Raw genomic sequence first — 57,671 nt, forward strand, 5'->3', positions numbered from 1 at the left:
TTGAGCCTTGGTTCCGTTTTTTCATTTTTTCTTCCGTATATGCAGTTCGTTTTTAAGGATACAACGTATTTGGTGAGCGGATTTCAACTCGCTACGGCAAAGGGCTTCCGCGTGCACGGATCGGGACTCAGCGCGGTGGTAACGATTCCGGTGCTGGCCAGAGCCGCGGTGATTTCCGGCATGCTGTTTGCGGCTGCCGGAATCATTCTGCTGATTTTCCGAAAGCCTGTATTCGCCGCAATTGCCTATGCTTTGTCCGGAATTACGCCGCTGCTTGTATTGATCTCCACTACTTCGATTCAGACGGCGGTTACACAACTGAATATCAGCAAGGTTTCGATTTACTGTCTTTGGCCCTTTCTTTATGTACTGGCCGGTGGAATTGCCTGCGCGGTGCTTTCCGTTTGGACGCAGGGGGCGGAAAAACTTGCGGAATCCATTTTCCTTGTATTCTCCTGCGTTTCCATTGGCTCGGTTGCTTTTATAACGGTTTATATCTTTGCCGCCGGTTCCCCCGCTATTGCGCAGATCGGATTGGGGCAGTTTCTGTTCGGAAGGGAGTGGAATGCGGAAGCTGGGGCGTTCGGCATCCTCCCGCTTATTCTATCCTCTGTTGCGGGAACGGCCGGTGCGGTTCTTCTTGGTGTACCCGTTGGAATTTTGACGGCGGTATTTCTGGCGGAAACGGCAAAGCCGCAGTTGGCAAGGCTTGTTCATCCGGCAATTGAGCTGCTGGCGGGAATTCCGTCCGTTGTGTACGGATTTTTCGGGATGCAGGTGATTGTTCCGGCAATCCGCAGTTTTCCGCCCTTTCAGAACCATACCATTGGCGACAGCTTGTTGGCCGCCATTCTGATCTTAGCGATTATGGTGCTTCCTACCATTGTCAGCGTTACGGAAACCTCTCTGAAAGCGGTGCCGCAGGCCTACCGCGAGGCTTCGCTTGCCTTAGGAGCGACGCCTGTTATTACGATTTTTAAAGTCAGCATTCCGGCCGCCCGGTCGGGCATCCTTGCCGGTGTGATTCTGGGGGTCGGCCGCGCGATCGGCGAAACCATGGCGGTAATTATGGTAGCAGGCAATGTGGCAAATATGCCGACGCTTCTTGGCACGGTGCGCCTGCTCACAACCGGTATTGCCATGGAAATGAGCTATGCCTCTGGTTTGCACCGCCAGGCGCTTTTTGCCATTGGGCTGGTGCTGTTCCTTTTTATTATGATTGTGAATATTAGTTTTACGTTTATATCGAGGAGAGGAGTGCGGATGGATGCTAGGTAATTCGCTGTATGGTAAAAGGAAACGCCCCGCCGACGCTGCGCTAAAATTTCTGATCAATGCTGCGGCGGCTCTGACGGTTACCGTCCTCGCGGGAATTCTGCTCTATATTCTCGTAAACGGGCTTCCGTATGTATCGTGGACATTCCTTTCGACGGCCTATTCCGAAACCGACGAAAGTCTGAAAGGAATCCTGCCCATGCTCATCAATACCATGTACATTGTAGGGATCACGCTGCTGATTTCCGCGCCAATCGGAATTTCCACGGCCATCTATTTAACGCAGTATGCCAAGCAGGGAAGGTTCGTAAAAGCAATCCGCTTTACCACTGAAGTACTTTCGGGTATCCCGTCAATCCTGTTTGGGCTGTTCGGATACACGGTGTTCTGTATCCTTTTCCGCCTGCAAACCTCCATCCTTGCGGGGTGCCTTACCATGTCCATTACTGTTCTGCCTACAATCATCCGTACTACGGAAGAAGCGCTCCTTTCCGTCCCGGATGCTTACAAGGAGGGCGCGATGGCGCTCGGGGCCGGGAAGCTGCGCGTCGTAATGGGAATGGTCCTTCCCTGTGCGTTGCCCGGCGTACTTACTGCCGTTATTCTGGCAATGGGGCGGATTGTTGGGGAAAGCGCGGCGTTGCTGTTTACTTCTGGGTTGTCCTATAATATGCCGCGTGGCTTTTTTCGGCAGATTTTTGCCAGTGGCCGCACTTTGACGCTGCATTTATACCAGACCGCGCGCGAAGCTTCTTCCCCCGACGCTATGCATATTGCTTTTGCAACCGCGGCGGTGCTGCTGATCCTGGTTTTTTTGCTCAACCGGATTGCAGAACTGTTTTCCCGTGCTCTTAGGAAAGGATAAGAAATGGAAAGTAAAATTGTGATAGAGGATTTAAATTTATATTACGGCGATTTTCAAGCATTAAAGGGAATCTCTATGGAAATTCCCAAAAATCGGATTACGGCTTTTATCGGCCCTTCCGGCTGCGGAAAATCTACCTGTCTGAAAACGTTGAACCGTATGAATGATCTGGTGGAAAACTGCAAAATTACAGGAACCGTAAAAATTGACGGAGAGGATATTTACGACCCGCGTACGGATGTGACTTTACTGAGGAAGCGCGCAGGCATGGTGTTTCAGAAGCCGAATCCGTTCCCCATGTCGCTGTACGATAATATTGCTTACGGCCCGCGCATTCACGGGATAAAATCTAAACAGGCGTTGGATGAAATCGTGGAAAAATCCTTGAGAAGCGCCGCGCTGTGGGACGAAGTGAAGGATCGGCTGAAAAAATCCGCGCTTGGACTTTCGGGCGGGCAGCAGCAGCGCCTGTGCATTGCGCGCGCGCTGGCTGTGGAGCCAGATATTCTTCTGATGGATGAGCCGACTAGTGCGCTCGACCCGGTTTCCACGCTGAAAATAGAGGACTTAATGGACGATCTCCGTGAAAAATATACGGTGATCATCGTAACCCACAATATGCAGCAGGCCGCACGCATTGCCGATCGTACCGCATTTTTTCTTCTTGGTCAGATTGTGGAATATACGGATACGCTTACGATGTTCAACAATCCGAAGGACGAACGTACGGAACGCTATATTACCGGGCGTTTCGGTTGATTTCTTATAGCTATTTCAGAAATAACCCTGTATAATAAAAGGAGGGATTCCTATGCCCAGAAAAATTTTTGACAGGGAAATTGCGAACCTCATTTCGCAGATGACCAATATGGGAAATGCCGTTGACCAGCGTATCGAGGAAACAATCGCCGCGCTGCGCACAATGGATTTGAAAAAGGCGGCGGATGTCGCGGGCAGCGACAATGAAATTGACCAGATGGAGCACAATATTGAAAAATTGTGTATGAACCTGATTGCGCTGCAGCAGCCGCTGGCGTCCGACCTACGGGTGATCGCAGCCTGCCTGAAAATCCTTACCGATATTGAGCGCGAAGCCGACCAGTGCGCGGATATCTGTGAAATCTTGACGATTGGGGAACTGAACACCAACAGCCTCGCCATTAGCCATGTGGTACAGATGATGGAGGCCGCGCGGGCAATGTTCCGCAGTGCGATGGACGTTTTTCTCAGCCGCGACGTGGAAGCCGCGCGGGAGGTCTGCCTCAGCGACGATAATGTGGATTCCATGTTTGCGAAAATTATCCTGGAGGTTTGCGGAATTATTACGGAAAATCCGAGCAACGTAATGCGCGAAGTGGATTTGCTTTTTATTTCAAAATACGTGGAGCGTATGGCCGACCATGCTACCAATATCGCCGAATGGGTCATCTATATGGAAACAGGAGTCCATCCCGATTTGAATACAAAAGAAATGTAGGGGATACGAATGGCACTTATTTATATAGCGGATGATGAAATGAATATCCGGACGTTGGTCGCAATCGGGTTAAAGGACAGCGGGTTTGAAACCGCTGCGTTCGCCGACGGGACGGAACTGCTGAACGCCGTAAAACAGCGGCGGCCGGACGCGATTATTTTAGACTGGATGATGCCGCATCCTGATGGGCTGGCGGTTTGCCGGGCTTTACGGGAGGATTCCGCCACACGGAATATTCCGATTCTGATGCTGACGGCGCGGGGAGCCGAAATTGACCGTGTGCTAGGGCTTGAAATCGGGGCGGACGATTATATTGTAAAACCGTTCAGCGTGAAAGAACTGTGCGCCCGTGTCCGCGCCGTCCTGCGCAGGACGGCGCGGCCGGTGGCTGCTGCGCCGGAGCTGTCGATTACGAAGGGAAACCTCAGTGTGGATATTCTGCGCCATACGGTTAAAAAAGACGGCAGGCCCATTGAACTGACGCTGAAGGAATTCGATCTTCTGGTGATGCTGATGAAAAACAGCGGGAAGGTTTTGACGCGCAATATCCTGCTCGACAAGGTTTGGGGTACGGAATATTATGGCGATACCCGCACGGTGGACGTACATATCCGTTACCTGCGCCAGAAAATCGAGGATAACCCGGACAGTCCTAGCTACATTTATACGGTGCGCGGGGTCGGCTATAAATTTACCGAACCGGATTAAGCGGAGGCAGCTATGAAAAAGAAGCTGATGCTCAGCAATGCGGCGATCATCATAGTGGGGTTTGCCGCGGCGTTTTTGCTGGCGGGATTCGAGATTCAACAGCAGTATTACAAAGAGTTCACAAGGCGGCTCGACACCGCTCTCAGCATTCTGTCCACGCAGACAGAGGAAATCCGGCGGAACCCTGAGGCCGCCGCAACGGCGGTGGGCGTTCAGCTCAAGCAGTCCGATCAGGAAATGCGCATTAGCATTATCGATCTGAACGGGAAGGTTACCGGCGACAGCGCGGATACGGAAATCAACCAAAACCACAGCAACCGCCCCGAAATCCTTCAGGCAAGGGAAAAGGGGCGGGGCTACGATACGCGCGTCAGCACAAGCTTGAATGAGCAGTATTACTATGAAGCACTGTATGTTCCGGATCAGTTTTTCATTCGTGCGGCGCTGCCGACGAGGGATCTGGACGACATTCTTGAAAAGCTTTGGACGATCGCGGCGCTGAGCATGCTTTTTGGAATTGCAATCGTTTTCCTGGTGACAGGAATCTTGGTCTGTCGCATGGCAGAACCGCTGAACCGCCTGACAGAATCGGCGAAACGGATTTCCGAAGGGGATTATTCCAGCCGCGTAAAGGGAAATTATAAGGATGAGATCGGTGAGCTTGCCTGTTCCTTTAACAGGATGGCGGAAAACACCGAAGCCGCTTTCTCGCAGCTTACGGCCAAGCAAAACCAGCTGGAAGGCGTGCTTCAAGGAATGGACGATGGCGTGCTTGCCGTGAATAAGGAAAACCAGATTCTTTTTCTGAATCATAGTGCCCGGAAGCTTTTGGATCGGTTGAGCTTTAAAGAGGGCTCAACCTTTGAGGGCAGCCTTTTAATTGGGAAAATTGCCGGGTTAATGAAACAGGCGATGGATTCCTCAAAAGCTGAAAAGGAAACGATTATGGTAAGCCCGGGGGACAAACAGTTTACCGTTTATGTTTCCCCCATTGCCGGGCAGGAGCAAGAGTCCGCGCTAGCTGTTATTACAGATGTGACCCTGATGCATAAGCTGGAGCAGATGCGAAGCGAATTTGTCGCAAATGTTACGCATGAACTGAAAACACCGTTGACGTCCATTAGCGGGAGCATCGAGCTTTTAAAAAGCGCGGATCGCGACGAGGGAACCCGCCGCTATTTCTACGATGTGCTGGATATTGAAACGGAAAGGCTGCGCCGTTTGATTGACGATATGCTGGCGCTGTCCCAAATTGAAAATGCCAGGGAAGACCCGAGCGTCTGCTCCTGCAATCTGGCGGAGGAACTCAAGCAGTGTGTGGACCGCCTTCTCCCGATGGCGCAAAAAAGCAATGTAGCGCTTGTTCTGGATGTCGACCGTTCCCTATTCGTTTCCGCGTCGCCCACAAGGCTGCAGCAGCTTTTCGGAAACTTGATAGAGAACGCGATTAAATACAACAAACCGGGCGGGAGCGTGACGGTTACGCTCCGCCGGCAGAAACAAACCGCGGTTATCAGCGTAAAGGATACCGGAATAGGTATTGCGCCGGAGCATTTTGACCGGCTGTTCGAACGCTTTTACCGTGTAGACACAAGCCGTTCCCGCGAAATTGGCGGGACGGGGCTTGGACTTTCGATTGTGAAGCACCTCGCCGCCCTTTACGGTGGGGAAGTCGGCGTGGAAAGCGAAATCGGGAAGGGAAGCAATTTTATGGTTCGCCTTCCGCTGCTTTCCGCGAAGGCAAATCCGGAAGGCAGCGCACAATAATGGGCGAAGCCAGCCAAGTTGAATATTAGGAATACTATGAAAAAGCATCCGGGTGAATTTTGAACCGGATGCTTTTTTGTATAGCTTGGTATATCATATAAAATTTTGTAAATCTTAACAGGGGAGGGATATTCTATGAAATCGATTTGGAGCGAAAGCTGCAGCCTGCCGAAAAGGGATTCGCTGAAAGACGATATGGTTGTAGAAACAGTCGTGATCGGGGCGGGAATGGCAGGGCTTCTTACGGCGTACCTGCTGCAAAAGGAAGGGATGAAGGTTGCGGTGCTGGAAGCGGCGGAGACAGCAAGCGGCGTAACAAAAAATACAACGGCAAAAGTTACCATACAGCATAATCTGATTTACAACAGCTTGATACAGAACATTGGAGAGGAACAGGCAAAGCAATACGCCGATGCAAACCAGAAAGCCATTGAAATGTATCGAAGCATCATTTCGGAAAACGACATTGACTGCGATTGGGAAACAAAGCCCGCGTTTGTGTATTCCCTTAACCGGATGGAAGACATTGTGGCCGAGACGAATGCTGCGCTCAGTCTTGGAATTCCCGCGGAGTTTACAACATCCACAGGATTGCCGTTTGAAGTGAAGGCGGCGGTGAAATTTTCCAATCAGGCGCAGTTTCATCCGCTTAAATTTATACAGGCCATTTCAAAGGATTTGGAGATATATGAAAACACGAAAGCGTTGATCGTGCGCGGGGATAGCATTGTTACAAATCGCGGCAGGGTGACGGCGGATAAGATTGTTATTGCGACCCATTTCCCCTTCATCAATGTTCCGGGCTGGTATTTTGCGCGTATGCATCAGGACCGTTCCTATGTTATCGCGCTGGAAAATGCGGAAGATCCGAACGGAATGTATATCGACGCAGATCCGGACGGTTATTCTTTCCGCAGCTATGCAGGGCTGCTGCTGATTGGCGGCGGAGGACATCGTTCCGGCAAGCATCCGGGAACAAGCAGCTATGAAAAACTGCGTGCATTCGCAAAAAAATATTATCCGAACAGCTGCGAGGTTTTCCATTGGTCCGCACAGGATTGCGTGTCATGGGATAACATACCTTATATCGGCAAATACAGTTCTTCCACTCCGAATCTGTTTGTGGCGACCGGGTTTAAAAAATGGGGCATGACAACTTCGATGGTAGCCGCCATGATTCTCAGCGATAAAATTTGTGGGCGCACGCATAAAAACGCGGAGGTTTTTTCCCCGCAGCGTTTTCATGCGTCTGCCTCCGCAAAAAACCTTTTCACCGACGCGGGTCAGTCGGTGGCTGGCCTTACCGCGGGTTTGTTTTCCCCGCCAAAGCGCAAATGCGCGCATTTAGGCTGCCGGGTATACTGGAATCCGGATGAAGAAACATGGGACTGCCCCTGCCATGGTTCCAGATATACCAAGGACGGTAAACTGATTAGCAATCCGACGCTGAAGGACTTAAAAAGTAAGTAAGGCTGTTTGCGGACGGAATCCGGAATGAATATGCATAAGGCAATTCCGTCCGCGCATAATAAGCTCGGAGGTGATTGCAATGCCAAAGGATAGCCAGCCGGATAATAAAATCAGCCGGATCAAGAAGGCAAACGGACAGACGCCCATTACAAGGGAAAATCAAAATAAAAACCGGAATGCGAAGAAACAATCCATTAAAAATAACGACGTGTAAGGAGGCAGCAGTATGGCAAAGGCAGGAATGAGGCGCCCGGATCCGAAGGATCCGCACGGCACGGAAAGTAATCATAAAATGCATATCCCGAAAAACGATGTGAAGCCCGTACCGGAAATCCAAGGAAAGGCGAAACACACAAAAGAGAAAGCCGCCCCCATGTAAAAAAGTTATGTAAGACCGGGCGAGGTTTGAGCCCCGCCCTAACAGGGTGAATATCCATGCACATTCGGCACGTTTTTTCAAATACGATATTTGCCCTGCACGCTATTATCTTATGCTTCGCGCGATCGATTATGAATGTTAATATTTGTTTGCCAGATTTGCTACAAAATCATGCATTTCCCGGTTTGAGCGCACTTCGTGCGTATGCTCCAGAATTTCCTGCTGCTTTGCTTTGGGAAGCGCTGCAAAGTACTCCATTGCTTTTTCATTCTGGGCAAGCGCCATTCCAAAACCCAATGGCAGATCCAATATTACCACCTCCGGCGTTAGTGTTCGCTTCAATAAAATAAAAAATTCAGCCTTTTGTGCTTTTATTCCAATACACAATATGCTATTATTAAAATAAATCCCAAAATAAGGAGGAGGATTTAAATGGAAAGAACATATGTCATGCTGAAGCCGGACGCTTTAAAAAGGAAATTAGCCGGAAAAATCATAACAAGGATCGAAGAAAAGGGTTACATAATTGCCGATGCAAAAATGATGCAGCTTGACGAAGCGATATTAAGGGAGCATTACGCGCATCTTGCAGATAAACCTTTTTTCCCCAGTATTGTGGAATACATGGTTTCCGGACCGGTGCTGGCAATGATTGTGGAAGGGGAAAACGCTGTATTGGGGATGCGTAAAATTGTAGGCGCAACAAAATTTGAGGATGCGCAAGCAGGTACAATTCGCGGGGATTATGCGTTCAACACGCAGGAAAACCTGATCCATGCTTCCGATTCCATTGAAAATGCTGAAATAGAAATTGAACGTTTCTTTAAAAAATAATAAAAATGGCGGCGGAAATTTTCCGCCGCCTTATCTTATATTTAAGTATATCAAGCTACCGTAATGACACAATGCCGCACAGGGCTCTGACCGGAGAGCGTGGAATAAACGCCGGTACATCCGGCTTTGACCGCCTGAATCTTATAATAATAGCTGTTACCGGATTTTACAAGAGAAACCTGTTTTAATACGCTGCCGTTTCCGGTTGTAAAGTACGGTTTTTCGCTTGTCCCAATCGGGGTAAATTTGAACTGATATGTTTTTCCGGGTTTCATAGTAAACGACATTGTCGTATCGGAAAGAACCGATTTTGCACGCCCATGTGCCGTGAACGCAACGGAAGTTGTGCCCGTTCCGGTCGTAATCAATGCCGAGCCCTCACCGACGTTCGTGATTTTGTAGAGATAGCCGTCCGGGAGTTTTTTGCTGAATGCAACGGTAACTGCGGAGGGGTTGGAAGAAACCGCCGGCGGCGGGGAAGAACGGGTCGTTGTAATCTTATAATAATATGTATCGTTGGTGCCGAATGTGTAATCCCATGTGGTGTCGGAGATTAGCACATCATCTCCGTCTCCGCTCAGATTCGGATTCGTCGGATCAACTGGTGTGGTGTTCTGGCCGTTGGCTGAATAGTCCACATAGGAATAATCAAGGTCAACGACGCCGGTCGTAATGCCAGGAACATTCCCGGAACCATATTGCCACATGGTGTAGGGTTTATCGTATTTTGCAACGTCTACGCCCCAGTTTGCAACCCATTTGTCGTAGCTGTCCAACTCGGGGCTGGATAAGTTTGAATTAAAGAAACTCGGGGAGCTGTAAATTCCCGCTTTATATCCTGCATTTTCAATGGCGGAGCAGAAAGTGACGGCAATGCTTGTAAGCTGTTCTCTGGACAGCGTGCGCTGTCCCTGATATTCAATATCGTAAAAGACCGGATAGTCCAAATGGCGCCCGTTTAAAATGCTGAGGCACATTCTGGCTTCTTCTGCGGCTGCGGCTGTGGTTGTCGCATAGCTGAAATGGTAAACGCCGACTTTAATGCCGTTCGCCGTCGCGCCGTCGTAGTTCTGTTTGAAATAGGCGTCGGTCTGCTTTTCCCATTGTTCGCTGCCGTAGCCTGTGCGGATAATCGCAAACTGAACGCCGCTGTTTTTCACTTCCGTCCAGTTGATGGATTTCTGCCAAGCGGAAACGTCGATTCCCTTTAAGGCGACATGTACGACGCAGGAAGCTTTCTGACCGTCGGTTGCAGTAGCGGTAATGGTTGCCCTTCCCAGCTTTACGCCCGTGACTACACCGCCGCTTACGGTTGCAACGCTTTCATCGCTGGAAGTCCAGGTAGCGTCGCTCATGATGCAGCCGGATTCGGATGCTGTGAGCGTTGCGATGTCGCCAACCCCTAAGGCAAGCTTCGTTTTGTCCAATTTCAGGGTTCCCAAGGATCCGCTCACATCGGTCGCAAAAGCAGTTACGCTGAACGATGCAATAATTGCGAGCATTAGTACGAGAGAGATCAGCTTTTTTTTCATGAATTTTCCTCCATTTGTTTTCGTTTGTGCAACATATTTTCGGTTCCCCACTAAGTTATTCGTATCCATGCTATATTCTTCTCGAGTCCTAAAAGCAATATTGCATTGAACAGTAGGACTATTCGTTTTCAATTATATTTTTAAAACCTATTTATGTCAAGTATGTGCACTAAAATGCACCAGGCGACAAAAGTGTATAAATTCTTATTGAAAAACAAATAAATGTGTTTTGGAAAGTCAAAAAATGCCGGTTTTATTGATTTTTTTGGTATTTAGCTTCCAAGATAAGGTGAAAACTTTCATTTTGTTGGAATAAATTACCGCTTTAAAATAATTTAAATTTAGAAAAAAGAAGGTAAAAAATATATTTGATTATTTTGGGCAAATGTTTTAAAATGAACAAGTGTATTTTTTACTGGCTGGAGGAAGAATTTTGGCAAGTTACGTGGATGAAATAAAACGAAGGAGAACCTTTGCGATAATCTCTCACCCGGATGCGGGGAAAACGACCTTAACAGAAAAGCTTTTACTCTACGGTGGCGCGATTTCGCTTGCCGGTTCCGTAAAAGGAAAGAAAACGGCAAAGCACGCGGTTTCCGACTGGATGGAAATTGAAAAGCAAAGAGGAATATCGGTTACTTCCTCCGTTATGCAGTTTAATTATCAGGGCTTTTGCATCAATATATTGGATACGCCGGGGCATGAGGATTTCTCGGAAGACACCTATCGTACCCTCATGGCCGCTGATTCTGCGGTCATGGTGATTGACGCCTCCAAGGGTGTTGAAAAGCAGACCCGCAAGCTTTTTAAAGTTTGCACGCTTCGCAATATTCCGATCTTCACTTTTATCAATAAAATGGACCGCGAAGCGCGGGATCCGTTCGACCTTATGGAGGAAATCGAAAAGGAACTGGGGATCCAAACCTTCCCGATGAACTGGCCGATTGGTTCCGGCAAGGAATTTAAAGGTGTTTACGACCGAAACAAGAAGGAAATTATCGCCTTTAAGGCGAACAACGGCCAACACGAGGTAGAGGCCACAAAAGTGGATATTACCGACGAGCGGCTGAATACCCTGATCGGGGAGGATCACCGCAGCACCCTCGAGGATGATATCCTGCTGTTGGACGGCGCAGGGTACGAATTCGATCTGGAAGCCGTCCGCAGCGGAAAACTTTCTCCCGTGTTTTTCGGGTCGGCGCTGACCAATTTCGGAGTCGAACCATTCCTTGAAGAATTTTTGAATATGACCACATCCCCGCTGCCGAGGGATTCGGATATAGGGCTGATTGACCCGTTTGACAAAGAGTTTTCCGCTTTTGTATTTAAAATTCAGGCGAATATGAATAAGGCCCACCGCGACCGCATCGCTTTTATGCGTATTTGCTCGGGAAAATTCGACAGGAGCCTAGAAGTTTATCATATGCAGGGCGGAAAAAAGATGAAGCTTTTGCAGCCGCAGCAACTGATGGCACAAGATCGCGAGGTCATCGACGAAGCTTATGCGGGCGACATTATCGGCGTTTTCGACCCCGGTATCTTTTCCATCGGGGACACCCTGTGCTCCTCCTCCAAAAAGTTTTTGTTCGGTGGTATCCCCACGTTTGCCCCGGAGCATTTCTCCCGCGTGCAGCAGGTTGATACCATGAAGCGCAAGCAATTTGTGAAGGGAATGACCCAGATCGCGCAGGAAGGCGCGATTCAGATTTTTCAGGAGCTGGGCGGCGGCATGGAAGAAGTGATTGTCGGCGTTGTCGGAACCCTTCAGTTTGACGTACTGGAATACAGATTGAAAAATGAATACAATGTAGATATCCGCATGGAAGGCCTGCCGTATCAGTATATCCGTTGGATTGAAAACAGCGATCTTGACCTGAAAACCCTGAACCTTACATCCGACACCAAGCGGATTCAAGACTTACGTGGGCATCACCTCTTGATCTTTGCCAATGAGTGGAGCATCCGATGGGCGCAGGAACACAATGAGGGATTGGTTCTTGCGGAATTTGGAAGAAGTTGATGCACGATGGAAGTCTCTTTAGAATTCATTGGCGAACGGGGGGATGGACGGTGCGCTTTCTGAATTCCTTTAATAAATTCATAGAAAAGCGGATGGCGTTCGTTACACCCGCGTGCCTGCTTATCGGTGTCCTTTTTGCGGATTCGCTCAGCCACGTTCTGTTTATCGTTCCATATGTCTTTGCGTTCATGACGTTCTGCGGCAGCTTAGGTTCCCGGTTCGGCGATTTGAAGCGTGTGTTCCATCACCCGGTGCCGCTGATTGTTTCCCTGTTCGTTATTCATTTGGTTGTCCCCTTGCTGGCGAATATAGCCGGAAGCCTGCTCTTTCCAGGGCATCCTTATGCCGTTACGGGAATGGTTTTGGAGTTTGTCGTTCCCAACGCGGTTGTCAGCTCGATGTGGGTTTCCATTTACCGCGGAAGCGTTCCGTTTACGCTGTCGATTATTCTGATTGATACGCTTCTGGCGCCGTTCCTTGTCCCGTTCAGCCTGCATCATTTTGTCGGTTCCAATGTTCAGGTTAATACGGCAGCGATGATGGAGGAACTGCTGCTGATGGTTGCCGTGCCGGCGGTTCTCGCTATGGCGCTGAATCAGTTCAGCGGAGGCACTTTGAAACAGACGCTTTCCCCAAAGCTTGCGCCATTTGGGAAAATTGCGCTGATGATCGTTGTTGCCGTAAATTCCTCTAAGGTTGCGCCGTTTATCAAGCATATGAACTGCTTCCTTTTTGCCGTTACCGGTGCGATGCTGGTTATCGCGGCATCGGGCTATGCTATCGGCTGGGCCTGTGCGCTTTTGCTAAGACGGAAGCGGGAGTTAATTGTCTCGATGACCTACGCCTGCGGGATGCGCAATATTAGTGCGGGCGCCGTGATCGCCGCCGCATATTTCCCTGCGGAAGTAATGTTCCCGGTGATGATCGGAACGCTCTTCCAGCAGGTTCTTGCCGCCTTTTACGCGCAGCTGCTTGTGAAATTTTATGGGACCGGCGAAGAAACTACATAAAAGGAAATAACCGCCGCCCCTTTTGGACGGCGGTAAATTTTTTTGGGAAACTCTATGTAAAATTATCCTGTGCAGTTAGGTTTTCCCTATTTTTCTTGTGATTTTGTGAAAACAGTCTATAATATAGGAAAATACATAATGGCTAGTCGAAAGACGGTTGATCTGGAGGTATTTTATGGCATTCCATTTTGAGAAGTACTGGCAGCAGCTACTGACGGCGCTAGAAGCCGGCCTGCCAAAAATAATAGGCGCCCTGTTGATTTTGGGAATCGGCTGGTGGCTCAGCAACAAGCTGGTTCATCTGATGTTCCGGGCGATGCAGCGTTCGATAGCGGACACAGGTATTGCAACCTTTTTGTGCTCGCTAAGCAAATCGCTTTTGAAAATTATCGTCTGCATTACGGCTGCGGCGCAGCTCGGCATGAACGTGAATTCTATTATCGCGGCCCTTGGCGCTGCGGGTCTGACCATTGGTTTAGCAATGAAAGACAGTATGTCGAATATTGCCAGCGGGGCGCAGATTATTTTTACCCACCCCTTCCGCGTCGGCGATTACCTTGCGTTCGACAAGGAGGAAGGAACGGTTGAGCGGATTGAAATTATGTTTACTTCGCTTAGGACGTCTGATAATAAAGTGGTTGTGATTCCAAATTCTAAAATCACCGCCAGCGTCATTACCAATTACTCCGCCATGCCGACGCGCAGGCTGGATCTGCATTACGGCATCGGCTACGACGCCGATATTGCGAAGACGAAAGAGCTGCTTGCAAAAGTGATTGCGGACAATCCGCTGGTGCTGAAAGAACCCGCTCCGCTTGTGGCCGTGGGCGAACATAAAGACAGTTCCATTACCATAGAAGTTCGGGTTTGGTGTAAGACAGAGGATTTTTCCGCCCTCTATTTCGATATGCAGGAGAAGGTAAAGCTTGCATTCGACGAGGCGGAAATGAATATCCCCTATAACCAGTTAGACGTACATGTAAAGCCGGAAGGCTGAAATAAAACGGGAGCCTGTAATAGCAGGCCCCTTTTTTTAATACGTTGTATTTACGATAATGGTCATAAAGCAAATTGTCGATATGCTCGGTACCGATGGAAAGGCGGATGGTGTTCGGTTTAATACCGGACTGGAGCAATTCATTTTCCGTCATCTGGGAGTGCGTGGCGCTCGCCGGATGGATGACCAGCGATTTGACGTCGGCCACATTGGCGAGCAGGGAGAAAATCTGAAGACGGTCAATAAAATTCCTTGCTTCCTGTGCGCCGTCCTTAATCTTAAAAGTAAAGATCGAACCTGCGCAGTTCGGGAAATACTTCCGATACAGGGCATGGTACGGACTGTTGGGAAGTGACGTTAAGTAGAATTAAAAAAATTATGCGGCAGGCTGCCGCAGGATTTCCATTATACGATTTGGAAGATATAAAATTTCAGATAGCTTGTTTCCGGCACGTTCCACAGAATGGGGTGGTCGGGGGCCTGCTGGCGGGCTTCGATCTGTTTCAGCGACACATGCGCATCGAACGCTGCGCTTCGGAGCATGCTGCGGAAAAGCTCGTCGGTCATAAAGTGGGAGCAGGAGCAGGTTGCCAGATATCCTCCGCGCGGCAGCACCTTCATTGCGCGCAGATTGATTTCCTTGTAGCCCTTTATCGCGTGAACAACGGTATGGCGAGATTTTGTAAAGGCGGGAGGATCCAATATGATGAAATCGTAACCGTCCTTCGCGCCGCAGGGCAGCTCCGGAATGAGGTCGAATACATTTGCGGTTTGAAAGGTTATTATTTCCTGAAGGCCGTTCCGCTTTGCGTTTTCCTGTGCCATGGTGATGGCGTCTTCCGAGATATCCACGGCGTGGACGCGTTCGGCGCCGCCCTTTGCCGCGTTCAGCGCGAAGGAACCGGTGTGTGTAAAGCAGTCCAGTACTTTTTTTCCGCGGCTAAGCTGCGCGACCGCTTTGCGGTTGTATTTCTGGTCGAGGAAAAATCCGGTTTTCTGCCCGTTTTCAAAGTCCACGCTGTATTCGATCCCGTTTTCAAGAATCGTTGTTTGCGTGGATTCCGGCTGCGGCAATCCGAGAATCGGATAAAAGCCCTTGTTTTGCTCCATGCCTTCCAGTTCGCGGATCGTAACATCATTTCGCTCATACACGCCGTCGATGGTTTGTCCGTCTTCCGCAAGGATTTTGCAAAGCAGCGGAAAGAGAATCGGTTTCAATTTTTCCATTCCAAGGGAGAGCGTCTGCGTAACCAGTATGTTGTTAAAACGATCCACCGTAAGCCCGGGAAATTGATCCGCTTCACCGAAAATTATGCGGCAGCAGGACAAATCGTTCCCCATAACCGTTTTGCGGTAGTTCCAGGCGTACCGCAGGCGGCGCTCGAAAAAGGCTTCGTCGAAAACATCGTTCGCGTTCCGGGAAAGCAGGCGGATTCGGATTTTGGAATGGTCGTTAATGAATCCTGTGCCCAGGTATTTTTCCCGGGTATTGAATACATCGATGAGTTCACCGTTCTGATATGCGCCCTCGATTTTTAAAATTTCGGTATTATATACCCATGGATGGCCGGCCAGAATGCTGTTTTCCGCTTTTCGGGTCAAAATGGCTTTCGGATAATTTCTTTTTTGTTTCATGTTTATTCCTCTTTTTTTACTTGACAGCCGACCGCTTTTTGAAGTTATCCGGTTGTCCGTTTTCTTCTGAAACTGCAAGTCCGGCGCACCGTTTACAGTTTTGTAGCAACCCCTTACAGTTCTGTTGCTTTTCTTGATTTCCCGTTGTGCCCGGGCTATGATTAAGATAGAAAAAGTGATGAACAGGGGTGGGATTTCAATGAAGATCAAGAAGGTTACGGTTCTGATCGTTTTGACGCTTTTCTTATTGATTCCGGCCGCCTGCACCAAAGCCGGTTCCACAAAGGAACAGTCTGCGGAGCTTCAGCCGACGCTGACTGTACAGAATATTGACCTGGAAGAGGCCGAGAGCGTAATTAAAAATACGATCCGCTTGAATTATAATCAATATCGGTTGGAGTTAATGAACGAAAACCTTTCCTATGGCGGCGATCAATACTACCAATTCGAAATTTCCGATCACAACAGAACGGTCGGTCCGTCGATTATCGTCAGCAAGAGCAACGGCATGATTTTGTGCTATTATCCGGATCATTCCGTTTCGGACGTCTATCAGGACGAGGTTTTCAAAACCAAATGCTGATGGGATAGTTTCTAAAGAATATTGCTGCGCCTGCGATGTGCAGACGCAGTTTATATCGAAGAGTAGTGGAATCCTACATTCCAATCAGTTTCTTTACAATAAAATAGAGAAAAGGAATGAAAAGGGCCGGCAGCATATTGCCGACCTTTATTTTTTTGATTTTCAGCATGTTCAAGCTGATCGCTATGATTAAAACGCCGCCGATTGCAGTAATTTCACGGATCATTTCCGCTGTCAGGAGCGATTTTAAGGACGAAGCCAAAAGGGTGATTGTTCCCTGATAGAGCAGGATTACGGCGGCGGAAAAAATCACGCCAACGCCCAGCGACGACGTGAGGAAGACGGCACAGATTCCGTCTAGTATTGATTTTGCGAAAAGCATCTGATGGTTTCCAGTAAGGCCGCTTTCGATGGAACCGACAATTGACATGGAGCCGACACAGAAAATCAGGCTGGCGGTTACAAAGGCTTTCGCGACCCCGCCGTCCGAACGGGAGATCCGGCGCTCTATTATTTTGCCAAGGCCCTCAAGCCTGTCCTCAATTTTCAGCGCTTCCCCGATTATGCTGCCCATGGCCATGCAGGTAATCAGCAGGAGCAGATTATTGGCTTTCACCGCACTCATAATGCCGATCAGCAGCACCGAAAGGGCAATCGCATTCATAATGGTTTCCCGATAGTTTTCCCGGATTCCGCTTTTTAAAACCAGCCCCAAGGCGGTTCCTGCCACTACTGCAAGCGCGTTTACAATTGTTCCCAGCATATCCTTCCGACTTCCCATCCGTTCATGTGTTTTTTATGATATATCAATTTGCGTTTCGATGTCAATAAGGTTCACTTTATATTTGCGGCATTTCCAAAAGATGCCGTGGAGGTCAATTGCTTCTTTCTCATTGCGCAGGCGCAGGGAGAACGCCTTGCCTTACGATTTTTCTTTGAAATTGCAATAGGGTATGGTATGATATGTTTATCAGTCTGGGGAGGTATCGATGTAGTGAATAAGACGGCGATTAAGGCGTTTGCAATCAATGCGAGAAGGAAGCTCATTGCATCGGTCGCCCAAAGGATTACGGACAATATTGGCAGCGGAAAACTGATTGCCGAGCTTGCGGCAGACGTTACGGAAAAGGGGCTCGATGTCGTCGCGGAGGAAGTGTCCTATATCTGGTTTAAACGGATCATCGGCGTTCGTTTTATGGAAGTCAACGGGTATCTGCCCGGCGGTGTGCGCGTGCTGTCTTCGAAAAATCCGGGGCAGATTCTTCCGGATATTGTTGCTGCCGCGCCGCAGAAAGAAAAAACCGACGCGCTTTTTACCTCGCTGTTTATCGATTGCTGCCGTTCCCTTGCTGAAATCCTGCCGGATTATTTCAGGAGTGCATGCGGGTATCTGGACGCTTTGCTGGAACTGTCCTTCCAGGACAAAAACGGGATTGTCCGAAGGCTGGTCGACGGTATTTCCGAAGAGGATTTCCGCGAAGCGGTTGAAATCGTCGGCTGGCTTTACCAGTACTATAACGATGACCGGAAGAATGCAGTAACCGGCTTGAACGGCGGGCGGGTAAAGCGTGAGGATGTCCCCGCCGCAACCCAATTTTTTACGACCGACTGGATTGTGCGCAGCATGGTTGACAATTCGCTCGGCAGATACTGGTTGGAACGCCACCCCAAAAGCCCGTTGAAGGAGAAGCTTCTCTATTATCTGGGGGGCGGGGAGGAAGCGGCGGGACAGGAGATTTCCCCGCAGGAAATAAAAATCCTCGACCCCTGCATGGGCAGCGGGCATATCCTGGTTTACGCCTTTGAGATACTCGTGGAAATATACCGGGAATGTGGCTATTCGGCTTATGACGCAGCCGAGCAGATTCTTCGCCATAATCTTTACGGTCTTGATGTGGATCAGCGTTCGTATGAATTGGCTTATTTTGCCCTTTTCATGAAAGCAAGAAGCTATAACGCGGATATCCTTAACCGAAAAATACCGCTCAATCTGTTTCCAATTCAGGAAAGCAACGGAATCAGCGAAGAATTGCTTTCCTTTGTGGCTGATGGGGATGAAGAACTGCAGGAGGACATGCAGAGCTTAACGGCTTCTTTTTGGGACGCCAAAGAATACGGCAGCCTGATTTCGGTCGGTTCCCTGCATTTTGAACGCATTGACCGTCGTTTGGAAGAAATCCGGCAGGGGGAATGTGGCGGTTTGCCTTCCCCGGCTCTCCGGGAGGATACGCTGAAAAAGCTGCCGCCGCTTATCCGTCAGGCGCGGGCAATGGCGGGAACCTATCCGGTTGTGGCGACAAATCCCCCGTATCTTTATAAGATGAATACGAAGCTGAAAGCGTATGTCAACCGCCACTATCATGCATATGCCGGCGATTTGTTCGCGGTGTTTTTATACCGTAATTTCGGATTCTGCACAGAAAACGGGTATTGCGCGTTTATGTCCCCGTTTGTGTGGATGTTCATTAAAACGTATCAGAAATTAAGGGAATACATCCTACGGGAGAAATCCATATCTTCCCTTATCCAGTTGGAGTATTCCGCGTTTGAGGAAGCAACCGTGCCGGTCTGCACCTTTGTCCTGAAAAACGGGCCAGAGACGAGGCCGGGCGTTTACTTAAGGTTGTCCGATTTTCGCGGCGGTATGGAGGTGCAGAAGCAAAAGGCGATCGAAGCTTCCCGGAATCCCCGGTGCCCTTACCGCTATGAAACACCGTCGGCTCGCTTTACTAGAATCCCCGGAATGCCGATCGCGTATTGGGTGGACAGGGAATACGGGGAAATTTTCGCCAATACCTCCGGTATCGGCGCGTACGCTGCCGTAACCAACGGTCTTTTTACCTGCAACAATAAACGCTTCCTGCGCTATTGGTTTGAGGTGCCGCGCGAAGAAATCCATTTTCACTGTTCCGGCAGGGAGGACTGTGAAAAAAGTCCGCTGAAATGGTATCCTTACAATAAGGGCGGCGGGTTCCGGAAATGGTACGGAAATCAGGAGTATGTTGTGAATTTTCAAAATTTCGGGGAGGAAATCAGCAAATACCGGGTGCAGTCCGGGCAATCCGCGGTTTTCCCCGGGCAGGATTATTATTTTTTGCCGAGTATTTCATGGTCTTTCGTCAGCTCATCCAGATTCGGCGTGCGTTATTATCCCGGCGGCTTTGTGTTTGACATTGCCGGTTCCTCGGTTTTTATGAACCGCAGGGAGGATGTCCTTTACGCGCTGGGCTTTTTGTCCAGCAAATGCGCGTTTGCAATGCTGAATTTAATTAACCCGACGTTAAATTATCAGGCGGGGAACATTGCGCAGCTTCCGCTCCGCATTGATGAAAGCGTGAAGTCCCGGATAGACGCGCTTGTCCGCGAAAATATTGCGATCTCCAAAGCGGATTGGGATTTTTCCGAAACAAGCTGGAATTTCGAAACGCACCCGTTTTTAAAATTTAGGTCCGGAAGCGGAAAAATAGCAGATGCTTATGTCGCGTGGAAGGAATACGCGGAGTGCCGGTTTCAGCGGCTGAAGGAAAATGAAGAGGAGATCAACCGTATTTTCATCGGCATATACGGCTTGCAGAACAGCCTGACCCCGGAAGTGGAAGAACGGGACATTACCGTCCGACGCGCCGCGCTTGCCCGGGACACCCGAAGCTTCCTCCATTTTGCGGTTGGCTGTGTCTTCGGCCGCTTTCCTGTACCGGGCTACGATACCGACGTTACGGATGCGGTGCCGATTTGCAACGAGATACCGGATGACCTTGTGGCGAAGGTGGTCGCTTTCATCCGGTACGTGTTTGGGGAGGCGTTCCTGCAGGAAAATCTGGAATTCCTTACCTCTGCCATGGACGGCAGCGGCAGCCCTTTGGAAAAGATACGGGCGTATTATACGTATTCCTTTTACCAGGAACATTGCAGGCTGTATAAAAAAAGGCCGATCTACTGGCTTTTTAACGGCAGCGGGTGCCGGGTGCTTTGCTATATGCATTCATATCACGAAAATACCCTTTGTAACGTGCTGGGTTATTTTGAGGAAGCGCGGCAGCGGCTGGAAAAAGGGCTTAACCGCGGGGAATCCAAGGGAAAATCAGCGGCGCGGGTGAAACGGCTCCGTCGGCTGGAGCAGTACGAAGAAAGGCTGGGAAAGGCCGCTTCCGCGCACATCCGGCTGAACTTGGACGATGGGGTATTGTATAATTACAGCAAAATTCAAAACGGACAGAACTTGCTTGCGCCCTTAAAATAAATGGTGAGGTTGATACAATGATCAAAGCAGTCATATTTGATATGGACGGCACAATGTTTGACACGGAACGCGTCAAGATGCAGGCTTGGGCAAAAGCCGGGCAGGAGCTTCATTGCGCGGACGCTCATGAAATCTACGGGCAGATTATGGGCTTCACGTATGAATATGTGGAAAAAGCCTTCAAAGACGCCTATGGCAAGGATTTCCCTTATGAGGACTTTATCAAACTCGGTACCAAATACTTCAAGGGATACCTTGCGGAAAATGGGGTTCCGGTGAAAGCGGGGCTTTACACTTTATTGGATTATCTGAAGGCGAACGGCTATAAAATTGCGGTTGCAACCTCCACACAGAGGAAAACCACGCTGCACCATTTGAAAAGCACGAATACGCTTCCGTACTTTGACGCGATTGTGTGCGGGGATATGCTGGAAAAAAGCAAGCCGGACCCGGATATTTATCTGAAAGCGGCGGCCGCGCTTCAGGTTCCGCCCACAGAATGTATGGCGGTTGAGGATTCCCTCAACGGCATTACCTCGGCTTACCGCGCGGGCATGAAAACGGTAATGGTGCCGGATATGGTAAAGCCAAATTCTGAACTGAATAAAATGCTGTACGCCTGTGTTAAAACGCTGGACGAAATCATCGCGATCTTATAAAAATAAGCCGCCAGTGTCCTTGGCAGCTTACTGTTATTGTGAATCGGTATTTTTTAATATTTTGAACCGTTTCTTTACTTCTTCCGTCGGGAGGATCATGCTGTTGTACAGATCCGCCTTCGTTCCTACGTCGTAGGGACATTCCTTCGGCAGTTTACCAATATAGACAGTATTTCCCCTTGTGCCAAGATAGATCGGTTTTGCTGTGTGTTTAGCCGACTCCCATGATTTTTTAGGAACAAGAGAAATGGAGAGCAAAGGGTTTTCCGCATCCCCTTGAAACTCAAAAGAGATGGTGGTCTTTTTTGAACCATCCTTCAGCGTTTTTTCGCTGACGACAGCTTTATAATTTTCCGTTTCCCAACTGTCCGGTATTGCAAAGGAAAATCCCAATTCTTCGTTTGTATAGACGGTTTGCGCAGCAGCGTCTTCCAAAGGCGCGGATAATGCCAATTGCACGGAAGAAGGTTCTGCCTTTGCCGTACATGCGGCAAGAGCGATCATGCACAAGACGAGCCAGAGTAAAAGGGCGGGTTTTCGCATAAATCTCCTTCTTTCGGGTATACGTTTACCAATAAATCATATTCCGGAGGTATACAAATGTCAATGTAAGTATTAAAACTGTAACAAATTCATTACAATACTGTTATAATTAAAAAAAATTTGGGATTTGTGCTATAATAAAATGGCATAATTTTGAAGGCGGCGATGGGTCGATGAAAATTCTGGTGGATGCGGATGCCTGCCCGGTAAAGGAAATTATCGTTCGGCTGGCGCGTGAAAAAGCCCTTCCGGTCACAATGCTGATTGATACCAGCCACGAGATTCATGACGGTTACAGCACTGTTATTACCGTTGACAAGGGGCGTGACAGCGCGGATATCCGCCTTGTCAACCTGATTGAAGCCGGGGATATCGTCGTTACCCAAGATTTCGGCGTGGCGGCAATGGCCCTTGCCAAGGAAGCGAAGGTGCTGAACCAGAATGGGATGATTTACGACAATTCCAACATGGACCGTCTTCTTTTCGAACGCGCGCTCGGCCAGGAAGTGCGGCGCGCCGGTGGAAGAACCGGAAAAATCAGAAAACGTACCAAACAGGATGACCAAGCATTTGAGCGGACACTCTCCCGGATGATTGAAGAAAGTATTTGACAAATTTGTTTTTAATGGTATAATACCTATGTTTTGCTCAAAATTAAGACGTGGGGTTGAAAATATGTTTGATTATGACGTTATAGTAATCGGAGCCGGCCCAGCCGGCATTTTTACTGCCCTGGAAATGGATAAGCTCGCCCCTGAAAAACGGGTTCTGCTTGTCGATTCTGGCAGCGCGATAGACCGCCGCGCCTGCCCGGCAAGGACTTCCGGACAGTGCGCCCACTGTCCTACCTGTAATATTATGAATGGCTGGGCGGGTGCCGGCGCGTTTTCCGATGGAAAGCTTTCCCTTTCGGAGGAAGTCGGTGGCAATATCACCGATTATATGCCGGTTGCAAAAGCAAGGGAATTGATTCATTATGCGGATGAGATCTATCTCCATTATGGAGCGCCGTGTAAGGTGTTTGGAAAAAGCGACAAATTCGCGGAAAAAGTGTCCTATGAGGCGCGCAAGGAGAACATCCGGCTGATCCCTTGCCCGGTACGCCACATGGGAACCGAATATTCCTTTGAAGTCCTGCGCGGTATGTACCGCTATCTTTCCAGCCGTCCGAATTTTGAATTCCGCGAGCATACTACGGCGGATACGATTGAAGTGGAGGGCGGAAAGGCGAAGGGCGTATGGCTTGTTGATTCCAAGGGGGAACGCACCCTGGTGCGCGCGCCTTATGTCGTTATCGCCCCGGGCCGCGGCGGTGCGGACTGGCTTGCGCGTATCGCGCAGGAGAATAATCTTGCTACCATCAATAACGAAGTGGACATCGGCGTGCGTGTAGAGGTCCCGAACGCGGTGATGGATCACCTGACGAAGAATCTGTACGAGGCCAAGCTGGTTTATTACTCGGATACGTTTGAAAATAAGGTTCGCACCTTCTGCATGAACCCCGGCGGGATTGTTAGCGAGGAGCATTACGACGGGGGAATCGACGGAGGAATCGCGGTTGTGAACGGGCATTCCTATGCGGATGAGGATAAGCACAGCGAAAACACCAATTTCGCGCTGCTTGTTTCCACCAAGTTTACGGAACCGTTCAAACGGCCGATTGAATACGGGCGCTATATCGCGCAGCTTGGCAATATGCTGACCGGCGGCGGTATTATGGTGCAGCGGCTTGGCGACCTGCTCCTCGGCAGGCGTACGGATTATACAAGGCTGAAAAAGTCCACGACGATTCCGACCCTTACAAACGCGGTGCCGGGCGACCTTTCGTTTGTGCTGCCGCATCGCCATCTGACAAGCATTGTGGAGTCTTTGCGGGCCTTCGATAAGCTGGCGCCCGGACTGTATTCCAAAAATACGCTTCTCTACGGCGTAGAAGTGAAATTCTATTCCTCGAAGATATCCGTTGGGAATAATTTTGAAACGGCGATTAAGAATCTGTACGCCGTGGGAGACGGGGCTGGAATCACCCGGGGTCTGATGCAGGCTTCTGTGACCGGCATTGTTGCCGCAAGGGATATCGCAGAAAAACAGAAAAAGAAATAAATATTCAGCGAACCTGAAAAACGGGTTCGCTGTTTTTATGCATGGAATAAAAGCTGTGACATATAATTTGATAGATATGCCGTTCTTTCCATGCGAGCAGTTTCCTTTCGTACATCATGGAATAAGCCGGCATGATAAGTGAGGAGGGGATATTTTGCCCGAATATACGTTAAATTATTATATCCGGTCCAATAGCGCAAGGGGCTATGCGAGCTTTTTTGAGTCAAATTTCAGCCGCCTGCGTACGGTTGTCCGCTTAGACGGTTATCCGTCCGTTGCAGTAGCGGATATTGTCGGGAACATTTGCGCCGACGCGCTTGAAAAAAATTTTCATGTCGAGCTGATTCATAACTGCTTGGACAATTCGCTGGAAGGCGTGATCGTTCCGGAAAAAAGCGCCGGTGTTATCAACTTTCCGCTTTATGATGAAGAAGAATTCAGCGTTGCTGCAATTCTGAATGACGAAAACCTGCACCAGACTTTTGCAGGGCTGGAGGCGGCCCGCCGCCATTTTGCCGCGGCGCTGGAAATTCATGACCGATGGGAGCAGATTTATATATCGAATATGGATTTTGCTGCCGCCAACAAGCTGGCATCCGATACGATTGAAAGGGTAATCGGCGGGAATACGCTTGCGAAAAAAGGGGAGCAGATTCATCGCTTTTTCGGCGCGGCAACCATGGACGGTTCCCTTGACTATATCGACAGCCTTACATCCCATCTTGCAAAGCGGTATTTTATCAAAGGGCGGCCCGGAACGGGCAAGTCCACGTTTTTAAAAAAGATTGCCGAGTATGCTTGCGCCGCGGGATATGAAACAGAGGTATACCATTGCGCCTTTGACCCGAACAGCGTGGACATGATTGTTTTAAGAGAGCTTGGCCTGTGCGTGTTCGACAGCACGTCGCCGCATGAATACTTCCCGTCCCGCCCCGATGACGAGGTCATCGATATTTACAAGACCGCGGTTGCGGAGAAAACGGATGAGAAACACCGCTCGGAGATTGCCGCGATCATGACGGACTATAAGGCGGAAATCGCAAAGGCAACAAAACAGCTTGCCCGCGCGAAACGGTATTACGACGAAGTACAGCGGGGGCTTCTTTCGAAAATCAATGCCGGAGCGCTTGGAAATATGGAAAAGAAAATTCACGACAAAATTTTTGAAAGCTGATGATTCCTAAATCTAAAGCGGCTATGGGAAACCATAGCCGCTTTTGCGATTGCAATCATGACGGCTGGGGCGGAATACGCCCCAGCTTTTTTGCCTGTTTTTTCACGCCGGGCGGATATTTTGTATGATACGCTATTGACAAATTGCCCGGAAGCGGTTATAGTGTTCCTATAAAGAAACACTACTGGAGGGATTGCATGGATGCCGCTGAAATGCTGGGCTATTTCGGGCTGACCCGTCAGGAGTCGGTGCTCTACCTCATGCTTTGCTCCGAGGGCAGGATGACGGGATACGAAGCGGCGAAGGCGACGGGGATTTCGCGCTCGAATACGTATACGGCGCTCGCCGGCCTTGTGGAAAAGGGCGCGGCGTTTATAGAAGAGGATACCGCAACCCACTACCTTCCGGTTCCGGCGGAGGAATTCTGCGGTAACCGGATTCGCCGCATGCAGGAATACGCACAATTGCTTACGCAGGTTCTCCCGGAGCAAAGGGAGGAAACCGGGGGTTATATCACCGTAAAGGGCGAAGAAAATATTTTTGACAAAATGAAAAACATGATTGACAAGGCGAAGGAGCGGGTCTATCTCGCCGTTTCCGGGCAGACGCTTTCAAAGCTGATGCCCCAGATCAAGGGGGCTGTCGCTCGGGGGTTGAAAGTCGTGATTATCACCGACCCGCCGTTTGCGTTGGATGGGGCGCAGGTTTATCATACGAAAACCGGGCAGCACCAAATCCGGCTGATTGCGGACTCGAAAAACGTACTGACAGGGGACACCGCGGCAGGATCCGAATCAACCTGCCTGTACTCCCAAAAACGGAATCTGATTGAGCTTTTTAAAGAAGCATTGAAAAATGAAATTACGCTGATCACAATGATGGAAGGAAGTTGATTTTCTTGAAGAAGCCGTTTGTTACACTAGAACAATTAAAAAAAATTACTGAAAAATACCCCACTCCATTTTATCTCTACGACGAAAAGGGAATTCGGGAAAATGTGCGAAGGCTGCAAAAGGCTTTTTCCTGGAATCCCGGTTTCCGGGAATATTTTGCGGTAAAGGCAACCCCAAATCCTTTTTTGCTTCGCCTGTTGAAGGAAGAAGGCTGCGGTACGGACTGTTCTTCTTTAACAGAACTGATGCTTGCGGACGCGGTGGGCTTCCACGGAAGCGATATCATGTTCTCTTCCAATGACACGCCTGCGCAGGAATTTGTGCTGGCAAAAAAGCTGGGCGGAATCATTAACCTGGACGATTTTACGCATATTGACTATCTGAAAGAAGCCACGGGTATTCCGGAAACTATCTGCTGCCGCTACAATCCCGGCGGAACCTTCCAAATCAGCAACGCAATTATGGATAATCCGGGTGAGTCAAAATACGGGTTCCCCTACGACCAGTTGAAGGAAGGGTTTCTCAAGCTGCGTTCGTATGGAGCGAAACGGTTCGGTCTGCATGCCTTTCTGGCAAGCAATACAACGGATGACGCGTATTATCCGACGCTGGCGGGTATTTTATTCCGTACGGCGGTTGACCTGTACAAGCAGACGGGAATTGCCGTGTCCTTCATTAACCTGTCCGGCGGAATCGGCATTCCGTACCGCCCCGAACAGAAACCGGCGGATATTGAAAAAATTGGCGAAGGCGTCCGAATGGCCTACGAAGAAATTCTGGTTCCGGCGGGACTTAAAAATGTGGATATTTACACCGAACTCGGGCGTTACATCCTCGGGCCATACGGCTGCCTTGTCACAACGGCAATCCATGAAAAACATATTTACAAGGAATACATCGGCGTAGATGCCTGCGCTGCAAATCTGATGCGCCCGGCAATGTACGGGGCGTACCACCATATCACGGTTATGGGCAAAGAAAACGCGCCCTGCGACCATCGGTACGATATTACTGGGAGCCTGTGTGAAAACAACGACAAATTTGCAATTGACCGTATGCTTCCGAAAATCAATAAGGGCGATTTGCTGGTAATACATGACGCGGGAGCACATGGGCACGCCATGGGGTACAATTATAACGGTCGCCTGCGTTCTGCGGAGCTGCTCCTGAAAGAGGACGGGCCTGTTGAATTAATCCGGCGTGCGGAAACCCCGATGGATTACTTTGCAACCCTTGATTTTTCGGAAACATTTCAAATATTGAAAAAGCGTGAGAAAGAACTGGGGATTGAATAGTGTGTTCAGATTGTCTCCGAAATACATTGACATTTTATTGGATTATGATAGAATACTTACTGGGAATGAAGTTCTCCCATAGCGAATGCTAAAATTGCTTTTAAAGCTGATGACTTCTGTGGCATACACAGCAGGCATCAGCTTTTTTGTTTACTCCGGGGAGGGGGAAAGAGGGGCGGCTTCTCGGCTCTCCGCTCAGACTAGCTATAATAGCCATACTCAAACCCCGTTTGAAGGGGGCATCGAAAAGAATATTGGAGGGGTATTTTTGAACATTTGGCACGATATCTCCAAAGAAAGAATCCAGACAGACGATTTTTGCGCGGTCATTGAAATTCCGAAAGGTTGTAAAACGAAATATGAACTTGATAAAGGTACGGGTACGCTCTATATGGATCGAATTCTTTATACTTCCGCGCATTATCCCGCAAATTACGGGTTTATTCCTCGCACGATAGCGGAAGACCGTGATCCTCTGGATGTTCTTGTGCTCTGTACTGAGGATATACAGTCTCTTTCTCTTGTTCGGTGTCGCCCGATCGGTGTCATTGCAATGCTGGACAGCGGGTTTGTGGACGAGAAAATTATTGCCGTTCCCTTTCATGACCCTACCTATAACGCCTATCACGATATAACGGAACTGCCGAAACATGTGCTTGAAGAAATGTCGCACTTTTTCTCCGTGTACAAGCAGCTCGAAGGAAAAGCTACGGCTGTTGAGCATATACAGGACGCGCAGGAAGCGAAGAAGATCATACGAGTATGCATTGAAAGATATGAAAAAGAGTATGGCGCAAAAGAATGAACGCAATTAAGGAACGCCTGCCGTTTTCGGCAGGCGTTCCTTAATTTTGCTTCATTAGACTGTTGAGCTGATCGGCAATATGAACGGATTCTTGTATCACGGCAGAAACCTCCTCCATTGCGCTTGACTGTTCCTGGGTCGTATGTAAAGTGATATTAGAGTTGTTTACGGTTTCTTGGATGGATTCCTTGATCTTCTTTGTTAGCTTCATGATATGTTCGGCCGTATCGTTGGAAGTTTGGGACAAGGTCTGAATTTCCTTTGCAACGACGTCGAATCCTCTTCCAGCCTCCCCGACGCGAGCCGATTCTATGGATGCGTTGATGCCCAGAATCTTTGTATAGGATGCGATTTGGGTGATGGATTTCAAAACATCATTAATTTCTTCCGTAATGGTTTCCACTTGCGAAATCTCTTCGTTCAGGTCCTGTTGCCGTTCCGTAATATTCTGCGCGGAGGACGCAAGTTCTTCCAGAGTGGACGAAATCTCGATGAATTTATTTGCCAAAAGCTTAGCGAGATGTTCAAGCTCAATTTTTGCATAGCCGTTTTTGGCGAGTGCATTGACGACAATAAACAAAACTTCCGCGGCGGCGCTGATGCTTTTCATATCCGTAACCTTGATCTTTTTTACCGCCTCGACCAACCCGTCCCCACTAACATCAATTTCATTTGCAACTTTGCGGTAATGCTCCTCCCGGGGGTTTTCCGAAAGTACCTGTCCGCCCAAAACGGTTCCGATCAGTTCGCCGTTAATGATGATCGGTGCGGCAAAATCAATCAGACCCGCGTGGCATTGTCCGACAAACGGCCTGCCGGAGCGGGCGGCCATTTCGCCCATGCGGTGGTGGGATTCGGCACAGCGGCGGTCACCAATTTGAGACTGGTGGACAAATCCGTCGCAAAATCTTGTATAGGAACTGGGATTTGTTACCGGGGTGCCGTTACGGTCTACGGTCACACTGGCACAATTCATACCGATTGCAAAATTATCCTGGAATTTTTGCAACAAAGAGATGTCGATGATATCGCTTATTTCGAGCACCTTCATGTCAAGCGTGCCGTCTTCGTTTGTTTTTATCATACTTTGTTCGTCCTTTTTTGTATTTTGTTTGGCGGTGAAATACGAGTATCTTAATCGTCAGATTTCGTATTTATGAATCCGGATAACGCTTTTCAAGAAGGGAAAGAAAAGCTTTCATATACCCCGGTAGATCCTGCGGCCGGCGGCTGGAAACGATATTGCCATCCACAACCACGGGCTTGTCCAGCCACTTTGCTCCCGCGTTTTCCATATCGTCTTTAATACCCGGCGTGCTTGTGACGTTCTTTCCATTCAGTATTTTTGCGGAAATCAGAACCCAGCCTGCGTGGCAAATCTGACCGATTGGTTTGTTTTCTCTGTCTATTGCGCGAACCATCTCGATCACTTCCGGAAAACGCCGGAGCTTGTCCGGAGCCCAGCCGCCCGGAACCAGAAGTGCGTCGTAATCCTCGATGGCGATGTCCCCAAACGCATAATCGGAAGTGGCAGGTACGCCGTATTTCCCGATGTATTTTTCGCCGGCTTTTTCTCCGACCAGATGAACGGTTACACCTGCTTCCCGAAGCCTTAGAACGGGGTACCACAATTCCAAATCCTCAAAATTGTTTGCAATGAAACAGACCACTTTTAATCCTTTTTTCACTAAATAATCCTCCTTTCATTTTGCTTTTATATATGATTTGAATTTTCTCGAAATTTTATAAAATTATTATATCATAATTCTAGGATGTGGTATTCTAATTTTACAATTTTTTTTATTGTATGATTTTTTATGAGGTTTTTACGCTGTTGCGGAGAAAATATTGCCTGTGTAAATACGGAGGTGCGTAAAGGAGCGCCTATCACAGAGAAAGCACCTTGTCTCCCCCGCAGAGCGCAGGAAGAAGTTACTTCAAAAAAAGATGGCATAAACCGGGAATTTTATAATAAGTTCTGAAAAAATACAAAGTACTAAAAAAATTAAAAAAAAAACTTGCATTTTACTGCTGAATGTAGTAGAATATATCTCGCTGACACGTTAGCCCCCATTACGATATAGGTTAGGTATTGACGGGGTGAACGGAATACAATATATGGTGTGACAAAGCCATAAAGTCATTATAAGTTGCCGATATTTTGATGCGGAATTGTGTAAGGGTAGCACGACAGACTCTGACTCTGTTTGTGAGGGTTCGAATCCTTCTTCCGCAGCCATGGCCCCAAAGAGGGCCGATTTTTCGAGGTGTGGCTCAGCTTGGTAGAGCGCTACGTTCGGGACGTAGAGGCCGCTGGTTCGAATCCAGTCACCTCGACCATGAATGATAAAGGGTAAAAGTATATGCTTTTACCCTTGTTATCAAATAATTTTTATGTATCACAAAGGATTGTTGGCGCAATCACATAGGAATAAAGGTTCCTCTCCTAGGTTCTCTGGAAGCTGCCCCCAATACAGTAACGTTGGAAAAACAAAAATTGCAAGGAAAATTTAACAATATATCGTTTGAAAGACCGTATTTATTCCGGTCTTTTATTTTATTCTAGTGTTTTTGTATTCTCTGCATTCAGATATATCGCTATATCGAAAAATTTGATATTAGTGCTTTTAAATCATAATTGTGCTAGCAGCCGCACGTTCAAACAATAATAAAATAGCGCAAAAAGTGGCTGGAAACTGGACAATTTTTAGTGGCTTTGCAATGTGCAAATGAAAATCAGCACGAATATATTGCAATCTTGCTAGAACATATGTATTTACTCAAGTACCAAGCATCCATCCTCAAATGCGGTCGGGTAAGTTAGTGGCATCATACGGTTTTTGAATACAATGATATAGGCATATACATAAAATCTACCTCCTGAATTCAACCGGCTTAGTCAGCCGGATAACGCGTATAAGGGTTACAAAAATCACAAGAGCCGTAATAGACAAGGAAATCTTCCCCTTGGTTGTGCAAAACAGAAACCCTTTCCAGTCATTATTCAAAGCGCATGCGGCCAGAATAATCCCTCCAATGATTGCAAGCACAGATAAATACATTTTTATTTCTTTATACATTTCATAGTCGAGTTCCTCGGAAACCGTACGCATTTTGGAGAGCTTCGCCACAATAGGATAGGTTGTTTCATTTTCTTCCAAACGATAGCCAATAAGACTGATCTCGTCCCCATATGGTGCGGAATATTTTAAGATGTCTGTCTGGGAAATCCGGGACTGTGACAACAATTCACCTAAAGAGGGGTGATTCTGCTTCCCGGCAGGAGTCAGGACTGGAAGCATGGCGTTTCTTCATCACAGGTGACGATCGCAACGCTCCGTTTTATTGCTTCCAGTCCTTTTGCGATCTTCACAGAAAGGGTGGTTTTTCCACTATCCGGGCTGCCCCAAATCGCAAGAACCTGATTATTGTTCATTTGTTTTTCCTCCCTGTTTGGATGCAAGGTACTGGTCCTGTGCGTCTATAAATTTCCGCGCTGTTTTCTCGTCTCCCCGGTAAACAAGGGATGCGTGGATGGTGTCGTTAGCGTTATAGTCGATGAGGTTTTTTTCTGCTCCGGTGTGACCAATACGGTCAAGGTGGTAGGCATTTCATTCTTTGTGGAAGTACTGGTATTATCTTTTCTTCCTGTTTTTATGTATTTATGGATCCTGGCGAATAACCCGATGGCTAACCCGAGTTATACGGAACGGATTTCGGCTCTCGCTTTGCAAGGCAATTCTTATCGAGAACCAGACGAACGGGAATCCCATCCTGAGCTAAAAGAGCAGATCGAGTACGATTATTTTGAGGAAAACTTCCCTGATGACCTAGGCGTCATTTCAGACATGATCATCCGCCTTCCATTCTGTGGCAGCCCACAATCCACTTTGCTGGAATAATACCGCGATAAATATACCATTTGTCGCTGCCATCCCACCCTGTCACAATCTGTTGAGCTTCTTCCGGCATATCTGCCACAAAATCAATCGCCCGTATAAGCTTTTTGCGATAGTTGTCTGGTATATTAACGGTCAGCCTATACGCTGTGCGGCTATAATCGATTAAGTTTCGGGTTGCCCAGCTTTGCTTGCGTGGGTCAGGCTCTGTAGTGAGCCATTGACAACGCGGTATGAGCTTATACACGCCGTCTACAAGTTTCGGAAATTGCCCCAGCGTAAGTCCCTCGTGCATGATGCTGTCTTTGTGCTGTGCCGCACAAAAATGATATATGTTCATTTTCGTCTCTCCTGCATTGACATTTTCATTTCTACTGTAAATTGTAATCCCATAACGGCTCCTCCTTTTCCTGCCCTAACTGGATGAAATAATTATGGCAGAAGGCCGGTTTTAATTTGTTTTCCCTGATAATTAACAGGGAAGCCTCTGTGTCATATTTTAATCCACCAGTTTAGGTCCGATATGCCAATCGTCGTAAGTTTCCGTATGCCCAGCGTACCAAGCAATACGGAACGGACCGCAAGCTCGTGGCATACTCCCGATCGACCTCCGCTTCGCGTCCCTCCTGCGTTATTGGTAAGTGAGTGTACATGCAGGCGTTCAGAAATTCCTCTGATTCCGGGATATCAGTTGCGTCTAAACCGTCCGACCCGTAACATAGTCTTTCCTTTGCCATAAAAATCTCTCCTTTTTTAATTTGATATCAAGGTATAGAAAATTCGATGTAATAGAATTGCCTTGGCTCTGCGGATATCTTATGAAAGATACAGTAGGCAGAATTCGGACATTTCCTATACCGGTTAAAAAATAAACATTTTTGAATATGCTTTAAGTTTCTCTGATATGCCGGTTTGCTGGTAATAATCTTGATTTTTCCAATTTCCTGCATTCTTACATATTGTACCTTATGGAGCATAAAAGCTAACCGTTTAACGGACGATTCGCTTCCTGTGGCTGCTTTTTGTTTATCCGCAGAGACCCAGGTTTTGGCGATATGGAAGCACCGGGAGTTTCATACAATTCTTGTGCCGGGCAATTTGATTCCTCCTATTGTTTATTTTTTTTAGCTGCTCTATTGAAAACGATAAAACCTCTGCGACAGGGAAGACAGTCCCGTTACAGAGGTTTCATTAATTTCGTTGTTTGCTTTTTGTATCGTATAAAGTTTTGGATTTCAGGGCGCATTGTCCTCCCATAGGTATTCCCATCGAGGATTTTTTAACCATTAAGCACGGCAATAGAAAAGATGTGCCGTATTCAGCACCAAGCATACTATGGTTCACGATTTGACGGTGACAGAAATGCGACTTTTATTATTTTGTTTTCCTCACAGTTCCAACAAACGGTCACCTTTGATATCCTCAGGATGCCATGAAATCAGTACGAATTTCCCATTTGCGTGTTCGTTGATGTGGTTGAGCCATTCTATTTCGCCAGCAGCCTTAGCTGTCAGTATGGGACTCGAAGTATCCGTGCCATAAAGTGACTGATTGACCACCCACCACTTGGCGGCAATGCCTGCACGCTTTAAATCCTCCTCAAGACGAAGAGCCTCATAGACCGGAGTTGCTTCGGGTAAGGTTACTATAATGACCTCAGTTTCGTCTGATTTCAGCCGTGGCAACAGCCGTGCCACCGATTCGGGTATTTCGCCTTTAGTGCGCTCAATTTCATGATTATAACTCTGCGTTGACTCCAATAGGAGCAGAGTGTGTCCCGTGGGAGCTGTGTCTATGACAACCACTCGATCGTCTGCCATGTTAACTATCTCCGCAAAAGCGCGGAAAACAGCTATCTCCTGCGTACAGGGTGAACGGAGATCTTCTTCGATATAGGCAATATCCTCGTCACTCATACCGGATGCGCGCGCTTTGGAGAGCACCTCCTGCTGATACTTTTTGAGTTCCTTGGTTTCATCAATATGGCTCATGGATATACCGCAGGTTTCGTCTATCACAAATTTTAGATGCGCAGCCGGGTCAGTAGTGGTAAGGTGGACTTTCTTACCTCGCTTTGCAAGGCCGAGCGCAACAGCAGCCGCAACGGTTGTTTTACCAACTCCGCCTTTGCCCATCGTAAATATGACGCGCTTGCCCTCTGCTGCCAGTTCATCGATCATATTGCTGAGTGAGGGAATATGGTCAGTATTTAACTTCCGTGGCTTAGTGGACACATAATTGGTAGTAAGCAAAGCACGCACATTTTCCAAGCCGGTTACGTTATAGGATCGCAACGGTACCATAAAGATTGGTAAAGTCTTTAATTTTTCCGGTATAGCCGAAATAGCTGTTTGCTGTTTTTCGTAAAGGCTGGAAGAAAGGGTATCTGTATGTTCCAACAATAGTCCATTTATAACCAGTATTTGATTGTTAACACCCAATGCAGACAATTCACCGGAAGCCCGTTCTGCTTCTTTAAACGGTGCGGTTTCGGGACGGGTAACAAGAATCAGAGTGGTCAGGTCCCCGTCTGCCAGCGTTTTCACGGCTTGCTTGTAGATCGCTTTTTTGCTCTCTAAACCGGAAAGTTGGCCGAGGCAGGATGCGCCATGAGTGCTTTCACTTATAAAATTGCTCCAAGCAGAAGGAAGCTGAAGCATTCGCAGGGTGTGGCCGGTAGGAGCAGTATCGAAAATAATATGGTCATACTCCTGCTGAACCTTTGCGTCTGTTATGAAATTGGAGAACTCATTAAACGCCGCTATTTCTATGGTGCAGGAGCCGGAAAGCTGCTCCTCCATATTTGCGATAACGGATGCTGGCAGCTTGCCCCGATAAGGTGCGATTACGCTCTCCCGATATTCAGCTGCGGCCTGTATAGGGTCAAGGTTGGCCACATATAAATTTGGTACACCGGGGATAGGAGTACCCTTGTTAGACAGTTCCATAGAGAACACGTCCTGCAGGTTGGAAGCCGGGTCGGTGCTGATAAGCAGCACACGTTTGCCGCTATCCGCAAGTGATACGGCGGTGGCACAGGCGACGCTGGTTTTACCAACCCCGCCCTTGCCGGTATAGAAAAGGTATTTCGTTAATTTGATCTTTTGCGGGTCGAATAAATTCAATTTAACAGCAACCTCCCTTGCAATTACAACCGCCGGAATTTTTCTTAGTAACCTTTACCTTAATAGGCTGGCTTTTGGCTTCCAACACATCTTCGGGAAGATCTAGCAGCTTCGTAAATTCTTTGTTAGTGGGGTATCGGCCTGTAATGACAATCTTGCCGTCAACTATTACTGCTGGCAATCCCCTTGTTCCTTTTTCATTGATATAGGCGTTAATGGTTTTGTCTTTGATAAATTCGGCAGGTGCGCTGTTAAGGTTGAAGCGATCAACAATTACACCATGCTTTTTTAACGTGTCAAGCACTGTAGAGATACGCATAAGTTCTGGGTCGACGCCCACACCGCAGAGTCCGGTTGGGCAGCACATGGCTGGTTCGAATATTTTCATTTTTTTCATAGTAAATAACTCCTTTAATATCATTTATTTGTTACCAACCGCCGGTCGGGAAACCAATGGCGGGTGATAAATGTACTAGCGTACATATTATCGGAACTTCCGTCAATACGCCAACCGCGCAGGCCAGCACAACAGGTGAATCGGGGCCGAACAGAATTCCTTGTGTTTTTTCTCAGCTCATATCATATTACCGCTTTTTTCATACAGTTCAGTTTCATCCTTATGTGCCTTGGATATAAAATATTTTTCAAGATTTTCAGGAAGCTGATAGGCTTTGCGCTCAGGCTCATGTTTTCCAGCGTTATATACCTCGCGCAGGATTGCGTCTACAATCAATTCCTTTGTAGGGGATGTGTATTCGACTCCATTATATACCCATACGCGGCAGTCAACATTCTCTCCACAAAGCGTTCCACAATCCTCGCAAAGTGATTCTCTAAGCTCTACAGCGATATCATTTCCATTTACGCGGATGGTCGGCGAACTGATAAATTGATATTGAATCGCCAACTCTTTCGTTGCAATATTTACTTTGTTTACCTTGACTTTATATCCCGCCGCATTAAGCACCACGGCTATACTGGAAACCGCTTCGTCCAGTACCTTTTCAGTATTCTGGCATCTGCCGCATATGGTCGTGGTCCAGATATAGAAAATCGATGTTAATCGGCTTTTTCGGTTGCGGCTGGCAACAGTTTTCGGATGAACAACAACATTTACTCATTTTCATTACATCCCTTACAACAGTTTGCGTTTTCTCTGCAAATACAATTCTCCTTATCGGATGTGATCGCACAGAAAAATTGCTTCGTTTTACGGATAGTATCATCATCCAGCGAGTAATACGTCCATTTACCTTCTTCCCGCGCTTTAACAATCCCACATCCACACAGAGTTTTCATGTGATGAGACAATGTGGATTGGGACATTTCAAACTTCTCCAGAATCTTGCAGGCACAAAGTTCCCCGCAGGAAAGCATATCTACGATCATCGCTCTTTTGGGATCTCCCAACGCTTTAAACACTTTTGTGTTATCCAAATAGTAGTCCATAGCACTTCCTCAAATCTAAAGTCTTCGATATGATACATTATATGCTTCAAATCGAAAAGTGTCAATATAAAATTGTAAAAATTTGTGACTTACCTGTCATTACGATTAGGCATGTACCTATTAGAATTTTATGTTCTGGTATTAATCTATCACTACAAGTTTGCTTGTCAATCAGGTATGTCGGAAAATGAACAGAAAGAATTTAGCCGCCTTCTTCGAATTGCTTTGGAAAACATGAATCATATTGGAAATAAATAACAGGTAGGATCAGCGTCTTCCTTAGTATTTCTGATAGGTAATGTCTACACTAGTAGCGTCAAAGCCTGAACACACATCTTCGGTGGTAGTGATACAAGGCATGTGAATACGAAAGCTCTTCTGACCTTATGGCACAGCCGGTGGTATTTGTTACACAACAAAAAGGGAAACTAACCGCAAAAGCAGGTAGTTTCCCTTTTTTCGGTAGTACCATTGTGCTGGTGAGCGAGCCGGGCACAATAAAAAGACTTATTAATTTAGCGAGATAAAATGAGCCGTTAAAAAGTCCTTTTATGGAAACCACGACTATTCGACTATGATGATTTACTCCTATCGATTTATATAACCCAATAGGACAAGACATGATCTTCGCTTAGGATACATTGCCAGGTTTCAATAGCCCCTTTAATTGAAAATATTGTTCCATCTCCTCTTTTATCTTCTCCGGGCTATCATTGACAGAATAAATAAATTCTTTTTGATCCGGCATATTGATCCAATTATTACCGTCGAACCGTTGCGGGACGGCTGATACCCAAATGCTGTAAGCTTGAAGTGTATCGTAATTGGCAAAAGCAACGAATCGCAATTCATAACCAAGTGTTTCTGTCAGGCTATAATGAAGCTGTGCGTGAAAATAAAAGGCTTTAGGATCCGGAGGATCCTGGTCAAAATAGGGAAGAACAGGATGTTCGATTCCGGCACGTTTGCTTGCCGCTCGGGCTGCTTCTTTCTGGGGTTTGCTATCGTCCAAAAGAGGCTTCATGCTCCACTTCGAAATTCCGTTCTGAACAGGGATCTCTTTCCATTGTGGTTGGGAAAATAGTTGGCGTAGCTTAATAGAATTCTCAGATTTGCTTTTGTTGCTTTGATTAACAACCATAGCAGCGATCCCTCCAATAGTTATAAAAAGACAGGTAAACACAACTAAGATTTTGCGTTTGTTCAAATGTACTATTATGAATCTCCCCCTTAATAAGTCGGCAGCATCTCATGTAAATATGATGATGAGAGCCAGACATAATTTTTCCATCCATCATTAATATAAAGCTGATTGTTACTAGGATCCCCATCATCCGCATACCCAACTGAGACCACATAGTGATAATTATACTTGGGTGTTCCGGGTTCAGTTGATAGTAATGTTGGTAGATTATCCTCCACTCTTTTACAAACGCTAGCCCAATCATACGGGGAATCTACTGCATAAAGATAATAACCGTTTTGACCAACACTTTTCGAATATGCTGTTATTAATGATGCCATAAGTCTCTCACTGATTCCAGTAGTTGGGTACCCACTAGATATACATGTATTATAAATTGAACGTTTAATTTGTTTTTCTGAAGATAAACTACTTGGCAAATAATTGTTGCTTACATATTTATCATACCATTTCTCAAGCATTGCCAAACCATTAATCCCACAGTCCCCATAGTAACTTCCGGCATTAAAAGCCCAAGAGGGATCCCCAGCGCCGGGTATAGATACTCGTGTAGCGGATCTGGGATTATTGGATAATTTTTCAATCATAGTTTGTTTTATTGCATTATCTATCGTTCCGGATTTAGTTTGTGGGCCGGAAGACAATTCCGCTAACGGTATAACGTGATTTGTTCTAATATTAACTCCTTTACCGCCTTTAACCTTGATATAATCTAACGGACCCATATAAATAATATCATCGGCAATGCTAAATGGTGTGCTATGGTTTAATGATAATTCTATGATTTTCAAGTCTGCTAAATTTACAATTGCATATCCGTCCTTTTGATTTGCCTTAAATGTTACACACAGAAATGCATTATGACCATTACCATCTTTTAGTGTTTTACCACCAGAAATGCTAATATCGGTATTATGCATATGTTTTACAAAAGCTTTAACATAATCATTTTCGATTTGAAAGCTAGTATTATTAACCACCGAATACTTAGAATTCGTATCAACATCTTTTGTTGCAGCAAAAGCACTTGACGACGCCGACAGGAGAAGGACAGCAACCAAAACTAAGCTTAATAGTTTTTTCATAGGGGTAGAGCTCCTTTCAATATTTTATTTCTTAAGACTTCACGAAAGTGCTATCAATTTTCTAAAGATGGCAAGAAAAACGATGTTGGTACCAACCAACTTTATTCTATATTAAAATTCTAATTTGTCAATACTAAAATTGTAAATATTTTCCATTTATGTAATAGAGCTTTATCAAACGGACGCCTGACGTTATGAACACCACAATTAGGACAAAATTTAGTTTTTTTTCCACAATGTTTTCTTTGCATACAGAACATTGAATTTCATGAAACCATTCATCGCTCCAGCCAACCCAGTACCATGCACTTGCCGGGCGAACGGGTCATACCGATAATTTGCACTCTGGAAATATCTTTTGTGTTATAGCGGAATAATCATTATATGATGTATAACATGTGGTAAAATAATGAAAAATGATTTTGAAATGAGGTAGGGGAAAATTGATGGATAACGGATTTATTACATTTACCATTGGAAAACAAAAAAACATCGCGTTAATTGCCCATGATGGGAAAAAGCGCGAACTAATCGAATGGTGTGCGGAAAATCAGGATATCCTCAGAAACCATTTCTTATGCGGAACCGGAACAACGGCAAGGCTGATTGCGGAAAAAACCGGACTTCCCGTAAAGGGTTATAACAGCGGCCCTTTGGGTGGCGACCAGCAAATCGGGGCCAAGATTGTAGAGGGTGTAATCAATTTCATCATATTTTTTTCCGACCCATTGGAGGCACAGCCGCATGATCCGGATGTAAAGGCGTTGTTAAGGATTGCTCAGGTTTATGATATTCCTATTGCAAATAATAAGGCAACTGCCGATTTTATGATCCGTTCTCCGCTGATGAATCAGGAATATGAACATAAGGTCATTAATTTCAAACAGAAAATTATTGACCGTGTGAACGATAGCCAGCTGATTAAGTAGAAAAGTAGGGGATATAGTATGATTTCTGTAAAAATACGAATCGATAGCGTGGATAAAGTAAAAAAATTCTCCTCCATTATTACGAAGGAGAATCTCAATTGCGAACTCGTCGAAGGAGTTTATATTCTTGACGCAAAGTCTATTATGGGAATTTTCAGCCTGGATTTAACAAAGCCGATTCAACTAAATATTCACTCCGACGACAAGGAGATCCTGAATAAATTGCAAGATTTCATTGTCAATGAATGATAAGCCGTCATGGCTGGCGCAGAAAATACGGTACTTTTTGCTTTCATCCTCGAATGGTAATCGGCTGGCTTGTGTTTGGGCATTCCGCAGGAAAATGGTATAACGTTGCTTCCTGCTGTTATTAGAATTCAGATAGGCTTTTAAAAGGATTGTTTGCCCATGAATCCGTTTCCTATGGTTTCGATCAGGACTTTCTTCATATACCGATCCATTCCCCTGCCGTCGGAGTAGATAAGCGGCCAGGGGAATGTTGTGGATTAGTGAAGATTATTATAAGCCGCAGACAGCAGCGTGTTATTTCGGTCGTAGCTTAGTTCCCACGCCGCCACGCCTTTCAGACCGTGCGAAGCGGAATACTGCGCCTTTAAGGCAATTGAGGAAACATCGTCGTAGCTAATAAACGTACTGCCGCCGGACAGGGTCGGAACCTTCGCTTCGGACGGATAAAAACTCGACAGCAGTCCCTTTGACAGGTAATTCGAAACAATCGAATCATAACCGATTGCTTTCGCGCTTGTGAACCGGGAATAAAGCCCGTTGTTTTCTGCGCTTACTCCGTTGTATAGATAACCGTAGAACGGCAATCCCATGACAAGCTTCTTTGCGGGGAAGCCCGCGTTTTGCCACGCCTGTAGGGAAGAAACAACGCTAGCCTTATACTGCGGGGAGGAATCCGTCGGGGTATAGAGCGGTGCGTTCAGATCAGAGTAGGTATCCCACGGCCCGTGCATATCGTAAGTCATATCGACCGCGTAATCGACACAGCTTGCAAGCTGCGAAAGCTGAACATTGCGGGTATAACTGTCCGAGGAACCGCCCGCAAAGGTCAGGTAATAGTATTTGCCGTCGGCGGCCGCCTGGGCGTTCAGCGCGGAGCGCAGGGCCCGCATAAGCAGGGTGAAATTTGTTTTATCCGCAGCCCGGCCGGCAGCGCCGCCGCTAACTGGATATTCCCAGTCAATATCCACTCCGTCGAAACCGTACTCCTTAATAAAAGCTACACAACTTTTTGCAAAGGCTTTGCGCCTCGCATCGGTAAGGGCGGCATCCGAAAACCGGGCGGAGCCGTCCCACCCGCCAATGGTGATAAGGGTTTTCAGACGGGGATGTTTCTTTTTAAGAGCTGTGAGCTTTCTGAAATTCGCGTAGTCAACAGAAGGGTCATTCACCGCGATTTTCAAATTTGCGTCAATATCCGCAAAGGCATAGTGTACGACATTTATCATGGAAGCCTTGATTTTATCGGGTGTAAAGCCGCTGTGGGCCGACCAGTTGGCATAATAACCTGCCGTTATTTTTGACGGCAGCGCCGAAGCCGGCAATTTTGCCGCCGGTTTTGAGGAAGTAGCGGATGATCTCGATGTGCTTGCGGTGCCGCTCGATGTTGGTGCGGAGGAACCGGATGAGGAGGAAGAACCGGTTGCAGAAGAACTGGGAACGGAACTCGACGGGCTGTTCACCGCGTGAATATTTTTAAGGTATGCCCCGTAAACCCAGCCTGTTCCGTTGTTGAATGTAATTTTGTGCCATCCCTGGTAGCTGTTCATTATGTATGCGGTGACGCCTTGCGGAAGGGAACCAATAACCCTGGATGTTTCGGCATAGGTTTCGTGAACATACAACGGGTTTGCCGTAACGGTACCTGCGCGGGTCGTCTCGTTTGTCTTGGTGGATGTTCCGCTTTTCACCGCCCCTCCTTCGGCGAGCTGCGAACCGGAAGTGATACTTACCATCAACACAAAGATGAGTAAGGCGGAACATCCCTTTTTCCATTTTAGCACTACTGAATACCTCTCTGTCATCAATCATTCCATCTATTTTCCAAAGCTGGCTGGCTTGGCTTAGCGTTTTCCTAGTTATTATAAAAGATTTGTATCGCCGGAAACAATGAATAAATAATGGAAACCCGGAAGGTCAGGGAATGGGGGCTGTGGTATTGCCCGGTGTGTTCCCATGTGGAGTTATGGCGGTTGATGCGGAGATTTTGCTATAAGATAGAGTTTTATTTAAAGGCTGGATGTGAATCCGGCCTTTATTTTTTTAATTCGAAAACCCCTGGATATGCCGGAAATAAAAAAGTTTTAGCGTTGAGCAAAAATGCGGACTAAACCTTACCCGAAATTCTGTCATATCGGTTTCAAAGAGAAGCCAGACAGCTTCCGTGAACAATTGGTAGGGAGGGGGGAAGCCCCAAAATGCTTTCGATTTTTAATTTGCTTTTTGCGCGGGAGAGGGCAGGGGTGAGAAGGATTGTTGCAAGCGCATGCTCATATGGCATAATGAGTGATGAAAGTGGTTATACTGCCAGCGGTTTTAATGGTGTTCACATAACCGGACAATTTGATTGTTTTGAATTATGAAAAGAAGAATGTTATTTGTTTCATGAAATTACATGCGTTTTCTGTGTTATTTAACAAAAAATATTGTCGTTATTTATGCTTTATATCTGTTGACTACAATTGAAATCTGAGTATAATGAACTCGTAACTGGTTATGATGACATGATGTCATGATTAGGAGGAGCGCTTATGGACCAAATTATGCTTCCAAAATATTATATTTTGAAGCAAAAATTGATTGAAAAGATTGATCAAGAAGAGTTTAAAGCAAACGAGATGATTCCAAGCGAACGGGAATTAATCCAGCAGTACGATGTAAGCCGCATCACCGTTCGCAAAGCAATCGATGAGCTGGTGAATGAAGGATACCTGTACAAGGTGCAGGGCAAAGGAACGTTTGTGAAGTCGGATGCGTATAGCCAGGACTTAATTTCGATTACAAGCTGTACGCAGGATGTTATCAATCTGGGGATGACACCCAGCAGGAAAGTCATTTCGGCCTCTGTTCTTGAAGCGGATAACAAAAGATGCCGCAATTTGGAACTTGGAAAAAACGAAAAGGTATTCCGGCTGGAAAGGGTTTACTATGCGGACAGCGAACCCATCAACCATACCGTAACCTATCTTCCCTATAAGCTGTTCCCCGGCATTGAGAAGTACGATTTTTCAAAAGAATCCCTGTATAAAGTACTGGAAGAAAAGTATGATATTAAAATCACGAAAGCGAAGCGGTCCGTCGAAGCCATTCTGGCGAAAGACAAGATTGCCGAATATCTGGATGTGGAACCCGGAAAACCCATTCTTCTGTTTGGCTGTATTACGTATGGCATTTCAAATGGAAAAGAAATCCCGATTGAAAATTTTAAATGCTGCTATCGCAGCGACAAATTTAAATTCTATATCAATCAGGTAAAGTGAGCCCCTTTCATATGTCCCCCTATTTTTTTATTTAAATAAAAGGAGAATCGCAATGAAAAGAACATTGAAAAAGGTCTTATGTTTTGCAATGGCGGCAATGATGGGCCTGTCAGCTCTGACCGGCTGCGGCAGCAATACGTCTGTTTCAAGCGGCGTGGCTTCCACACCCGCAAAAAGCGACAAGAAAATCGCAATTGTCTGCGATGCCGCAGGGCAGAACGATAACGGCTACAATCAGGCCGCTGTGAACGGCGCAAAGGAAGCAGCAGAGAAGTTCGGCATTCAGTACAAGGTAGTGGAACCCACAAACGGTGTTCCGGCAGCCTTGGAAGCGCTGGCGGACGACGGTTACAATGTAATCTTTAGCCTGGAATATGATTTCGACGCTTTAATCAAAGGCGTGGGCGGCGCGAAACCGATCGCGGAAAGCTATCCGGACACCACATTTGTTGTATTCAACGATAATCCGAATGTGACTTCGAGCGGTGATGTAAAATACAAAAATGTTATTTCCGTTATGTTCGACGTTCATGAAGCTTCTTTCCTTGCAGGCAGCTTAAGCGTACTGGTCAATGAGAATGCCAAAACACTCTTCGCGGACGGATACAAGTTTAAGGATCCGGCCAGCGGCGGTCGTGCAATCGGCTTTATCGGCGGCACAAACTCCAACGGTATTACCGTATTCTCCTATGGCTATATCCAGGGTATCAACTATATGGCCAAAGAGCTCGGTGTAAAGTATGACTATTATGCAAAATACGATGCGGGCTTTACGGATTCCGCGCTCGGTAGCACAGTAGCGGGCACGTACTATGATAAGGGCGCCAACATCGTTTACGGTGTGGCAGGCGGCGTCGGCGAAGGGATCACCTCCAAAGCAAAGGAAGTAGGCAGACTGGCGATTCAGGTCGATGCGAACAAAGACAATCAGCAGCCCGGTTACGTCCTTACAAGCGTTCTGAAAAATACCAACGTTCCGGTTGTGACAATCTGCACCGCGTTGGTTGAAAACAAACTTTCTTCTATGGAAAACTTACAGTCTTATTCCCTGTCTTCGGGTGCCACCGGCATTACGGATTTGTCCGAAATTAGTAAGCATATCGCTTCCACCGACGCGGCAAAAGCCAAGTGGGACGAAATAAAAGCAAAGATTGCCCAGATCGAAAGCAAAATCGGTTCGGAGATCAAAGTAGTCAACGCACAGGCCGGCGAGAAGTTTGACGCGTCCGCCTGCCCGAATGTAAATATAAAATAACGAAAACGATGCAAGGGGCGTAGATTGAAATGAGCATCATTAAGACGATCGATCTAACCAAAAAATTCGGTGATTTTACTGCAAATGACAGGATTAACATTTCAGTAGAAAAACAGGAGATTAAATGCATAGTAGGTGAAAATGGCGCGGGGAAATCCACTTTGATGAATATGCTTTATGGATTGCTACGTCCCACAAGCGGAAAAATATTGCTCCATGAAAAAGAGACTGTGATCAATGGGCCGATGGATGCCATTGCACACGGGTTGGGTATGGTGCACCAGCATTTTAAGCTGGTGCCCAGCCTTACCGTTTATGAAAACATCCTACTTGGCGCGGAATTGAAAAAATCTTCAAAATCACCAATTATTGATCGGAAAAAGGAAATTGACGAAGTCAAAAAGCTGATTGAAAAATATAAGTTTGAACTGGATCCTACTGATAAAATCGAGGATATCTCCGTTGGCGGAAGGCAACGGGTGGAAATCCTCAAGATGCTGTACCGTAACGTCGATATCCTGATCCTCGACGAACCGACCGCAGTATTGACCCCGCAGGAAGTGGACGAGCTTTTTGTAAACCTGAAGGAACTGCGCGCACAAGGCAAGACAATCATTGTCATCACCCATAAGCTTCGTGAAGTGATGGAATTGAGTGATAGTGTTACGGTTATCAAGCAGGGCAAGGTCGTAGGAAATGTGTTGACCAAGGATACTTCGGAAGAAGAACTGGCGCAAATGATGGTGGGCAGGGAAGTTGTTCTGACCGTACAGAATACGGCGGAAAACAAAGCATCGGAGGAAATTGCCTACCAGGTAGAGGATGTCTGCACGATTAACGATTATGGGAAGGAAGTTCTTCAGAATATTTCCTTCTGTGTGCATAAGGGCGAAATCCTCGGTGTGGCCGGTGTGGAAGGAAATGGCCAGTCGGAACTGGTGAAAGTGCTGACAGGCCTTATGAAAACGACCAAAGGTAAGGTTTCCATATATGGCAAGGATGTTACAGATAAGTGGCCGGACGAACTGCGGCAAAACGGTTTGGGGATTATCCCGGAGGACCGGTATGCACAGGGCCTTTGCGGCACAATGAGTATTGCGGATAACTGTATCGCTGGTTATCACAGCGTCCCGGATGTCTGTAAATTCGGTCTGCTGGACAGAAAGAACATAAGCTGCAAAAGAGATCGTTTTGTAAAGGATTTTGATATTCGTGTGGGCGATATCAACGGCAATGTTGGCCAGCTTTCCGGCGGAAACGCGCAGAAAATTATTATTGCGAGAGAGTTTGAAAGCAATCCAAAGCTTTTAATAGCCTGCCAGCCAACGCGCGGCGTCGATATCGGCTCTATTGAATTTATCCATAAACAGATTTTGGATTTCCGCAATAAAGGCAATGCGGTCCTGTTGATTTCTAGTGAACTGTCGGAGGTCATGAGCCTGTCCGACCGGATCATCGTTATGTACAAAGGCAGGATTATCGGTGAGCTTTCTCCGAAAGAGGTCAGCAGATCCGAAATAGGCCTGCTGATGGCGGGAATTCAAAATAACAAGGCAAAAGGGGCATTTATATGAAAAGAATGGATTTCGGGAAACGCCTTGTAAATTCGGTTCTGCCTGTTTTGTTGGCGTTTGTGATCGGCGGAATCGTAATTTTGATGATTGGCGAAAATCCCTTGGATACATATGGAATCCTGCTCGGTAAATCTCTGTTTACCGTAAAAGGTTTTCTGAACACGCTGCATTATGCTTCGCCGCTTATTCTGACCGGCCTTGCGATTGCTGTTACATTTAAGGCGAATATTTTTAACATGGGCGTAGAAGGTCAACTGCTGCTTGGAGCATTTTTCAGCGGTATCGTCGGTACCTCGCTGCCGGCCTCGCTGAATCCGGCGGCGGCTCAGCTTCTCTGCCTCGCGGTGGGCGTTATCTGCGGCGTTGTGTTTGCACTAGTTCCGGCAATCCTCAAAGCATACTGCCATGTAAATGAAATGGTGGTTACCCTGATGCTCAACTATGCGATGATCAAGGTGCTGGAATTCCTTGCGACCGGCGTGTTCCGTGACTACAGCTCCGGATACGTTTGCACGCCGATTATCAAGGAGAATGCAATGTTTCCCCGCTTTGGGAACTCCAAGCTTACTATGTTCTTTTTTATCGCGATTCTTGTATTCATCGTTATGTATGTTGTCATGAACAAATCAAAGCTGGGTTACGAAATCACCGCCATTGGGAAAAATCCGGAATTCGCGGAAGCAACGGGCATGAAAGTGCACAAAAAGATTATGATCATGATGATCATTAGTGGTGCGCTTTCCGGCTTGGCCGGTGCGGGCTACATGATGAGCGAGCAGTTCAAATACACCCTGAGCTTTTCCGGTAATCCGGGACTCGGCTGGGACGGTATGCTGATTGCCCTGCTGGGCGGCCATTCCCCCGTCGGCATTTTGGTTGCGGCAATTTTCTATTCCGCTTTGAAGACCGGTGCAGACCACATCAATCTTTACTCGACCGTCCCGAAAGAGATTGTTTCGGTTATTCAGGGGTTGATTATTCTTTTCCTTGCGGTGAAATTTGTGGATGAGCATACGAATATTCGGGAAAAGCTTTTCAGAAAAAAGACCGGCAAACCCGAAACGGCCATAAGTGAGGAGGCGTAAAATGGACATCATAGGAAATATTTTATATGATACCATTTATCATAGTGCCCCTATTATTTTGTGCGTAATCGGCGGTATCTTTGCCTATAAGGCAAATGTGCTCAATATAGCGCTCGAGGGCATGATGCTCATCGGCGCGTTTGTTTCAACGCTTACCGCGTTTATGACGCAGAATATCGCGCTCGGCGTGTTGCTCGCCGTGCTGGCGGCGCTGGCCTTTGGAGTGGTTTTCTCCCTTATGGGGGTTACTTTCAAGGGAAACGTGATTATTATCGGCCTGGCAATCAACCTGCTTGCCTCGGCCATTGCAAAATTTGTTCTGGTGCGGATGAATACCTCCAATATCACGCTGAGCTTTATGAATGTGGCTGATCTGAAGCTCCATATCCCAGTAGTCGAAAACATTCCGCTTGTGGGGAGCATTTTAAGCGACCATCCGCTGATCACGTACATCAGCTTCCTTGGTATCTTTTTTATGTGGGTTTTGATGTACAAAACGCGGTTCGGCATCTATGTCCGTGTGGTCGGTGAAAATGAAGACGCGGCCAAGAGCATTGGCCTAAAAACCGATTTTTATAAATATGCAGCGATTTTAATCGGCGCTGTGTGCTGCGGGCTTGCGGGTGCAAATCTTTCTACCGAACGCCTGGGCCTTTTCACCAATGATATGACCGCCGGGCGCGGATTTATCGCAATTGCCGCAATCTACTGCGGCCAAGGGTCCCCGACTTTATCTGCCATATATGCCGTTGTCTTCGGCTTGGCGCGCGCCCTCTCCGTTAATCTGAGTATTTATGCCGGTCCTGCGGCGGGGCTGTTTGACGTTATCCCGTATGTCATTATGGTGTGTGTGCTTACGGTGGTATCTGTTTTGAAACATAAGAACAACAAGGTAAGAGGTTTTAAGAATGAATGAGACAGCTCTTATTATTGTGGATATGGTAAAGGACTTTACGGATCCGGATGGTCTGGTGTTTTATCCGCAGAATCGCGAGATTCTGCCCAGGATTGTGCAGGTTTTGGAAAAATGCCGGGAAAAAGGAAAGCTGGTTATTTTCCTCCAGCACTGCAACCGCGCGGGCAAGCCGGACGAAAAGGCGGCGGCCATGCGCCCGAACTGTGTGGAAGGAACCAGCGGCATCGAAATCGACCCAATGCTGAAAGTGAACCCGGAGGATTATGTAATCCGAAAGCGCCGCTATAGTGGCTTCTTCGGTACGGATCTTGACCTTGTACTCCGTGAAAATCATATTAAAAATACTGTAATCGTCGGAACAAAAACCAACTGCTGCATTCGTGCCACCGTAACGGATGCGTTCTATCTGAATTACAACCCGATTGTTATCCGCGAATGTGTGGCGACAAATTCAGAAACAGTAAATGAAGTACACCTCAACGATATCCAGAAATATCTGGGAACGGTTGTGGACATGAAAACATTTTTTGAGAAATTGGATAACGGAGAATGGTAATGAAGAAATATGATGTAATTGTGAGCGGCTATGTGAGCATGGATCACATGCTGAAGATCAAAACGCCGGCGGCCGTTGGTTTTACCTCTCTCATCGAGAATAAGACGAATTCCAGAATTTATTACGGCGGCTGCTCCGTTAACATTGCATACGCGCTGTGCAGGCTTGGATTGAAAGCGATGCCGATTCTTCGCGTGGGCGGGGATTATGAGGAAATCGGGTTTAAGAAATTCATGGAGGACGGCGGCGTTCCGCTGGACGCCACCTCCGTTATCGAAGAGGAAACAACGTCCGTTTGTTACTTGATCCAAGATAATAAAGGGCAGCATATCACACTTTACTATACGGGCGCCATGGATGAGAAATATTCCTGCGAACTGAGCGATGACATATTTGAAAATACGAGCCTGGGCGTTATTACCGTCGCGGCACGTAAGGATAACGAGGAGTTTTACCGAAAGTGCCGCGCACATAATGTGCCGATTGTCTTCGGTATGAAAGCGGACTTTGACGCCTTCCCGGAGCCGTTCCTCAAGGAACTGCTGCTGCACAGCAAGATTATTTTCACCAATGAATCGGAACGCGAAACGATTGAGAAGCTTCTTAACCTCAAATCGATCACAGATTTGTTTGCCCTTGGCGAGATGGAAATTATTGTGACAACATATGGAAAACAGGGAAGTACTTATTATCAGCGGCAGGCGGACGGTACGATCGACAGCCAATGCATTCCGATTTGTGGCTGCACGGAGGTGGTGGACACCACCGGCTCCGGGGACGGTTATATGGCGGGATTCCTGTACGGCTACCTGCAAGGGCTGCCGATGGCGGATTGCTGCCGGATGGGCAGCACCCTCTCTTCCTTTATCATAGAAAAAGAAGGCTGCTGTACGAATGCGCCGACTGTGGAAGAGATCACAAAACGCTTTGAAAACTTTAAAAAATGTGTAATGTAAGGAGACAAAAAATGTCAACATTATATTTAGGAGCGGATACGTCAACGGTTGCCCCTTATGTTCTGTTTTCGGGTGACCCGTTCCGCGTGGAAGTTCTGAAAAAATATCTTGAAAAGCCGCAGCATGTTGCCTTTAAACGGGAATTCAACACCTACACCGGTTCCTACAAGGGGGTGCCGGTTACGGTAACTTCTACGGGAATCGGCGCTCCCTCCGCAGCGATAGCCATGGAAGAAATGTATGAATCCGGCATGAAAGTGGCTGTACGTATGGGTACGGTAATGGCTTTGCAGGATGATATGCTGGGGCATTTTATTATTCCGATTGCCGCCATGCGCCGCGAAAGCACCAGCAAAACCTATGTGGAAGAAAGCTATCCCGCGGTTGCCGATATCGAACTGGTCAATATCATGAACCAGACGGTGACTTTTTTTGGAAAGCGTTACCTCAACGGCGTCAACTGCACCATGGACGGCTTTTACAGCAAGATGCACGATTCCAAATTTTCCAAGGAATGCGGAATTAACATGCTCAAAACCTTTGAAGAATTAAAAAAGCTTCATGTAACCGGAATCGATATGGAATCCTCGTGTATGCTGACGATCGGGCGGCTGATGGGTGTGAAAACCTGCATTGTTACCATGGCTACCGTGCTTGAGAATTTGAAGGAAGTACTGGCCGGCCAGGATCGCATTGATGCGGAAGACTTGTTGTGCCGCGTTGTTCTTGAGGGATTATACCGATATCATACGCAAAATGTGGAGTGAATATCCGGTTTCTGTTTTTATTAAGAAAGGAAGAGATTGTTATGGACATCAGAGAAATTATTGCATGTAGAAAAAGATTTGTCATCGGTATGGTTCATTGCCTTGCATTGCCCGGAACCGCCGGGTTTGCAGGGGACTGCGATAAAATCTTAGACCAGGCGGTTCAGGATGCCGTCACGCTTGAAAAGGCAGGCGTTGACGCGATTATTGTTGAAAATATGGGGGACGACCCGTTTGCCGCTCTGCTGGATACTCCGCAGGTGGCCGCGCTTTCCGCCGCGACGGCTTTAGTGAAAAAAGCGGTAAAAATTCCGGTTGGCGTTGACGCGGCCTTTAACGACTGTGTTGCGTCTCTTTCCATCGCCAAAATCAACGGCTGTGACTTTGTGCGTATTCCGGTATTTGTAGATACCGTTGAATTTTACGGTGGGATTATTAACCCCTGCGCAAGGCTCTGTATGCAGACCAGAAAGAATCTGGATGCGGAAAATATTATGATTCTTGCCGACGTTCAGGTAAAGCACACGAATATGGTGCTTCCGCAGGTGACGATTGAAGCGTCTGCAAAAGCAGCGGCGAGCTGTGGCGCGGAGGCCATTATCGTGACCGGCTCCGCAATCGGTGTGGAAACTCCGCTTGAAATGATCCAACGCGTAAAGAAGGTTGTTAAACTTCCGGTTATCGCGGGCAGCGGCGTCAATGCGCACAATATCCGCGAACAACTGGAGATTGCGGACGGCGCGGTGATCGGAAGCAGTCTGAAGAAAGACGGCGTGCTGACCAATCCGATTTCTTACGACCTTGTACGCGAAGTGCTTAATGGGCTTAACAAATAAAAGGAGCAGTTAAAACCATGATGAGACCAATGAAATTAGCGGGCAGCGAGCTGATGTTCGGAGCGAACTGCCTTGCATATATTAAATCCGTTCCCTGTAAAAAAGCGTTCATCGTTGTGGGCGGCAAGAGCATGGAGCGCAGCGGAATTCTGGCAAAGGTCGAACGATATTTTCATGAAAACGGTGTGCAGACAACCGTATTTCAAGGTGTGGAACCGGATCCTTGCTTTTCAACCGTAAAGAGGGGCGCCGAGCAAATGAAGGAATTCCAGCCGGATATGATCGTTGCTTTGGGCGGCGGTTCGGCAATGGACGCGGCGAAAACCATGTGGGTGTACTATGAACACCCGGAGCTGACTACGTTAGAGGAAGTTCTTACCGCGAATCCGTTCCCGAAGCTCCGCCGGAAAGCCCGCTTTATGTGCATCCCGTCCACTAGCGGTACTGCAAGCGAGGTTTCCCGTTCGGTTGTTATTTCCGACGATGAAACAGGTATGAAGCACGGTTTGGGAAACATGGAAATGATGCCGGATATCGCGATCTGCGATCCGGAGGTTACCGCAACCATGCCGCCCCATATTACGGCGGAAACCGGTATGGACGCATTGACCCATGCAATTGAAGCGCTGGTTTCCAACCGGGCGAATTACCTTTCCAACATCCTTGCACGCGCGGCGGCAATCGATATTGTCAATACTCTGCCAAAAGCATATGAAGACGGCCAAGACATGGCGGCGCGTGAAACCATGCTGAATGCTTCCATGACGGCGGGCCTCGCCTTCACGAATGTATCCCTTGGCATCGTCCACTCCATGGCACACACACTAGGCGGATTCTTCCATGTTTCCCACGGCCTTGGCGACGCGATCATCCTGCCGTATATCATTGACTTCAACAGCGGAAATCCGGAAGCAAAAGACGTGTATGACCGCTTGGCTGCCGACTTGGACGGTACGGATCTTGCGGAGATTGTCCGGAACTTGAATAAGAAAATCGGCATTCCCGCCTGTGTGAAAGAAGTTGTGAAGGATGAAGCTGCGTATACCTCTCAATTAGAAAAAATGGCCGAAACCGCCAAAGCGGACGGCTGCACCAAGACAAATCCGATCATCCCGACCATCCCGCAGTTCGTGGAGCTGTTTAAGAAAGCATATCATGGATAATAAGAATTATACAGAAGGAATGAAAATGCTATGAATTTAATCTGCTATCTATCAAATGGATATCCAACGATTGAGGACAGCATCGAGATGGCCAGGACCTACGTGGAGGCTGGCTGTGATATGATCGAAATTGACTTTCCCTCTCACAACCCTTTTCTGGAAAGCGAGTATATTTCTAACCGTATGGCAGAGGCATTAAAGAACTGCGATGATTTCGAGAAATACATGGAGGGCATGATTAAGGTTAAGAAGTTGCTCCCCAATACGAACTTTATCCTCATGGTGTATGAAAACACCGTTGAAGAAATCGGTGTGGAGAAATTTATCCGGTTCTGTCTTGACAATGATTACCGTGATATTATTCTTGTCGGTTTAAAAGATGAAGTAATCAAGAATCAGTTTATTAAAGAAGGCCTTCGTGTCAGTTGTTACGTACAGTTCCATTTACCGGAGCAGGAAGTGGAATATGCGCTGAAGTCCAATGGCTTTACCTATATGCAGGCGGTGCCGGCTCCGGGGCAGGCAACCGAGGAACACCCGACTTTGGAATCATGCATACAGTACCTGCGGGAACGCGGTTTAAAAAACCCGATTTACTGCGGCGTAGGAGTACATAATCCGAAAGATGCGGCAATGGTAAAGGCGGCGGGAGGCGACGGAGTGTTTGTAGGCAGCACCATTCTGAAACTGCATAACGATAAGCCGGCGCTTATGTCCCAAATCCGTGAGTTTAAAGCAGAATGCTGATTTTAATCGAATCCCTGCATGAAAGGGAGTCATCTATTTGCACCCATACGCTTTTTAAAAACAATCAATAACCGAAAGAAAAGCCGTACCGGTATTCCCTGAGGGATACCGGTACGGCTTTTCTACGTATTATGGCCTATTTGATATTTCGGTAGAGAGTATAATCTTTTTCCTCTTTACGAAACTGATTGATTTTCTCTTTCAGCTCCATACATTGTTTATTCAGCGTTTCCCGGGCTGCTTTATCCAATGCGCCAGCCTTTTGGAGAATCTCCGCACAGTCGCGGGTAAGCTTCAAAATCTTTCGTTCTTCATTGCTGTTACATTGATCGTCTGAAAGATCCTGTCGGAATATACGGGTTAAATGCTCTTGCTGTTCGGCGGGAAAATTTTTCGTCAGCTTTTGAATCAGGCTGTTGCATTTATTTACCCTTTCTATGTATATACCGCGTAATTCAAGGAGTTGATCCAGTTCGACCTCCGGTTCCATGCAGCGAACTTCAATCTGCTTTGTTAAATTCCATATCTTTGTAAGCAAAAGAACCTTTTGCTCAAGACAGGCAATGATTTCATCCATTCTCAAAAAGCCCTCCGAAAAGGTGGAATTCTATTTCCAGCCTTTATTTTTTCATATGACAGAGTTTTTCGGCTTCCGACCATGTATCCCTCATATTTTCCACCAAAGGAACCAGTTCATCCAGATAGGAGGATTCACGTTTAACCTCGGCTTTTATGATTTGCTGGTTGAAAAAATAGTATAGATCATATAACTCCTTTGATATACTATAATTCCAATCCAATATGGAAGAAAGATAAGTGAAAATTTGCTTGCATTTATCGGTGCATTTCTCGGCGGTTTCATAATTTTTCTCTTTAAACATCATAGACCCGTAATGCAGATTCTTTAATGCCTCGTTGAACAGCATGACAAGCTGTTCTCCTTTGGACATTGTATTAATCGATTGCGTTTTATATTGCCTAATGGGATCAAATGGCATTTTAAGCTCCTCCTGAACTTGAATTATGCGGAAAATCACGAGGAAGTGCCGTAATCAAAGAACATGCTCGCCTGTGTATTCATCCGGCTGATATATTGTTCCAGCTTAGTGAATTTCGCGTAGTAACGATCCTGCTCGGTCTTCAGCCGTGTTTTCAATTCCTTTATTTTTTGCGTATAAGAGCTGATTTCCTGAGTAAGGGTACTGTTGTCATATTTTGTGCTGTTCTCAAGACCTGCTTTTGCAACCAGCAACCCGTCTCCTCCGGTTGTTTTAATGTTATCGTTGATTACGTTCTGTACTTTGGTCGCAACGCCGTTGGAATCCGTAAACAGAGAAGCAACTTTATCCGGATCATTCGTAAGGGCCGCTTTCAGCTTATCTTCGTCAATTGTAAGCAGGCCGTTTCCGGAATAGTCATTCGCTTTTGTGGAAATTCCAATTTCATAGAGAGAACTCTTAACGGAGTCCACCTGATCCGTCATTGCCTTGCGAAGGTTGAGGCAAAGATTCATCAAAAGGGAATCGCTGTTTAATATGCCAACCTTGGCCTTCTTTTCATATTCTTTAATCTGCGTTTCCGTCATTTCCGCTTTTTGGGCGTCCGTCAGCGGTAAATATTTGTCGTCCGCACTTTGGCGCTCGTTGATTTTGGTTGTGCAAAGCGTAATAATGCTATTGTAATCGTCTACGAAATCCTTTATTTTTTCATACAGTTTATCCGTTTCGCTGTTTACGGTAAACTTGATCGGGTTTGTGGCGGAAACAGTACTGTCCGTTATCCCGAGTAATTCAAAGTCGACCCCGTCAAGCGTGAATTTATTTTCCGACCGGGTGATTTCGATTGCATTGTTCGCGTTGCCGTCAAAGCTGACCGTCATCTTGGCGTCCTGGCCTTTTGTCAGGCTGTACGCAGAACTGTTTTCGATGTAATTCCCGTCCGCGTCCTTCGTCGGCACAGTACCAAAGAGAACGTTCGCAAGATTGCATTTGCCATCAATGTTTTGTACATCCACTCGGCTGGAGCTGCCGCCGCTTTTCGCCGTAATGGTGAACGAGTCGTTCACGCTGGAGTACGAAATATTCACGTTCGCGTGCGTATCGCTGTTGATTGTTTTGATAATCGTATCAATGGTATCCGTCTTTTTAAAGGTAAACTTCTGATCGTTAATGATGATGCCATACGTACCGTCATCCGATGCCGTGAGCGAGGTGCTAAGGTCAGCTTGGATATCTTCCAGCGTTTTATTGGTGTTAATGCGGTTTGTTTCGCCGGCATACACCTTCAGCGCACCGTTGATGCCAAGGATGCCGCTCTTGTCACAGGTTTCCAGCGATAGGACGGAGGTGCTCACAGCAATGCCGTTTTGCTTAGAATCCTTATAGGTTGAAAAAGACAACGACCCGGAATCTATGGATACCTGTACCTTGCTTACCGTATTCCCGTCCGCATCCTTTGCTGTTCCAAATTCAGCAGTCAGCTTTTTCTGCAAATATGCCTGAAGCTTTTCTGGCGTAGAATAATCATTGTCCGCAGAGTTTAAGTCGCTTATGTCGAACGTAATGTATTTTTTCACACCGTCTAGTGAAAACGTAAGGGTGGAACCTGCAAGCGTATCACCCAGATATTTGCTTACAAGTTTGGTGCGGTCAACCGTACCGGAGGTTGAAATCGTATCGCCCGACCTTAGGCCTAGTCCCTCCAGCAGATTCTGGCTTCCGCCGGTAATGGACAGGTTCTCGGATACGCCGTCTTTTGTGAAGAAGGAAACCGTGCCGTCTTCAGAAACAGTAACATCCAATTTGTCCTTCAAATCAGTTGCAGTTCCGCTTGAATCCGTATTCTTTTGAATCGCTTCTTTTAACACTTCCTGCAGAGTATTTGCCGCAGTCGCACTATCGGAAGGGATTTTGGTGTCTTTTGGAATGGTAAGCGTGTAGTCGGTGGAACCAATCTTAATATTTAGCGTGGACCCTGTTGTCAGCGTATTTTGAAAAAAGAAATCTGTGTCCGGCGCGGTGCTTCCTGTGATTTGCGTGGCGGCGGATGAATTTTTTTCAAGGCCTAATCCTGCCAGAAGAGTTGCAGTTCCGTCCTTAATGGTGATGTTTCCGGTTGCGGAACCAGTTTTTGTTAACGTTACTTTCCCGTCCGCGTCAACGCTGAACGAAACATTGCCGGCCAGCTCGTTTGTTCCCGCAATCGCATCGTTTAAGGCATCCGTGATTTTGCTGACGTCGTCGCCCGGGTTAAAAGTAAGGGTGCTGTCCAAGGTCAGTTGATAATCCTTGCCATCGTAATTGATCACCATTGTATTTCCCGCGACGTTGCTGGGCAACCACGAAGCGCTAATGCTTCCAGTTTTAATTGCCTGCTTTGAGACCTTGTGCATGGAAGTAAAGCTTGCCTGCTGTGCAAGCTGGGTTATTTGGGTTACCAGCATGTTTTTGGCAGCAGTTGCGCTTCCTGTTACATTAAGGAAAGTGGATGAATTTTTAATGGAAGTGGAAGTAAAGAAATTACGGTTCAAAATACTGCTGCTGGTAGTCGTTGATAAATATTTTGCTTGAAATTCTGACAGCGCTTTTATTACTTCCCGGTAAGATTCTTGCCTCCATTGCGCTATTTGTTTGTTTTGAAGTTGTTTATCTATTTTACTCTGTGTTCCCGATGAAAGCTGTTTTACCAGCTCGTCTGTGTCTAATCCGGAAACAAGACCGCTTAACCGTTTATTTGATGATGTTGTGGTAGCACTTGAAGAAGAATTCGACTTTGAAACGATCATGGTTATGTACCTCCTGACAATGAAATGTCAAATAATAAACCTCTTAATGCATATATCGTACTGATACGAGAAAAAATTAAGTAAATTACAATTAAAAAACCTATAAAATTAGAATTATTTATAGAATATACTTTGACGAAATACAGTTGCATATGGTATGATATACAATAATAATTCGAAACATGGGAAGAATATATTTAAATTGAATGTAAAGGGGATGGTGTGTGATATGGCCTTTGTCCCAATCAACAAATTAAAACCTGGCATGATATTAGACAGAGACATCTATTTATATAATAACGTAACCTCAAAGGTCATGATGCTGCGATCCGGCCAAGTTTTGTCAGAAGCTTATATTGAAAGGCTTCATGAGTTTGATATTCTCGGAGCCTACATTCGTACCAATGAAGAAAGGACCCGCATTCCTTCACTAAAATTACGATATCCTATTAAAAAGGAGTTAAGACAGGAAGCACTTCTAAGCCTAAAGCAGGTTTATAAAATGTTTAACCAGGGTGCTCAAAGAATCAACGTGAGAAGCATTAACCAAACCATGAATATCTCCAAAAAA

Annotated in this window: 56 protein-coding genes, 2 tRNA genes, 2 pseudogenes and 1 riboswitch (2 of these 61 running past the window's edge); of the genes and pseudogenes, 39 read left to right on the forward strand and 21 right to left on the reverse strand. The window is 46.9% G+C overall.

Annotation, left to right across the window (positions count from 1 at the left end; genetic code table 11):
* The 9 genes from pstC to P9B68_RS04035 form a co-directional block, all read left to right on the forward strand.
* Positions 1 to 1,278, forward strand: partial view of a phosphate ABC transporter permease subunit PstC gene (gene pstC, locus P9B68_RS03995; RefSeq protein WP_207669566.1) — the 3' portion only. It extends 60 nt beyond the left edge of the window; only the last 1,278 of its 1,338 coding nucleotides appear in the window; its start codon lies off the left edge, out of view; its stop codon occupies positions 1,276 to 1,278.
* A complete protein-coding gene (gene pstA, locus P9B68_RS04000) occupies positions 1,268 to 2,140 on the forward strand; it encodes a phosphate ABC transporter permease PstA (protein ID WP_135659793.1) in 873 nt (290 codons plus the stop codon). Before pstC ends, pstA begins: the two co-directional genes overlap by 11 nt.
* A gap of 3 nt (positions 2,141 to 2,143) precedes the next feature.
* Positions 2,144 to 2,899: a phosphate ABC transporter ATP-binding protein PstB gene (pstB, locus tag P9B68_RS04005; RefSeq protein ID WP_135659791.1), complete on the forward strand. Its 756-nt coding sequence runs from the start codon at positions 2,144 to 2,146 to the stop codon at positions 2,897 to 2,899.
* 52 nt (positions 2,900 to 2,951) lie between these two features.
* Entirely contained in the window at positions 2,952 to 3,617 is a 666-nt protein-coding gene (phoU, locus tag P9B68_RS04010) for a phosphate signaling complex protein PhoU (RefSeq protein WP_277668493.1), read from the forward strand.
* Positions 3,618 to 3,626: 9 nt separating this feature from the next.
* Positions 3,627 to 4,325, forward strand: a complete 699-nt coding sequence (locus P9B68_RS04015) for a response regulator transcription factor (RefSeq protein ID WP_135659787.1) — start codon at positions 3,627 to 3,629, stop codon at positions 4,323 to 4,325.
* Positions 4,326 to 4,337: 12 nt separating this feature from the next.
* On the forward strand, positions 4,338 to 6,092 hold the full coding sequence (locus P9B68_RS04020; protein WP_277668494.1) for an ATP-binding protein: 1,755 nt from the start codon (positions 4,338 to 4,340) through the stop codon (positions 6,090 to 6,092).
* A 135-nt stretch (positions 6,093 to 6,227) separates the two neighbouring features.
* A complete protein-coding gene (locus P9B68_RS04025) occupies positions 6,228 to 7,562 on the forward strand; it encodes an FAD-dependent oxidoreductase (protein WP_277668495.1) in 1,335 nt (444 codons plus the stop codon).
* A 79-nt stretch (positions 7,563 to 7,641) separates the two neighbouring features.
* A complete protein-coding gene (locus P9B68_RS04030) occupies positions 7,642 to 7,776 on the forward strand; it encodes a hypothetical protein (protein WP_277668496.1) in 135 nt (44 codons plus the stop codon).
* Positions 7,777 to 7,788: 12 nt separating this feature from the next.
* Positions 7,789 to 7,941 carry a hypothetical protein gene (locus tag P9B68_RS04035; RefSeq protein ID WP_167875191.1) on the forward strand — a complete coding sequence of 51 codons (153 nt, stop codon included), beginning with the start codon at positions 7,789 to 7,791 and terminating at the stop codon, positions 7,939 to 7,941.
* Positions 7,942 to 8,079: 138 nt separating this feature from the next.
* On the opposite strand, the gene P9B68_RS04040 is transcribed toward P9B68_RS04035, so the two are convergent.
* On the reverse strand, positions 8,080 to 8,250 hold the full coding sequence (locus P9B68_RS04040; protein WP_207669568.1) for a YdeI/OmpD-associated family protein: 171 nt from the start codon (positions 8,248 to 8,250) through the stop codon (positions 8,080 to 8,082).
* A gap of 123 nt (positions 8,251 to 8,373) precedes the next feature.
* Here P9B68_RS04040 and ndk point away from each other — a divergent pair, with 123 nt between their 5' ends.
* Positions 8,374 to 8,775: a nucleoside-diphosphate kinase gene (gene ndk, locus P9B68_RS04045; protein ID WP_135659782.1), complete on the forward strand. Its 402-nt coding sequence runs from the start codon at positions 8,374 to 8,376 to the stop codon at positions 8,773 to 8,775.
* 50 nt (positions 8,776 to 8,825) lie between these two features.
* On the opposite strand, the gene P9B68_RS04050 is transcribed toward ndk, so the two are convergent.
* On the reverse strand, positions 8,826 to 10,307 hold the full coding sequence (locus P9B68_RS04050) for a GH25 family lysozyme (protein ID WP_167875190.1): 1,482 nt from the start codon (positions 10,305 to 10,307) through the stop codon (positions 8,826 to 8,828).
* A gap of 433 nt (positions 10,308 to 10,740) precedes the next feature.
* On the opposite strand from P9B68_RS04050, the gene P9B68_RS04055 reads away from it, so the two are divergent.
* From P9B68_RS04055 to P9B68_RS04065, 3 genes are all read left to right on the forward strand, one after another.
* Entirely contained in the window at positions 10,741 to 12,327 is a 1,587-nt protein-coding gene (locus P9B68_RS04055) for a peptide chain release factor 3 (RefSeq protein WP_135659778.1), read from the forward strand.
* 50 nt (positions 12,328 to 12,377) lie between these two features.
* Positions 12,378 to 13,337: a bile acid:sodium symporter family protein gene (locus tag P9B68_RS04060; protein WP_243112996.1), complete on the forward strand. Its 960-nt coding sequence runs from the start codon at positions 12,378 to 12,380 to the stop codon at positions 13,335 to 13,337.
* 175 nt (positions 13,338 to 13,512) lie between these two features.
* A complete protein-coding gene (locus tag P9B68_RS04065) occupies positions 13,513 to 14,334 on the forward strand; it encodes a mechanosensitive ion channel family protein (protein ID WP_135659774.1) in 822 nt (273 codons plus the stop codon).
* 61 nt (positions 14,335 to 14,395) lie between these two features.
* Here P9B68_RS04065 and P9B68_RS04070 read toward each other — a convergent pair.
* Positions 14,396 to 14,689, reverse strand: a pseudogene (locus P9B68_RS04070) (PLP-dependent transferase); the annotation flags it as partial.
* A 50-nt stretch (positions 14,690 to 14,739) separates the two neighbouring features.
* Positions 14,740 to 15,969: a class I SAM-dependent rRNA methyltransferase gene (locus P9B68_RS04075; RefSeq protein ID WP_135659772.1), complete on the reverse strand. Its 1,230-nt coding sequence runs from the start codon at positions 15,967 to 15,969 to the stop codon at positions 14,740 to 14,742.
* Between the two features lie 199 nt (positions 15,970 to 16,168).
* Here P9B68_RS04075 and P9B68_RS04080 point away from each other — a divergent pair, with 199 nt between their 5' ends.
* Complete coding sequence (locus P9B68_RS04080; RefSeq protein WP_135659770.1) at positions 16,169 to 16,552, forward strand: hypothetical protein; 384 nt, start codon at positions 16,169 to 16,171, stop codon at positions 16,550 to 16,552.
* A gap of 73 nt (positions 16,553 to 16,625) precedes the next feature.
* On the opposite strand, the gene P9B68_RS04085 is transcribed toward P9B68_RS04080, so the two are convergent.
* Positions 16,626 to 17,315, reverse strand: coding sequence for a DUF554 domain-containing protein (locus P9B68_RS04085; RefSeq protein ID WP_135659768.1), 690 nt, complete (start codon positions 17,313 to 17,315; stop codon positions 16,626 to 16,628).
* A 231-nt stretch (positions 17,316 to 17,546) separates the two neighbouring features.
* Here P9B68_RS04085 and pglX point away from each other — a divergent pair, with 231 nt between their 5' ends.
* The gene (gene pglX / locus P9B68_RS04090; RefSeq protein WP_277668497.1) at positions 17,547 to 20,792 is read left to right on the forward strand and encodes a BREX-1 system adenine-specific DNA-methyltransferase PglX; all 3,246 of its coding nucleotides are present in this window, start codon (positions 17,547 to 17,549) and stop codon (positions 20,790 to 20,792) included.
* A 17-nt stretch (positions 20,793 to 20,809) separates the two neighbouring features.
* Complete coding sequence (locus P9B68_RS04095) at positions 20,810 to 21,451, forward strand: HAD family hydrolase (protein ID WP_135659759.1); 642 nt, start codon at positions 20,810 to 20,812, stop codon at positions 21,449 to 21,451.
* A gap of 33 nt (positions 21,452 to 21,484) precedes the next feature.
* Here the strand turns inward: P9B68_RS04095 and P9B68_RS04100 are convergent, their stop codons facing one another.
* Positions 21,485 to 21,994: a hypothetical protein gene (locus P9B68_RS04100; protein ID WP_135659755.1), complete on the reverse strand. Its 510-nt coding sequence runs from the start codon at positions 21,992 to 21,994 to the stop codon at positions 21,485 to 21,487.
* Between the two features lie 173 nt (positions 21,995 to 22,167).
* Between P9B68_RS04100 and P9B68_RS04105 the strand changes: the two genes are divergently transcribed.
* The 6 genes from P9B68_RS04105 (at position 22,168) to P9B68_RS04130 (ending at position 28,264) form a co-directional block, all read left to right on the forward strand.
* Positions 22,168 to 22,605: a YaiI/YqxD family protein gene (locus P9B68_RS04105; RefSeq protein WP_135659751.1), complete on the forward strand. Its 438-nt coding sequence runs from the start codon at positions 22,168 to 22,170 to the stop codon at positions 22,603 to 22,605.
* A gap of 64 nt (positions 22,606 to 22,669) precedes the next feature.
* On the forward strand, positions 22,670 to 24,097 hold the full coding sequence (locus P9B68_RS04110) for an NAD(P)/FAD-dependent oxidoreductase (RefSeq protein ID WP_277668498.1): 1,428 nt from the start codon (positions 22,670 to 22,672) through the stop codon (positions 24,095 to 24,097).
* A 154-nt stretch (positions 24,098 to 24,251) separates the two neighbouring features.
* Complete coding sequence (locus tag P9B68_RS04115; protein WP_277668499.1) at positions 24,252 to 25,271, forward strand: hypothetical protein; 1,020 nt, start codon at positions 24,252 to 24,254, stop codon at positions 25,269 to 25,271.
* 197 nt (positions 25,272 to 25,468) lie between these two features.
* Positions 25,469 to 26,164, forward strand: a complete 696-nt coding sequence (locus tag P9B68_RS04120) for a TrmB family transcriptional regulator (RefSeq protein ID WP_135659734.1) — start codon at positions 25,469 to 25,471, stop codon at positions 26,162 to 26,164.
* A gap of 5 nt (positions 26,165 to 26,169) precedes the next feature.
* Positions 26,170 to 27,459, forward strand: a complete 1,290-nt coding sequence (locus P9B68_RS04125; RefSeq protein WP_135659732.1) for a diaminopimelate decarboxylase — start codon at positions 26,170 to 26,172, stop codon at positions 27,457 to 27,459.
* Between the two features lie 52 nt (positions 27,460 to 27,511).
* Positions 27,512 to 27,585, forward strand: a riboswitch (Fluoride riboswitch).
* Between the two features lie 142 nt (positions 27,586 to 27,727).
* Positions 27,728 to 28,264 (forward strand): inorganic diphosphatase, encoded by a 537-nt coding sequence (locus P9B68_RS04130; protein ID WP_135659731.1) that lies wholly within the window; start codon positions 27,728 to 27,730, stop codon positions 28,262 to 28,264.
* 40 nt (positions 28,265 to 28,304) lie between these two features.
* Here the strand turns inward: P9B68_RS04130 and P9B68_RS04135 are convergent, their stop codons facing one another.
* Together P9B68_RS04135 and P9B68_RS04140 are read right to left on the reverse strand one after the other, a co-directional pair.
* Positions 28,305 to 29,348: a PocR ligand-binding domain-containing protein gene (locus tag P9B68_RS04135; protein WP_135659729.1), complete on the reverse strand. Its 1,044-nt coding sequence runs from the start codon at positions 29,346 to 29,348 to the stop codon at positions 28,305 to 28,307.
* Between the two features lie 70 nt (positions 29,349 to 29,418).
* Positions 29,419 to 29,952 (reverse strand): type 1 glutamine amidotransferase domain-containing protein, encoded by a 534-nt coding sequence (locus P9B68_RS04140; protein ID WP_135659728.1) that lies wholly within the window; start codon positions 29,950 to 29,952, stop codon positions 29,419 to 29,421.
* 477 nt (positions 29,953 to 30,429) lie between these two features.
* On the opposite strand from P9B68_RS04140, the gene P9B68_RS04145 reads away from it, so the two are divergent.
* Positions 30,430 to 30,503: transfer RNA gene (locus P9B68_RS04145), tRNA-Gln, on the forward strand.
* Positions 30,504 to 30,527: 24 nt separating this feature from the next.
* Positions 30,528 to 30,604, forward strand: a tRNA-Pro gene (locus tag P9B68_RS04150).
* A gap of 533 nt (positions 30,605 to 31,137) precedes the next feature.
* Here the strand turns inward: P9B68_RS04150 and P9B68_RS04155 are convergent.
* Together P9B68_RS04155 and P9B68_RS04160 are read right to left on the reverse strand one after the other, a co-directional pair.
* Positions 31,138 to 31,566, reverse strand: coding sequence for a hypothetical protein (locus P9B68_RS04155; RefSeq protein ID WP_277668500.1), 429 nt, complete (start codon positions 31,564 to 31,566; stop codon positions 31,138 to 31,140).
* Positions 31,551 to 31,700 (reverse strand): P-loop NTPase family protein, encoded by a 150-nt coding sequence (locus tag P9B68_RS04160; RefSeq protein WP_277668501.1) that lies wholly within the window; start codon positions 31,698 to 31,700, stop codon positions 31,551 to 31,553. Before P9B68_RS04160 ends, P9B68_RS04155 begins: the two co-directional genes overlap by 16 nt.
* Before the next feature lie 94 nt (positions 31,701 to 31,794).
* Here P9B68_RS04160 and P9B68_RS04165 point away from each other — a divergent pair, with 94 nt between their 5' ends.
* Positions 31,795 to 32,166, forward strand: a complete 372-nt coding sequence (locus P9B68_RS04165; protein ID WP_277668502.1) for a hypothetical protein — start codon at positions 31,795 to 31,797, stop codon at positions 32,164 to 32,166.
* Here P9B68_RS04165 and P9B68_RS04170 read toward each other — a convergent pair.
* From P9B68_RS04170 to P9B68_RS04200, 7 genes are all read right to left on the reverse strand, one after another.
* Positions 32,117 to 32,503, reverse strand: coding sequence for a beta/alpha barrel domain-containing protein (locus tag P9B68_RS04170; protein ID WP_135659723.1), 387 nt, complete (start codon positions 32,501 to 32,503; stop codon positions 32,117 to 32,119). The genes P9B68_RS04165 and P9B68_RS04170 overlap by 50 nt on opposite strands.
* A 1,048-nt stretch (positions 32,504 to 33,551) precedes the next feature.
* Positions 33,552 to 35,288 (reverse strand): arsenical pump-driving ATPase, encoded by a 1,737-nt coding sequence (gene arsA / locus P9B68_RS04175; protein ID WP_277668503.1) that lies wholly within the window; start codon positions 35,286 to 35,288, stop codon positions 33,552 to 33,554.
* 1 nt (position 35,289) lies between these two features.
* The gene (gene arsD / locus P9B68_RS04180; protein ID WP_135659717.1) at positions 35,290 to 35,685 is read right to left on the reverse strand and encodes an arsenite efflux transporter metallochaperone ArsD; all 396 of its coding nucleotides are present in this window, start codon (positions 35,683 to 35,685) and stop codon (positions 35,290 to 35,292) included.
* 177 nt (positions 35,686 to 35,862) lie between these two features.
* Positions 35,863 to 36,342, reverse strand: a complete 480-nt coding sequence (locus tag P9B68_RS04185) for a DUF2703 domain-containing protein (RefSeq protein ID WP_330686061.1) — start codon at positions 36,340 to 36,342, stop codon at positions 35,863 to 35,865.
* A gap of 59 nt (positions 36,343 to 36,401) precedes the next feature.
* The gene (locus P9B68_RS04190; protein WP_135659715.1) at positions 36,402 to 36,737 is read right to left on the reverse strand and encodes an ArsR/SmtB family transcription factor; all 336 of its coding nucleotides are present in this window, start codon (positions 36,735 to 36,737) and stop codon (positions 36,402 to 36,404) included.
* 631 nt (positions 36,738 to 37,368) lie between these two features.
* Positions 37,369 to 37,878, reverse strand: a complete 510-nt coding sequence (locus tag P9B68_RS04195) for a hypothetical protein (protein WP_135659714.1) — start codon at positions 37,876 to 37,878, stop codon at positions 37,369 to 37,371.
* A gap of 89 nt (positions 37,879 to 37,967) precedes the next feature.
* Entirely contained in the window at positions 37,968 to 39,026 is a 1,059-nt protein-coding gene (locus tag P9B68_RS04200; RefSeq protein ID WP_277668504.1) for a C39 family peptidase, read from the reverse strand.
* Between the two features lie 446 nt (positions 39,027 to 39,472).
* On the opposite strand from P9B68_RS04200, the gene P9B68_RS04205 reads away from it, so the two are divergent.
* Both P9B68_RS04205 and P9B68_RS04210 read left to right on the forward strand, forming a co-directional pair.
* A complete protein-coding gene (locus tag P9B68_RS04205) occupies positions 39,473 to 39,955 on the forward strand; it encodes a methylglyoxal synthase (RefSeq protein ID WP_135659884.1) in 483 nt (160 codons plus the stop codon).
* 18 nt (positions 39,956 to 39,973) lie between these two features.
* Complete coding sequence (locus P9B68_RS04210) at positions 39,974 to 40,204, forward strand: HPr family phosphocarrier protein (protein WP_135659710.1); 231 nt, start codon at positions 39,974 to 39,976, stop codon at positions 40,202 to 40,204.
* Positions 40,205 to 40,461: 257 nt separating this feature from the next.
* Here P9B68_RS04210 and P9B68_RS04215 read toward each other — a convergent pair whose 3' ends face one another.
* The gene (locus P9B68_RS04215) at positions 40,462 to 41,985 is read right to left on the reverse strand and encodes a glycosyl hydrolase family 18 protein (protein WP_277668505.1); all 1,524 of its coding nucleotides are present in this window, start codon (positions 41,983 to 41,985) and stop codon (positions 40,462 to 40,464) included.
* A gap of 747 nt (positions 41,986 to 42,732) precedes the next feature.
* Between P9B68_RS04215 and P9B68_RS04220 the strand changes: the two genes are divergently transcribed.
* The 11 genes and pseudogenes from P9B68_RS04220 to P9B68_RS04270 form a co-directional block, all read left to right on the forward strand.
* Complete coding sequence (locus tag P9B68_RS04220; protein WP_135659707.1) at positions 42,733 to 43,461, forward strand: GntR family transcriptional regulator; 729 nt, start codon at positions 42,733 to 42,735, stop codon at positions 43,459 to 43,461.
* Between the two features lie 52 nt (positions 43,462 to 43,513).
* A complete protein-coding gene (locus tag P9B68_RS04225) occupies positions 43,514 to 44,716 on the forward strand; it encodes a BMP family lipoprotein (protein ID WP_277668506.1) in 1,203 nt (400 codons plus the stop codon).
* A 29-nt stretch (positions 44,717 to 44,745) separates the two neighbouring features.
* Entirely contained in the window at positions 44,746 to 46,290 is a 1,545-nt protein-coding gene (locus tag P9B68_RS04230; RefSeq protein WP_135659703.1) for an ABC transporter ATP-binding protein, read from the forward strand.
* Positions 46,287 to 47,375, forward strand: a complete 1,089-nt coding sequence (locus P9B68_RS04235) for an ABC transporter permease (RefSeq protein WP_135659701.1) — start codon at positions 46,287 to 46,289, stop codon at positions 47,373 to 47,375. The genes P9B68_RS04230 and P9B68_RS04235 overlap by 4 nt, the downstream gene beginning before the upstream one ends.
* 1 nt (position 47,376) lies before the next feature.
* Positions 47,377 to 48,291, forward strand: a complete 915-nt coding sequence (locus P9B68_RS04240; RefSeq protein ID WP_135659699.1) for an ABC transporter permease — start codon at positions 47,377 to 47,379, stop codon at positions 48,289 to 48,291.
* Positions 48,284 to 48,847, forward strand: a complete 564-nt coding sequence (locus tag P9B68_RS04245; RefSeq protein ID WP_135659697.1) for a cysteine hydrolase family protein — start codon at positions 48,284 to 48,286, stop codon at positions 48,845 to 48,847. Before P9B68_RS04240 ends, P9B68_RS04245 begins: the two co-directional genes overlap by 8 nt.
* Complete coding sequence (locus P9B68_RS04250) at positions 48,847 to 49,803, forward strand: carbohydrate kinase family protein (protein ID WP_135659695.1); 957 nt, start codon at positions 48,847 to 48,849, stop codon at positions 49,801 to 49,803. The genes P9B68_RS04245 and P9B68_RS04250 overlap by 1 nt, the downstream gene beginning before the upstream one ends.
* Before the next feature lie 11 nt (positions 49,804 to 49,814).
* Positions 49,815 to 50,570, forward strand: a complete 756-nt coding sequence (locus tag P9B68_RS04255; RefSeq protein WP_135659693.1) for a nucleoside phosphorylase — start codon at positions 49,815 to 49,817, stop codon at positions 50,568 to 50,570.
* 41 nt (positions 50,571 to 50,611) lie between these two features.
* The gene (locus P9B68_RS04260) at positions 50,612 to 51,406 is read left to right on the forward strand and encodes a BtpA/SgcQ family protein (protein ID WP_135659691.1); all 795 of its coding nucleotides are present in this window, start codon (positions 50,612 to 50,614) and stop codon (positions 51,404 to 51,406) included.
* 17 nt (positions 51,407 to 51,423) lie between these two features.
* Positions 51,424 to 52,569: an iron-containing alcohol dehydrogenase gene (locus P9B68_RS04265; protein WP_135659689.1), complete on the forward strand. Its 1,146-nt coding sequence runs from the start codon at positions 51,424 to 51,426 to the stop codon at positions 52,567 to 52,569.
* 27 nt (positions 52,570 to 52,596) lie between these two features.
* A pseudogene (locus tag P9B68_RS04270) lies at positions 52,597 to 53,316 on the forward strand (tryptophan synthase subunit alpha); the annotation flags it as partial.
* A 136-nt stretch (positions 53,317 to 53,452) separates the two neighbouring features.
* Here P9B68_RS04270 and P9B68_RS04275 read toward each other — a convergent pair.
* Genes P9B68_RS04275 through fliD form a run of 3 tightly spaced genes read right to left on the reverse strand, consistent with a single transcriptional unit; the run spans position 53,453 to position 57,100 of the window.
* Positions 53,453 to 53,893 carry a hypothetical protein gene (locus P9B68_RS04275; protein WP_135659684.1) on the reverse strand — a complete coding sequence of 147 codons (441 nt, stop codon included), beginning with the start codon at positions 53,891 to 53,893 and terminating at the stop codon, positions 53,453 to 53,455.
* Between the two features lie 43 nt (positions 53,894 to 53,936).
* Positions 53,937 to 54,314 (reverse strand): flagellar export chaperone FliS, encoded by a 378-nt coding sequence (gene fliS, locus P9B68_RS04280; protein WP_135659682.1) that lies wholly within the window; start codon positions 54,312 to 54,314, stop codon positions 53,937 to 53,939.
* A 35-nt stretch (positions 54,315 to 54,349) separates the two neighbouring features.
* A complete protein-coding gene (gene fliD / locus P9B68_RS04285) occupies positions 54,350 to 57,100 on the reverse strand; it encodes a flagellar filament capping protein FliD (RefSeq protein WP_243112995.1) in 2,751 nt (916 codons plus the stop codon).
* A 502-nt stretch (positions 57,101 to 57,602) separates the two neighbouring features.
* On the opposite strand from fliD, the gene P9B68_RS04290 reads away from it, so the two are divergent.
* Positions 57,603 to 57,671, forward strand: partial view of an HD-GYP domain-containing protein gene (locus P9B68_RS04290; protein WP_277668507.1) — the 5' portion only. It continues 759 nt past the right edge of the window; only the first 69 of its 828 coding nucleotides appear in the window; its start codon is at positions 57,603 to 57,605; its stop codon lies beyond the right edge, outside the window.

Origin of the sequence: Caproiciproducens galactitolivorans (assembly GCF_029266045.1) — a bacterium.
GTDB classification, from domain to species: Bacteria; Bacillota; Clostridia; order Oscillospirales; family Acutalibacteraceae; genus Caproiciproducens; species Caproiciproducens galactitolivorans.

Bases quoted from the DNA above. Each gene is read 5' to 3' on its own strand.
- pstA (WP_135659793.1), top strand. From the start codon at position 1,268: ATGCTAGGTAATTCGCTGTATGGTAAAAGGAAACGCCCCGCCGACGCT.
- pstB (WP_135659791.1), top strand. From the start codon at position 2,144: ATGGAAAGTAAAATTGTGATAGAGGATTTAAATTTATATTACGGCGAT.
- phoU (WP_277668493.1), top strand. From the start codon at position 2,952: ATGCCCAGAAAAATTTTTGACAGGGAAATTGCGAACCTCATTTCGCAG.
- P9B68_RS04015 (WP_135659787.1), top strand. From the start codon at position 3,627: ATGGCACTTATTTATATAGCGGATGATGAAATGAATATCCGGACGTTG.
- P9B68_RS04020 (WP_277668494.1), top strand. From the start codon at position 4,338: ATGAAAAAGAAGCTGATGCTCAGCAATGCGGCGATCATCATAGTGGGG.
- P9B68_RS04025 (WP_277668495.1), top strand. From the start codon at position 6,228: ATGAAATCGATTTGGAGCGAAAGCTGCAGCCTGCCGAAAAGGGATTCG.
- P9B68_RS04030 (WP_277668496.1), top strand. From the start codon at position 7,642: ATGCCAAAGGATAGCCAGCCGGATAATAAAATCAGCCGGATCAAGAAG.
- P9B68_RS04035 (WP_167875191.1), top strand. From the start codon at position 7,789: ATGGCAAAGGCAGGAATGAGGCGCCCGGATCCGAAGGATCCGCACGGC.
- ndk (WP_135659782.1), top strand. From the start codon at position 8,374: ATGGAAAGAACATATGTCATGCTGAAGCCGGACGCTTTAAAAAGGAAA.
- P9B68_RS04050 (WP_167875190.1), bottom strand. From the start codon at position 10,307: ATGAAAAAAAAGCTGATCTCTCTCGTACTAATGCTCGCAATTATTGCA.
- P9B68_RS04065 (WP_135659774.1), top strand. From the start codon at position 13,513: ATGGCATTCCATTTTGAGAAGTACTGGCAGCAGCTACTGACGGCGCTA.
- P9B68_RS04075 (WP_135659772.1), bottom strand. From the start codon at position 15,969: ATGAAACAAAAAAGAAATTATCCGAAAGCCATTTTGACCCGAAAAGCG.
- P9B68_RS04080 (WP_135659770.1), top strand. From the start codon at position 16,169: ATGAAGATCAAGAAGGTTACGGTTCTGATCGTTTTGACGCTTTTCTTA.
- P9B68_RS04085 (WP_135659768.1), bottom strand. From the start codon at position 17,315: ATGCTGGGAACAATTGTAAACGCGCTTGCAGTAGTGGCAGGAACCGCC.
- P9B68_RS04095 (WP_135659759.1), top strand. From the start codon at position 20,810: ATGATCAAAGCAGTCATATTTGATATGGACGGCACAATGTTTGACACG.
- P9B68_RS04100 (WP_135659755.1), bottom strand. From the start codon at position 21,994: ATGCGAAAACCCGCCCTTTTACTCTGGCTCGTCTTGTGCATGATCGCT.
- P9B68_RS04105 (WP_135659751.1), top strand. From the start codon at position 22,168: ATGAAAATTCTGGTGGATGCGGATGCCTGCCCGGTAAAGGAAATTATC.
- P9B68_RS04110 (WP_277668498.1), top strand. From the start codon at position 22,670: ATGTTTGATTATGACGTTATAGTAATCGGAGCCGGCCCAGCCGGCATT.
- P9B68_RS04120 (WP_135659734.1), top strand. From the start codon at position 25,469: ATGGATGCCGCTGAAATGCTGGGCTATTTCGGGCTGACCCGTCAGGAG.
- P9B68_RS04135 (WP_135659729.1), bottom strand. From the start codon at position 29,348: ATGATAAAAACAAACGAAGACGGCACGCTTGACATGAAGGTGCTCGAA.
- P9B68_RS04155 (WP_277668500.1), bottom strand. From the start codon at position 31,566: ATGCTTCCAGTCCTGACTCCTGCCGGGAAGCAGAATCACCCCTCTTTA.
- P9B68_RS04160 (WP_277668501.1), bottom strand. From the start codon at position 31,700: ATGAACAATAATCAGGTTCTTGCGATTTGGGGCAGCCCGGATAGTGGA.
- P9B68_RS04170 (WP_135659723.1), bottom strand. From the start codon at position 32,503: ATGAACATATATCATTTTTGTGCGGCACAGCACAAAGACAGCATCATG.
- arsD (WP_135659717.1), bottom strand. From the start codon at position 35,685: ATGAAAAAAATGAAAATATTCGAACCAGCCATGTGCTGCCCAACCGGA.
- P9B68_RS04190 (WP_135659715.1), bottom strand. From the start codon at position 36,737: ATGGACTACTATTTGGATAACACAAAAGTGTTTAAAGCGTTGGGAGAT.
- P9B68_RS04195 (WP_135659714.1), bottom strand. From the start codon at position 37,878: ATGGTTGTTAATCAAAGCAACAAAAGCAAATCTGAGAATTCTATTAAG.
- P9B68_RS04200 (WP_277668504.1), bottom strand. From the start codon at position 39,026: ATGAAAAAACTATTAAGCTTAGTTTTGGTTGCTGTCCTTCTCCTGTCG.
- P9B68_RS04205 (WP_135659884.1), top strand. From the start codon at position 39,473: ATGGATAACGGATTTATTACATTTACCATTGGAAAACAAAAAAACATC.
- P9B68_RS04210 (WP_135659710.1), top strand. From the start codon at position 39,974: ATGATTTCTGTAAAAATACGAATCGATAGCGTGGATAAAGTAAAAAAA.
- P9B68_RS04220 (WP_135659707.1), top strand. From the start codon at position 42,733: ATGGACCAAATTATGCTTCCAAAATATTATATTTTGAAGCAAAAATTG.
- P9B68_RS04225 (WP_277668506.1), top strand. From the start codon at position 43,514: ATGAAAAGAACATTGAAAAAGGTCTTATGTTTTGCAATGGCGGCAATG.
- P9B68_RS04230 (WP_135659703.1), top strand. From the start codon at position 44,746: ATGAGCATCATTAAGACGATCGATCTAACCAAAAAATTCGGTGATTTT.
- P9B68_RS04235 (WP_135659701.1), top strand. From the start codon at position 46,287: ATGAAAAGAATGGATTTCGGGAAACGCCTTGTAAATTCGGTTCTGCCT.
- P9B68_RS04240 (WP_135659699.1), top strand. From the start codon at position 47,377: ATGGACATCATAGGAAATATTTTATATGATACCATTTATCATAGTGCC.
- P9B68_RS04245 (WP_135659697.1), top strand. From the start codon at position 48,284: ATGAATGAGACAGCTCTTATTATTGTGGATATGGTAAAGGACTTTACG.
- P9B68_RS04250 (WP_135659695.1), top strand. From the start codon at position 48,847: ATGAAGAAATATGATGTAATTGTGAGCGGCTATGTGAGCATGGATCAC.
- P9B68_RS04255 (WP_135659693.1), top strand. From the start codon at position 49,815: ATGTCAACATTATATTTAGGAGCGGATACGTCAACGGTTGCCCCTTAT.
- P9B68_RS04260 (WP_135659691.1), top strand. From the start codon at position 50,612: ATGGACATCAGAGAAATTATTGCATGTAGAAAAAGATTTGTCATCGGT.
- P9B68_RS04265 (WP_135659689.1), top strand. From the start codon at position 51,424: ATGATGAGACCAATGAAATTAGCGGGCAGCGAGCTGATGTTCGGAGCG.
- P9B68_RS04275 (WP_135659684.1), bottom strand. From the start codon at position 53,893: ATGGATGAAATCATTGCCTGTCTTGAGCAAAAGGTTCTTTTGCTTACA.
- fliS (WP_135659682.1), bottom strand. From the start codon at position 54,314: ATGCCATTTGATCCCATTAGGCAATATAAAACGCAATCGATTAATACA.
- fliD (WP_243112995.1), bottom strand. From the start codon at position 57,100: ATGATCGTTTCAAAGTCGAATTCTTCTTCAAGTGCTACCACAACATCA.